At 51.8% G+C, this 57,167-nt stretch carries 58 protein-coding genes and 1 pseudogene (2 of these 59 cut by a window edge); 13 read left to right on the top strand and 46 right to left on the bottom strand.

The features are described from left to right. Positions 1-966 carry the 5' portion of a potassium-transporting ATPase subunit KdpA gene (gene kdpA, locus ACKC9G_RS07800; RefSeq protein WP_411404377.1) on the bottom strand. Its footprint begins 711 nt before the window's first position, so only the first 966 of its 1,677 coding nucleotides appear in the window; its start codon is at positions 964-966; its stop codon lies beyond the left edge, outside the window. A gap of 9 nt (positions 967-975) precedes the next feature. After that, positions 976-1,065 carry a potassium-transporting ATPase subunit F gene (locus tag ACKC9G_RS07795; protein ID WP_411404376.1) on the bottom strand — a complete coding sequence of 30 codons (90 nt, stop codon included), beginning with the start codon at positions 1,063-1,065 and terminating at the stop codon, positions 976-978. A gap of 175 nt (positions 1,066-1,240) precedes the next feature. Between ACKC9G_RS07795 and ACKC9G_RS07790 the strand changes: the two are divergent. From ACKC9G_RS07790 to ACKC9G_RS07760, 7 genes and pseudogenes are all read left to right on the top strand, one after another. Next, positions 1,241-1,972 (top strand): annotated as a pseudogene (locus ACKC9G_RS07790) (YoaK family protein); the annotation flags it as partial. A 178-nt stretch (positions 1,973-2,150) separates the two neighbouring features. Continuing rightward, complete coding sequence (locus ACKC9G_RS07785; protein ID WP_411404375.1) at positions 2,151-3,083, top strand: hypothetical protein; 933 nt, start codon at positions 2,151-2,153, stop codon at positions 3,081-3,083. A 103-nt stretch (positions 3,084-3,186) separates the two neighbouring features. Next, positions 3,187-3,600, top strand: coding sequence for a PAAR domain-containing protein (locus ACKC9G_RS07780; RefSeq protein ID WP_411404374.1), 414 nt, complete (start codon positions 3,187-3,189; stop codon positions 3,598-3,600). After that, positions 3,590-4,369 carry a DUF4123 domain-containing protein gene (locus ACKC9G_RS07775; RefSeq protein ID WP_411404373.1) on the top strand — a complete coding sequence of 260 codons (780 nt, stop codon included), beginning with the start codon at positions 3,590-3,592 and terminating at the stop codon, positions 4,367-4,369. The genes ACKC9G_RS07780 and ACKC9G_RS07775 overlap by 11 nt, the downstream gene beginning before the upstream one ends. A 94-nt stretch (positions 4,370-4,463) precedes the next feature. Further along, positions 4,464-9,599, top strand: a complete 5,136-nt coding sequence (locus ACKC9G_RS07770) for an RHS repeat-associated core domain-containing protein (protein ID WP_411404372.1) — start codon at positions 4,464-4,466, stop codon at positions 9,597-9,599. Next, positions 9,596-10,051 (top strand): SMI1/KNR4 family protein, encoded by a 456-nt coding sequence (locus tag ACKC9G_RS07765; RefSeq protein ID WP_411404371.1) that lies wholly within the window; start codon positions 9,596-9,598, stop codon positions 10,049-10,051. Before ACKC9G_RS07770 ends, ACKC9G_RS07765 begins: the two co-directional genes overlap by 4 nt. A gap of 51 nt (positions 10,052-10,102) precedes the next feature. Then, positions 10,103-10,912 carry a hypothetical protein gene (locus ACKC9G_RS07760; protein WP_411404370.1) on the top strand — a complete coding sequence of 270 codons (810 nt, stop codon included), beginning with the start codon at positions 10,103-10,105 and terminating at the stop codon, positions 10,910-10,912. 613 nt (positions 10,913-11,525) lie between these two features. Here the strand turns inward: ACKC9G_RS07760 and ACKC9G_RS07755 are convergent. Beyond that, complete coding sequence (locus ACKC9G_RS07755; protein WP_411404369.1) at positions 11,526-15,899, bottom strand: hypothetical protein; 4,374 nt, start codon at positions 15,897-15,899, stop codon at positions 11,526-11,528. 262 nt (positions 15,900-16,161) lie between these two features. On the opposite strand from ACKC9G_RS07755, the gene ACKC9G_RS07750 reads away from it, so the two are divergent. Then, positions 16,162-16,467 (top strand): hypothetical protein, encoded by a 306-nt coding sequence (locus tag ACKC9G_RS07750; protein ID WP_411404368.1) that lies wholly within the window; start codon positions 16,162-16,164, stop codon positions 16,465-16,467. Positions 16,468-16,911: 444 nt separating this feature from the next. Here the strand turns inward: ACKC9G_RS07750 and ACKC9G_RS07745 are convergent, their stop codons facing one another. From ACKC9G_RS07745 to ACKC9G_RS07685, 13 genes are all read right to left on the bottom strand, one after another. Beyond that, positions 16,912-20,196, bottom strand: a complete 3,285-nt coding sequence (locus tag ACKC9G_RS07745) for an AAA domain-containing protein (protein WP_411404367.1) — start codon at positions 20,194-20,196, stop codon at positions 16,912-16,914. 90 nt (positions 20,197-20,286) lie between these two features. Next, positions 20,287-22,032: a hypothetical protein gene (locus ACKC9G_RS07740; protein WP_411404366.1), complete on the bottom strand. Its 1,746-nt coding sequence runs from the start codon at positions 22,030-22,032 to the stop codon at positions 20,287-20,289. 64 nt (positions 22,033-22,096) lie between these two features. Then, positions 22,097-22,990 carry a nucleotidyltransferase gene (locus ACKC9G_RS07735; RefSeq protein ID WP_411404365.1) on the bottom strand — a complete coding sequence of 298 codons (894 nt, stop codon included), beginning with the start codon at positions 22,988-22,990 and terminating at the stop codon, positions 22,097-22,099. A 12-nt stretch (positions 22,991-23,002) separates the two neighbouring features. After that, the gene (locus tag ACKC9G_RS07730) at positions 23,003-23,965 is read right to left on the bottom strand and encodes a patatin-like phospholipase family protein (protein ID WP_411404364.1); all 963 of its coding nucleotides are present in this window, start codon (positions 23,963-23,965) and stop codon (positions 23,003-23,005) included. Between the two features lie 143 nt (positions 23,966-24,108). After that, positions 24,109-25,389, bottom strand: coding sequence for a Qat anti-phage system QueC-like protein QatC (qatC, locus tag ACKC9G_RS07725; RefSeq protein ID WP_411404363.1), 1,281 nt, complete (start codon positions 25,387-25,389; stop codon positions 24,109-24,111). Then, on the bottom strand, positions 25,386-26,297 hold the full coding sequence (gene qatB / locus ACKC9G_RS07720; protein ID WP_411404362.1) for a Qat anti-phage system associated protein QatB: 912 nt from the start codon (positions 26,295-26,297) through the stop codon (positions 25,386-25,388). Before qatB ends, qatC begins: the two co-directional genes overlap by 4 nt. Next, positions 26,278-28,152: a P-loop NTPase fold protein gene (locus tag ACKC9G_RS07715; RefSeq protein ID WP_411404361.1), complete on the bottom strand. Its 1,875-nt coding sequence runs from the start codon at positions 28,150-28,152 to the stop codon at positions 26,278-26,280. Before ACKC9G_RS07715 ends, qatB begins: the two co-directional genes overlap by 20 nt. Positions 28,153-29,309: 1,157 nt before the next feature. Continuing rightward, the gene (gene ssb, locus ACKC9G_RS07710; protein ID WP_411404360.1) at positions 29,310-29,909 is read right to left on the bottom strand and encodes a single-stranded DNA-binding protein; all 600 of its coding nucleotides are present in this window, start codon (positions 29,907-29,909) and stop codon (positions 29,310-29,312) included. Between the two features lie 170 nt (positions 29,910-30,079). Further along, positions 30,080-30,883 carry a GntR family transcriptional regulator gene (locus tag ACKC9G_RS07705; RefSeq protein ID WP_411404359.1) on the bottom strand — a complete coding sequence of 268 codons (804 nt, stop codon included), beginning with the start codon at positions 30,881-30,883 and terminating at the stop codon, positions 30,080-30,082. Between the two features lie 105 nt (positions 30,884-30,988). Then, on the bottom strand, positions 30,989-32,080 hold the full coding sequence (locus tag ACKC9G_RS07700) for an ABC transporter ATP-binding protein (protein WP_411404358.1): 1,092 nt from the start codon (positions 32,078-32,080) through the stop codon (positions 30,989-30,991). Between the two features lie 42 nt (positions 32,081-32,122). Further along, positions 32,123-32,968 carry a carbohydrate ABC transporter permease gene (locus tag ACKC9G_RS07695; protein WP_411404357.1) on the bottom strand — a complete coding sequence of 282 codons (846 nt, stop codon included), beginning with the start codon at positions 32,966-32,968 and terminating at the stop codon, positions 32,123-32,125. A gap of 25 nt (positions 32,969-32,993) precedes the next feature. Continuing rightward, positions 32,994-33,923 (bottom strand): carbohydrate ABC transporter permease, encoded by a 930-nt coding sequence (locus ACKC9G_RS07690; protein WP_411404356.1) that lies wholly within the window; start codon positions 33,921-33,923, stop codon positions 32,994-32,996. Positions 33,924-34,001: 78 nt separating this feature from the next. Then, positions 34,002-35,273, bottom strand: coding sequence for an ABC transporter substrate-binding protein (locus tag ACKC9G_RS07685; protein ID WP_411404355.1), 1,272 nt, complete (start codon positions 35,271-35,273; stop codon positions 34,002-34,004). Between the two features lie 259 nt (positions 35,274-35,532). Between ACKC9G_RS07685 and nagB the strand changes: the two genes are divergently transcribed. The 4 genes from nagB to uvrA all read left to right on the top strand — a co-directional run bounded on the left by nagB (position 35,533) and on the right by uvrA (position 41,291). Next, the gene (gene nagB, locus ACKC9G_RS07680) at positions 35,533-36,321 is read left to right on the top strand and encodes a glucosamine-6-phosphate deaminase (protein WP_411404354.1); all 789 of its coding nucleotides are present in this window, start codon (positions 35,533-35,535) and stop codon (positions 36,319-36,321) included. After that, positions 36,322-37,194 carry a BadF/BadG/BcrA/BcrD ATPase family protein gene (locus ACKC9G_RS07675; protein ID WP_411404353.1) on the top strand — a complete coding sequence of 291 codons (873 nt, stop codon included), beginning with the start codon at positions 36,322-36,324 and terminating at the stop codon, positions 37,192-37,194. Then, the gene (gene nagA / locus ACKC9G_RS07670) at positions 37,191-38,339 is read left to right on the top strand and encodes an N-acetylglucosamine-6-phosphate deacetylase (protein WP_411404352.1); all 1,149 of its coding nucleotides are present in this window, start codon (positions 37,191-37,193) and stop codon (positions 38,337-38,339) included. The genes ACKC9G_RS07675 and nagA overlap by 4 nt, the downstream gene beginning before the upstream one ends. Positions 38,340-38,447: 108 nt before the next feature. After that, on the top strand, positions 38,448-41,291 hold the full coding sequence (uvrA, locus tag ACKC9G_RS07665; protein ID WP_411404351.1) for an excinuclease ABC subunit UvrA: 2,844 nt from the start codon (positions 38,448-38,450) through the stop codon (positions 41,289-41,291). Between the two features lie 171 nt (positions 41,292-41,462). On the opposite strand, the gene rplQ is transcribed toward uvrA, so the two are convergent. The 30 genes from rplQ to ACKC9G_RS07515 form a co-directional block, all read right to left on the bottom strand. Continuing rightward, positions 41,463-41,849: a 50S ribosomal protein L17 gene (rplQ, locus tag ACKC9G_RS07660; protein WP_411404350.1), complete on the bottom strand. Its 387-nt coding sequence runs from the start codon at positions 41,847-41,849 to the stop codon at positions 41,463-41,465. A gap of 43 nt (positions 41,850-41,892) precedes the next feature. After that, complete coding sequence (locus ACKC9G_RS07655) at positions 41,893-42,894, bottom strand: DNA-directed RNA polymerase subunit alpha (protein ID WP_411404349.1); 1,002 nt, start codon at positions 42,892-42,894, stop codon at positions 41,893-41,895. Between the two features lie 36 nt (positions 42,895-42,930). Next, positions 42,931-43,551: a 30S ribosomal protein S4 gene (gene rpsD / locus ACKC9G_RS07650; RefSeq protein WP_411404348.1), complete on the bottom strand. Its 621-nt coding sequence runs from the start codon at positions 43,549-43,551 to the stop codon at positions 42,931-42,933. A 14-nt stretch (positions 43,552-43,565) separates the two neighbouring features. After that, on the bottom strand, positions 43,566-43,955 hold the full coding sequence (rpsK, locus tag ACKC9G_RS07645) for a 30S ribosomal protein S11 (RefSeq protein ID WP_104156791.1): 390 nt from the start codon (positions 43,953-43,955) through the stop codon (positions 43,566-43,568). Between the two features lie 22 nt (positions 43,956-43,977). Then, positions 43,978-44,334 (bottom strand): 30S ribosomal protein S13, encoded by a 357-nt coding sequence (gene rpsM / locus ACKC9G_RS07640; RefSeq protein ID WP_411404347.1) that lies wholly within the window; start codon positions 44,332-44,334, stop codon positions 43,978-43,980. Between the two features lie 139 nt (positions 44,335-44,473). Continuing rightward, positions 44,474-44,590 (bottom strand): 50S ribosomal protein L36, encoded by a 117-nt coding sequence (rpmJ, locus tag ACKC9G_RS07635; protein ID WP_007021200.1) that lies wholly within the window; start codon positions 44,588-44,590, stop codon positions 44,474-44,476. A 34-nt stretch (positions 44,591-44,624) separates the two neighbouring features. Beyond that, positions 44,625-45,953 carry a preprotein translocase subunit SecY gene (gene secY, locus ACKC9G_RS07630; RefSeq protein WP_411404346.1) on the bottom strand — a complete coding sequence of 443 codons (1,329 nt, stop codon included), beginning with the start codon at positions 45,951-45,953 and terminating at the stop codon, positions 44,625-44,627. Positions 45,954-45,959: 6 nt separating this feature from the next. After that, the gene (gene rplO, locus ACKC9G_RS07625) at positions 45,960-46,394 is read right to left on the bottom strand and encodes a 50S ribosomal protein L15 (RefSeq protein WP_411404345.1); all 435 of its coding nucleotides are present in this window, start codon (positions 46,392-46,394) and stop codon (positions 45,960-45,962) included. A gap of 10 nt (positions 46,395-46,404) precedes the next feature. Further along, positions 46,405-46,587 carry a 50S ribosomal protein L30 gene (gene rpmD, locus ACKC9G_RS07620; RefSeq protein WP_104156795.1) on the bottom strand — a complete coding sequence of 61 codons (183 nt, stop codon included), beginning with the start codon at positions 46,585-46,587 and terminating at the stop codon, positions 46,405-46,407. Positions 46,588-46,593: 6 nt separating this feature from the next. Beyond that, positions 46,594-47,097: a 30S ribosomal protein S5 gene (gene rpsE, locus ACKC9G_RS07615; RefSeq protein WP_411404344.1), complete on the bottom strand. Its 504-nt coding sequence runs from the start codon at positions 47,095-47,097 to the stop codon at positions 46,594-46,596. Positions 47,098-47,106: 9 nt separating this feature from the next. Then, positions 47,107-47,457, bottom strand: coding sequence for a 50S ribosomal protein L18 (gene rplR, locus ACKC9G_RS07610; RefSeq protein ID WP_411404343.1), 351 nt, complete (start codon positions 47,455-47,457; stop codon positions 47,107-47,109). Between the two features lie 11 nt (positions 47,458-47,468). Further along, complete coding sequence (gene rplF / locus ACKC9G_RS07605; protein ID WP_411404342.1) at positions 47,469-48,002, bottom strand: 50S ribosomal protein L6; 534 nt, start codon at positions 48,000-48,002, stop codon at positions 47,469-47,471. Between the two features lie 13 nt (positions 48,003-48,015). Then, positions 48,016-48,408, bottom strand: a complete 393-nt coding sequence (gene rpsH, locus ACKC9G_RS07600; protein ID WP_411404341.1) for a 30S ribosomal protein S8 — start codon at positions 48,406-48,408, stop codon at positions 48,016-48,018. Positions 48,409-48,461: 53 nt separating this feature from the next. Then, positions 48,462-48,767: a 30S ribosomal protein S14 gene (rpsN, locus tag ACKC9G_RS07595; RefSeq protein WP_411404340.1), complete on the bottom strand. Its 306-nt coding sequence runs from the start codon at positions 48,765-48,767 to the stop codon at positions 48,462-48,464. Positions 48,768-48,780: 13 nt separating this feature from the next. Then, positions 48,781-49,320: a 50S ribosomal protein L5 gene (rplE, locus tag ACKC9G_RS07590; RefSeq protein ID WP_411404339.1), complete on the bottom strand. Its 540-nt coding sequence runs from the start codon at positions 49,318-49,320 to the stop codon at positions 48,781-48,783. An 11-nt stretch (positions 49,321-49,331) separates the two neighbouring features. Then, positions 49,332-49,649 carry a 50S ribosomal protein L24 gene (rplX, locus tag ACKC9G_RS07585; RefSeq protein ID WP_411404338.1) on the bottom strand — a complete coding sequence of 106 codons (318 nt, stop codon included), beginning with the start codon at positions 49,647-49,649 and terminating at the stop codon, positions 49,332-49,334. Positions 49,650-49,684: 35 nt separating this feature from the next. Continuing rightward, the gene (rplN, locus tag ACKC9G_RS07580) at positions 49,685-50,053 is read right to left on the bottom strand and encodes a 50S ribosomal protein L14 (protein ID WP_411404337.1); all 369 of its coding nucleotides are present in this window, start codon (positions 50,051-50,053) and stop codon (positions 49,685-49,687) included. Positions 50,054-50,138: 85 nt separating this feature from the next. Further along, entirely contained in the window at positions 50,139-50,396 is a 258-nt protein-coding gene (gene rpsQ, locus ACKC9G_RS07575; protein ID WP_411404336.1) for a 30S ribosomal protein S17, read from the bottom strand. 1 nt (position 50,397) lies between these two features. Continuing rightward, positions 50,398-50,589 (bottom strand): 50S ribosomal protein L29, encoded by a 192-nt coding sequence (gene rpmC / locus ACKC9G_RS07570; RefSeq protein WP_411404335.1) that lies wholly within the window; start codon positions 50,587-50,589, stop codon positions 50,398-50,400. Beyond that, positions 50,589-51,002, bottom strand: a complete 414-nt coding sequence (gene rplP, locus ACKC9G_RS07565; protein WP_411404334.1) for a 50S ribosomal protein L16 — start codon at positions 51,000-51,002, stop codon at positions 50,589-50,591. The genes rpmC and rplP overlap by 1 nt, the downstream gene beginning before the upstream one ends. Before the next feature lie 17 nt (positions 51,003-51,019). Beyond that, positions 51,020-51,700 carry a 30S ribosomal protein S3 gene (gene rpsC, locus ACKC9G_RS07560; protein ID WP_411404333.1) on the bottom strand — a complete coding sequence of 227 codons (681 nt, stop codon included), beginning with the start codon at positions 51,698-51,700 and terminating at the stop codon, positions 51,020-51,022. Positions 51,701-51,712: 12 nt separating this feature from the next. Then, entirely contained in the window at positions 51,713-52,045 is a 333-nt protein-coding gene (gene rplV, locus ACKC9G_RS07555; RefSeq protein ID WP_411404332.1) for a 50S ribosomal protein L22, read from the bottom strand. Positions 52,046-52,059: 14 nt separating this feature from the next. Further along, a complete protein-coding gene (rpsS, locus tag ACKC9G_RS07550; RefSeq protein ID WP_411404331.1) occupies positions 52,060-52,335 on the bottom strand; it encodes a 30S ribosomal protein S19 in 276 nt (91 codons plus the stop codon). Positions 52,336-52,352: 17 nt separating this feature from the next. Then, positions 52,353-53,180, bottom strand: a complete 828-nt coding sequence (gene rplB, locus ACKC9G_RS07545; protein ID WP_411404330.1) for a 50S ribosomal protein L2 — start codon at positions 53,178-53,180, stop codon at positions 52,353-52,355. A 14-nt stretch (positions 53,181-53,194) separates the two neighbouring features. After that, the gene (gene rplW / locus ACKC9G_RS07540; RefSeq protein WP_411404329.1) at positions 53,195-53,491 is read right to left on the bottom strand and encodes a 50S ribosomal protein L23; all 297 of its coding nucleotides are present in this window, start codon (positions 53,489-53,491) and stop codon (positions 53,195-53,197) included. Further along, entirely contained in the window at positions 53,488-54,093 is a 606-nt protein-coding gene (gene rplD, locus ACKC9G_RS07535; RefSeq protein ID WP_411404328.1) for a 50S ribosomal protein L4, read from the bottom strand. Before rplD ends, rplW begins: the two co-directional genes overlap by 4 nt. A 14-nt stretch (positions 54,094-54,107) precedes the next feature. Then, positions 54,108-54,746, bottom strand: a complete 639-nt coding sequence (gene rplC, locus ACKC9G_RS07530; protein WP_411404327.1) for a 50S ribosomal protein L3 — start codon at positions 54,744-54,746, stop codon at positions 54,108-54,110. A 98-nt stretch (positions 54,747-54,844) separates the two neighbouring features. After that, the gene (gene rpsJ / locus ACKC9G_RS07525; RefSeq protein WP_104156903.1) at positions 54,845-55,156 is read right to left on the bottom strand and encodes a 30S ribosomal protein S10; all 312 of its coding nucleotides are present in this window, start codon (positions 55,154-55,156) and stop codon (positions 54,845-54,847) included. Positions 55,157-55,472: 316 nt separating this feature from the next. Continuing rightward, the gene (locus ACKC9G_RS07520; RefSeq protein WP_411404326.1) at positions 55,473-56,114 is read right to left on the bottom strand and encodes a TetR/AcrR family transcriptional regulator; all 642 of its coding nucleotides are present in this window, start codon (positions 56,112-56,114) and stop codon (positions 55,473-55,475) included. A gap of 81 nt (positions 56,115-56,195) precedes the next feature. Beyond that, a complete protein-coding gene (locus tag ACKC9G_RS07515; protein WP_411404325.1) occupies positions 56,196-56,873 on the bottom strand; it encodes a cytochrome b/b6 domain-containing protein in 678 nt (225 codons plus the stop codon). 85 nt (positions 56,874-56,958) lie between these two features. Between ACKC9G_RS07515 and ACKC9G_RS07510 the strand changes: the two genes are divergently transcribed. Next, positions 56,959-57,167: the beginning of an alpha/beta fold hydrolase gene (locus ACKC9G_RS07510; protein ID WP_411404324.1), read on the top strand. 574 nt of this gene lie beyond the right edge of the window; only the first 209 of its 783 coding nucleotides appear in the window; its start codon is at positions 56,959-56,961; its stop codon lies beyond the right edge, outside the window.

The following is a 57,167-nucleotide window of genomic DNA, read 5'->3' as shown; positions in this document are numbered from 1 at the left end:
TTCCCAATGCGCATTGTGCGAGACATCAAGCCCGGCCAGGGCGCTGACACTCTGGTGTTCGCTGTAGAGCAAAGCGCCAAGGCCAGCCAGCAATACCACCAGCATGACGATAAAGAGCGACAGGCTCTGGCGGGCATCCCGCGCGTAACGGCCAAAGGCAAAGACGAAGCCTGCGGGCAGCAGCAAAATGGCGATAGATTCAAACAGGTTGCTAAGAAGCGTCGGATTCTCGAAGGGGTAGGCTGAGTTCACCCCAAAGAAACCACCACCGTTGGTGCCCAGCTGTTTGATGGCGATCTGTGAAGCAGCAGGGCCACCGGGTATGGCCTGTTGTGCCCCTTCAAGGGTGGTGGCCATTAAGGTGGGGTGAAAGTTCTGCACTACGCCTGTGGCCAGCAGCACAATCGCCATCAACGCCGAAAGCGGCAGTAAGAGGTACACCACGCCGCGATAAAGATCGCGCAGCACGTTACCCATCTGGCCATCATGGCGGGTCAAACCACGATAAAACGCCACGGCGACCGCCATGCCAGAGGCTGCACTGAGAAAGTTCTGCACCCCAAGGCCCAGCATCTGGCTTAGGTAGCTCAGGCTGTCTTCGCCGTTATAGGCTTGCCAGTTGGTGTTGCTGACAAAGCTGATGGCGGTGTTAAAGGCCAGATCCCACGTCATATTGCCGATGTGATTGGGGTTAAGCGCCAGATAGCGCTGGGTGATCAGCATCGCAAAAAGTACAAGGGCACCCAGCACGTTCACCAGCATCAGCTCACGGCAATAAAGCCGCCAGGGCTGCGGACGATGCCACCCAAGCACCGGCGCGAGTTTTCGCTCAAGGGCATCGGGGGCTTTGTGCTCATAGAGATAATGAATCCAGCGGCCAAGCAAAGGCGCCGGAGCAAAGCTTGCCAGCAGAATCAGGGCGACACCGCCCAGAGAATCAAGAGAGAAATCCGTAAGTAGCGACATCATGCCTCCTTAAAACTCATCAGGGCGGCAAAGTGCCATCAGCAAATAGACACTGGCCGCCGCACCAACGGCCACCAGTAACCAGGATTCAAGGGACATCACACACCTCCGCTAATCAGAACAGCGTTAGTGTTCGGCGAGAGGGCGTAAAAAATCGATGTGGAGTTGCAGGGGAAGGTATAAAAAAAGTGTAAAATCCGCAGAGCATCACTGACATCACAACCACTAGCGTTTGCAGCGAGTGGCAAGCAAATCACTTTGCTATCGAGTCTCCATGCCTATTTCCTATTCAAGAAAACTGACAGGCAAACAGCGCAATCAAGATGATAATCGGCATCTTGGTTATATCCTGGCATTTGTCGCGGGGGCCATTAATGCAGGCGGCTTCTTAGCGGTACAGCTCTATACCTCACACATGACCGGGATTGTCTCAGCCATGGCAGATAACCTGGCATTGGGGATCTATGGGCCTGTGCTGACAGGTTGTGGTGTGTTGCTCTCATTTATTACTGGTGCCGCTTGCACGGCGGTGATGGTGAACTATTCCCGTCGCCGGAAAATGAATGGCGAATATGCCTTCCCTCTGCTGCTTGAGGCGCTGCTACTGCTTTGCTTTGGCCTGCTCGGGGCAAAGCTATCCTTGGTTAATGGCTTGTTTGTCTCTATCACCGTGATGCTGCTGGGCTTCATTATGGGCCTGCAGAATGCAGTGATTACGAAAGTATCCAAGGCAGAGATCAGGACCACTCATATCACTGGCATTGTGACTGATATTGGTATTGAACTTGGCAAATTAGTCTATTGGAACGTACATCAACTGGATGATATCCCCCCGGTAGTCGCTAATAGAGATCGACTTCGTATGCTGTCTTGTCTCGCGCTGTGTTTCTTTTCTGGTGGTGTTGTAGGAGCGTTGGGATTCCACTTCGTGGGCTATGAAGCAACCTTGCCCTTGGCTTTCTTGTTGATTGCGCTAGCTATGGCTCCGGTCTTTGACGACGTGCGTTCCGTCTTCGCTCGTCGGAAGTGGTAACTTGAAAGGGATAACGGGTAGCTACATTATCGCTAGGATTCATGTCCTCTATCAGAAAGCCTTGTGAGAGGCTGGCGCATCGTTGTGATGTGAAGGTCGAGGCTCATTTTTTGCGAAATATCTAAGACACTGCCTGTAGAGTTAGATCGAAGTGATCAGAATAGAGGCTCATGCCATCGAGCTGGGCACGCTAACGACCCAGTCAGCACTATCAGAGCTTACCCAGCTCAGTCTGGATGAGCGGTTACTGCCTATTGATGATGTGGCTTATCGCCTGCATGCCCTTCCAGATCTGGGCCTTCTTACTCATGCTCGAAGAGCATCCGCAGTTCGCTCTCGCTTTGCGGAGGCTATCACTCGCTTATGTACTCATGACGATGATCCCTTCTTTCTTTGTTTGTCGGCAGTCGATGCCTCTGAAGGTGTACGTGATGCCGGGGCGCAACTGCCTGCATGGCTACCACCTCCCTTAAAAGAAAAAGCCCGTACACAGGTGTCCTACCAAGGCGTGCTGGGGTGGTGGGTTCAGCTTGATCGCATCCTGGCCCTTATTGAGGCTGGCTCCAGTGTCTGGGTGGGCGCCTATTTCGCTCCTCAGCCGACACCGAAGGACCTAAGGCTTGAGCCTGAGCATCTCTACACGGAAGGATGGTTATTGCTAAAGGTCGTGCCAGATATCCATGGTTTGATCTATCACGGGCATACCTGTTTGCCCCGAATGGCGGCCTTAGCTGATCTCCAGGTGGCCCATCAACAGATGGCAAAAATCCTGACCAAGCGTCGTTGTGAGTATCTTCACGATTACTTTCCTCCCAGTCTGCCGCTCGGGAGTAGTCTTGAAACACGAGAACTATGGAACCATGCCTATCATGGCATTGCGCCACTGATGAGTGATCAGACTGCATTCCGATTACCACTCGCCCATATTGGAGAATGTGGGCCGATCTCACCATTGATTACGCTACTTTATTGGCAGGCGCTAACCAACTCGCATTCTCACAACGGGCAGCGCTTTATGGTGCAGAGTGAAGGTGATCACCGAGGCTGGGCGGCGATGGGGTGCTGGGGCAGGACAGGCATATAGTCGAGTAACAAATGTAAATATTTATTGCATGATATGGACTTGCCAAAGCCTACCTGCAACGTAATATCACCTCGCCTAACGTTCAATTACATTGAGCCTGTCCATGAGCAAGCCCGCTGCAACCATCGGCCACTTTCATGTGTGCCCTAAAAAAACCGGTAATACCCCCCATGTGGGCGGGCCTGTTGCTGCCGGCGCTCCCAACGTTTTTATTAATGGTGTCCCAGCAGCACGGGTCGGAGACCGGCTCATCTGCAACGGTCCGCCCGACTCGATTAAGCAGGGCTCCGCGACGGTGTTTATCAATGGTAAACCGGCCGCGCGTCAGGGTGATGGCACCTCACACGGTGGCGTCGTCATTGGCGGTAGTGGCAATGTGTTTATCGGCGACCAGTCCTATGTTGTTCCTCCAGGCCCAACGCCCGTGCTGACAGAGTTTCAGGCGATGACGCTGCGCAAGCCTGCGCCCTTCTGTGAAGAGTGTGAGAAGTGCAAGGAGGGTCACTGTGAGCTTTGATAACGAGCTTTCCTTTGCTCATAAGCCTCATCTGGCTCTGGACACGTGGATTGCCTCAATCCCCGCCTCTCAGCACCTGTACCTGCTGTTGAGTGGCACCTGCGCCGATAATCCGATTGCCGCCTATGAGCAATGGGATGGCTCCAAGCATTTCCATCCACTGTACACTCAGGATGATTACAACCGCTGGACGCAGGTGATGCCCTATTTGGTGGCTATTGCCAAAGACAGCCCCTTCCTTGAGTGGATCAAAACCACAGAAGCAAAAGATTGGGGTTGGCTCTGCACGAGTACGGCCGATGTAAAGTCAGTCGCCGCGCATTTTGAAGGACTGATGCAAGCCTTTACGCCTGATGGCACCAAGGTGTTTTTCCGTTATTGGGATGGGCAGTTCTTCTCGACGATCCTGCGTACCCTGCAGGAAGATACGCATTTTATGCTGCCAGTGGTCAGCCAGTTCTGGATCAATCACAGCGCCTTTTATCTTCATGAGAATCGCTTTAGACGCCCACGAGAAAGCCCATGGTGGGAGATTCCGGAAAAGGTGATGGCGGCGCTTGAAAGTGCCGATCCACAGCCAGCGCTGGATAACTTGCTCAAATACCTCAAAGAAGAGCAGGCCAGGCTCTATTTCAGTGTGCCTGAACCCGTACTCAAGGCGAAAATTCGACAGTTTCATCAACGCTGGCCATTGCTCTCACAGCAGATGCCGGGACTGAACCTGACACAGGCTCTCTGCCTGTCACTCGATGATGATCGTTTCGTCTGAGTTGACGCTGAAGCCACGATTCAATTGATTGATACCTGCTGATGCTCACGCAGGTGAAGGGAGTGCGGCCTCAGGTCGCGACAAGGACGACATAATGTCTGATGACAGCATCGACTGGTACGCCGACGACCAGCCCCCCTATACCGCGCAGGATGTCCACCAGCAGCTTATCTCTGGTTTCAAGAATGGTCTGAGCTGGTACCGCGAGCAGACAGAAGACCGCTTTTACAGTAGCTTCTTGAGCGCCCTTCGCATGGATCAGACCATCGCGGTAGGTGATCAGACAGTCAGCCAGGATATACAGGACCACAAAGCGCCTGAGATCTACGCGACCTGTCCTAAAAACGGCAAGCTGAAGCTACTGCACACGTTCCAGTCCAGTCATTACATCCCCATACCGCATACGCCATTCAAAATTCAGCCGGTTAAAAAGGTAAGCAGTTTCTTCCATGACTACGAGGACGATGGCGCCGCCATCACTGGTACTTTGGATGACAAGGGGGCTAAAGAACTCTCAGGACTGAAGCCGGATCAAACCTATCGAATCATCTTCTACCCTGATGTCTCTAAATCTGACGTGGATGCGATGTTCGCCTCTTATGGACAGATTCAGACACAGTTGACCAGCTGGCTTGAGGAGCAGTGGCAAGGCTTTGAGCCGGAGTGGCAGGCATGGTGCACCATGACGCCCTTTGAGCGGGGCATCGCGCTGGACAAAAACGCAGCGGCAGGTGCAGTTGAGGCCATGGAAGGCCTGGTCGACGATATCCTCGATATGCTCAAAACGGCCTGGGATATGCTGAAAACCCTGTGGGATTTTTTGACGCATCCGCGCGAAAGCATTGAAAAGGTCAAGCGTCTCATCAAAACCACACTGGAGTTTGACTGGGATGATGTCCTTAAGCTGATCGAGACAGCGAATGAAGCCGTGGGTAAAGCGCTGGCTATTCTTCAGGATGAGGCGTTCCTTTTCCTCTATGCCAATGCACTGGCAACCTGGATTCGGATGGTGCCTCCTCAGGTCCTGGCCCGTTTGGCGGTGAAGCTGATTGTCGGCTTCATTATTGATGTTGTTATTGGTGTCGTTCTGACCGGCGGATTGGGCTTGGCGGCACGTTATGGTGTCAAAGCCAAGAGTCTGGCCAATAAGACGGGACCTGCGCTCAATGCCGTACGTTCGTTAATTGAAAAGTCCCGCTCCATGGTGGGTGGGCACCTGCCGAAAAGCCGGACCCTCAAAGAGTTCGGTGTGGGCGAGCTGATTCCCGTGGAAAAAACGGCGATTCAGTATCCCGAGGTGTTTCGTAAAACCGCCTCGGTGGGTAATGATCTGCCGCCACCGCCCCGTGCTTCGATGTCTTCTCCCGCCTCACATGCTCCCAGCCCTACCGACGTCGTTAAAGCCGAGCCGCCTGCCGATATTCCTAAAGCCATCACCGGTGGGCAGAAAGAGATGGGGTGGCCTCAGCAAGATGCGACCGTTGAGGCCAGAAAGCAAAATCATGACACGCGTGTTCATGCGGACAACAATCAGGCTGTCCATAATGAGCCCGGTAAAACAGACGGTAATCAGCCTGCTGAAAGTGCGAAGGGGACCTGTACAGACGGTTGCCCTGTTTCAATGGTGACGGGTGAAGAACTACTGACCTTGAATGATGCACGGCTCGAAGGGCCTCTGGCGTTGGTGTGGTCTCGCATGTATCGCACGACGGCGGTGGAACAGCAGCTGGGCATGGGATATGGCTGGAGTCACTCACTCAACCACCGACTGACGGTCGCTCAGGACCGAATTCATTGGCGTGATCATGAAGGCCGGACAGTCTCTTTCCCACACCCGAGTCTCTCACGCCCCTCGATTATTAATCCGCTGGCCGGTGCGGCGCTTTACCTCGGAGAGAAACCCTCTGAGGCGGAAAAAGCCAAAGGCATACTGGGCGAAATTATTCTGACCCAGCCGGGGCTGCCCTTTTATCACTTCCGCATTTTGGATAACCGCACACTGGAAGATGGCGAGGGGGCAACCGGTTATCTGCATGCGCTAAGTGATGCCTATGGCAATCGACTGGCCATCCATTATGACGATCAGATGCGCTTGTCTTCGGTGCAGGACAGAGATCATCAGTGGCTGCGCTTCCGCTATCAGGAGCATAAACAGGAGCGTCCCGAGGGCTTAAGACACTTACTGGACGATACGCCCACCGTTTCTTTACTCCATGAAGTGGTACTGGAGCGTCGAGTGGAGCTGTCGGATCAGAACCCGGCGCCTCGACGCGAGTCCTTCCTGCTCATCCGCTATCACTACAACGCCCTGCATCAATTAATTGCGGCAGAAAATGCGCTGGGTGAGCAAGAACGTTATCGCTATGACAAGCATCACGTTATCCAGGAGCGCCTGATGGCCGGTGGTGCCTGCTTCTTCTGGGAGTGGGAACGTCAGGGCAAGTTTGCTCGTGCAATCCGTCACGGGGGCAACATCACGGGGCAAGATACCCGCTATGTCTGGAATGATGCGACGGGAGAGGTAACAGCTATTTATAGCGATGGCAGTGAGTTGGTCTACCAGCATGACCACAATGCCAAGCTTGTTAAGCAGGTTGACCCGGACGGCGCAACTCACCTCAAAGACTACAACGACAATGGCGATATTGTCCGCGAAGTTGACCCGATGGGCGCAGAAACGCGCTATCACTATGATACGAATGGCGCGCTGGAAGCTATTGAAGCACCGGATGGCTCGACGACAACCTATGAATACTCACGTGGCCAGCTCCGACGGGTTGATCGGGGTGATAAGACCTGGATTTATAAGCGTAATGCTCAGGGCGATATCGTTGAGAAAACCGACCCCCAGGGCGGTATCTCCTACTATCAATACACGGATCACGGCCAATTAAGCCTGATTCAGTACCCGGATGGTGCTCAGCACCTGCTCGAATGGAACACACAGGGCCAGTTGATTGGTGAAGTCCTGCCCGAAGGCTCCACGCGTCGTTATCGTTATGACGCCAAGGGACGCCAAATCCTTCGACAGGATGAGCGTGGCGCGATTACCCGCTTTGACTACGATGCGCTGGATCAGCTGACGTGCCAGACCTTGCCGGGTGGCGCCACACGCCAGTACGCCTATAACGCTTATGGAAAAGTGACGCGTTTTGTCGATGAGAAAAGCCAGACGACGCACTACGAATACGACAAACCCCTGCATCTGGTAACCCGCCAAATTAACCCGGATGGGAGTTCACTTCGCTTCCGTTATGACGATCACCGTCTTTTCCTGACCGATATCGAGAATGAGAAAGGCGAGCATTACCGTCTGGCGTATCACCCCAGCGGTTTAGTTAAGGAAGAGATCGATTTTGCCGGGCGTACAACCCGGTATGACTATGACCTGAACGGTAAGCTCACCGAAAAGACGGAGGTGGCAGCCACGCTGCCTGGCGATAAAGAACCGATCAGCTTAACCACCGTCTTTAAGCGTGACGTCATGGGACGACTGGTTGAGAAAGTGCTGCCCGATGAGAGCAGCATTTATTATCACTATGACAGTGAAGGCAATCTGACCCAGGTCGATGATGGCGAGTGGCCCTTATTCTTTGAATACGATGAACTTGGGCGTCTCACTGCAGAACACCAGAATGCGTATACCCAACGCTATGGTTATGACGGTATCGGGCGCTTGGACCGTATCAAGCTGCCTGATGGTAACCGGCTCTCCTATCACTACGGTGCCGCCAGTGTTCTGACGGGCATTGATCTGAATGGCAATCCTCTCACTCGCCATACCTATCAGGCTGGCCAGGAAATCAGCCGGACTCAAGGGGCAGTAACGACCGGTTATCGTTACGATGAGCAGGGACGCCTCACAGAACAAGAACTCTTCCACCCCGGCAGTAACAAAGCGCTGCAACACCGCCGTTACGGCTACAACGCACTGGGTAACCTCGAAACGCTGGAGGACAGCCGTAAAGGGATTCGTCATTACGACTATGATCCTCTCGATCGTCTCACCGCGGTACGAGGCGTGGTTGAAGAACGCTTCCTCCATGACAAAGCCGGCAATCTGATCGGTCAACAAGACCTGACCCCAGGCTATGCGGCAGACCAGCAAGAAGGCTTTTATAGCAAGATCTCAGGCAACCGCATTGAGGTACAGGGTGATCGGCATCTTGAATACGACGGGTTCGGCAACCTCGTTAGCGAATACCGTGGTAAAGGGCATAAGCTTCACACCCGCTATGAGTACGATGGTCAGCATCGCCTGATCAAAGCGACGCTCCCCGATGGTACCGTTGCCTCCTATCGCTACGATGCCTTTGGCCGACGAATCAGTAAGAACCTGAATGGCTACACCACGTACTTTTACTGGCAAGCGAACCGCCTGATCGCGGAAACCGACGAGCTGTATCACTTCCGCAGTTACTTGTACGAGCCAGATACCTATAAACCACTGGTGCAACTGGAAGGCCGTGGCCACGAGGCTGAGGTGTATTACTACCACCTCGATCACCTCGGTACGCCACAAGAGATAACCGCTGCCAACGGCAATCTGGTCTGGTCGGTGCAGTACAAAGCCTACGGTAATGTGCAGCGAAAACTCATCGAAAAAATTGATACGCCCCTGCGCTTTCAGGGGCAGTACTTTGATGTCGAAACGGGATTACACTACAACCGCCATCGTTATTACCACCCAGGTACCGGCCACTTCTTAACCCCCGACCCGATTAAGCTCGCCGGAGGGTTGAATAACTACCAGTACGTGCCCAATCCAGTGAATTGGGTTGATCCATTGGGTCTAGACTCTATAAAAGATGTTGCGTCTACTCAACGCTGTCCAAAAAAATATGTTCCAGGTGAAGTTGCTGGGAGGAAAGTATATAAAAATACTACTGACATTAACCCAGGTATCCCTAATGAGGTAGATCCAAGTGTGGATAAAAGTATACGTCAAAAGGTTTCTGATGGGTGGAGCAATCTAGACTTAATGGAAGGTGGATATGCTCCAATTGGGCCTGATGGAAAACAAATAAATTTGCATCATGTGCTTGGTCAAGAGCCAGGACCTATGGTGGAACTGACTAGCTCTACCCATAAAAAATATCACCGGCAGCTTCACGGATTAATAGAAGACGGGAATAGCTTTAGAAGAACACCAACTTTGAAATATAAATACGATAAATTTAGAAAAGAATATTGGAAAGAACGAGCAAAAGACTTTAAGGACGAAAAATGAAAAATTTTGAAAATTTGATAAAAAAAGTGGAAGACAATGGAAATGAAATCTACTGGGATGAAAAGGCTTCAGATTCAGAAATAGAAAAATTGCAGAAAGAGATGAAGGTCTCCCTCCCAAATTCATATATTGATTTCTTAAAAACATATGGATGTGGTGGTATTGTTGGTGAAGACATCTCAGGGATTGAAGATAATAACGGTCTATCTACAGGTGGGTCAACAACTCTTGGTAACACCCTACGCGCATCAGAGGACTTCGACTTGCCTAATGGTTTAGTAGTAATTTATTACCATGATGATGAGGTATGTTGGTGCTTAGATACACGTAGCGAAGTTAACGGGGAGTGTAAAGTAGTAAATTATGATCTATTTAATAGAAAAATTGATGAAGTGATAGCAGAAAACTTTGAGAGCTTTTTTGAGGAATACTTGACTGTCAGGGCGGAATGATTGGATCATAGCAATCTTACCTATAGGATCTAAATAAGAAATCTATTAAAGATGAATAAATATTTAGACCTCGAGAAAACAGGTGTTTTTAGCTCTATATTTATGGATTACTTATCTGGTAAATATGAGCACCCAGGCTTCTTTGTAAACCAGAGTGCCGATGACCCATATATATTGCCAGCGATGATTCCTTTCTGGGTCGATGGTCCAAACACTTTTGGTTTATGGAAGCATTGGTTTGTTGAAAACAGGAGTGATTTTTTTGCCAAGCAGACTCCAGAGGACTCTTACAAAGTACAAGAGCTTGGTAAAAATATCGAGCAGTTCATAATCTTAGAGTGTTTTAACGAGATAGTTTCCGAAGAAGATGTTACTGATGAGATTGAGGAATTCTTAGCCCCATTAAATATTGATATACGTTTTATTAGAGAAATTTATAACCAGCATGGCGATAGTAAAGACGAACTATTGAATATTGAGTATTTTAAAGATGGAGTGCCGGCAATATATGCTTCCCCATATAAGAAAGGCGTTTTCTCAGAAGAAGACTTTGATTTAGATGGCATTGACTTATATAAGTACTCTACGACTGAATTTTCTTCCCAAGAGCTTGATATGATTAGAAATCGTTCTAATGCACCTGCTTGGTTTAAAATAGAAAAGCAGAAGGACTTTTTTTATGATGCCTTAGGAAAAAAAGATCTTCAATCTGCATGGTTAAGTTTGAATTCAAATGGCTGGAGTTTTTTAGATGCCAGAGATGCAATAATTAAGCTGGCAGATCAGGCTAACGATAAAAATTTTTCCATATTAGCTAATGCTTGGGTAAATCTACCTTTACATGATTATGGTTCTTATTAGAAATATGAGTTTTACTAAATTTGAATTTGTCTTCTTAACCTGAGTGCATTCTAGGGTTTGGAGATTTTAACTGTAGAGTACGACACTCCCACCAAACACCTAGAGAGGTTTCATTAACACCATTTAAGACTGCCTAAGCCCAAAGTACTTAAGTTGCCTCAGTTTCAGTGCCTCTTATCGTGCGTAAGTCTGTCCCCATTCGGAATGTATTGGCATAGCTGCCGAGCAGCGTGCCCAGACCCACCCGAAACACTGCCACTTAGGATAGATCTTATTCTTGACTCACCGGCAACCAGATACACTTATTGGACGCGAGAATTTACTCAGGACTCCAAGGGTAGCGCAGAGCGTATTGGGCATATGAGATAGTAGTATCTCGGCTCAATTATCCCCATCCAATGAGCTAGGCTATTTTATATTGCATCAAATAATTTTTACCCCCCTTGATAGGGTAGGGTCATTGAAGTGTACCCAAAGGACGGAGAGCGGACATTCCGCCAGGATCACCCGGCCCGGCGCGACCTACACGGAGGGAGGAAAGCGGCCATTTTCTGCGATTGCAGCCTTCAAAGGGTAGACCAGCAACGCGGCCGTTTGGCTAATAGAATCCCACTCACATAGTGTCGGACGGCTTTTCCGAGATGTCGCGCGTAACCGCAACCACCATCTTACCGTCAGACAGGCGATCATTTACTTCTGCACACTTCTCTTCCACTCGTACGACGAGTTCTTCGAAGTTCACCACTTTGCCAGCAACAGTCTTTTGGAAGGCGCTTCTTTTGACCGCCTTAGTCTTTTTGTCTCTCACCGTCTCCCTCGGATGTGACGCATTAACGAGAACATATATGCCGGTATGAGATGAAGCCTCGAACAGATACTGATTTGAGAGTTGCTCATCAGGAGTGTTGACCAACTGATCTCCTTTCCAATGCGCCATGTCGGCGAGCTTGATCTCAACTGACACCTTCCCCAATGCGTCTACTCTCGAATGTAGCCTGAGATCGGGCCGCTTCTCACCAGCGACTTCTTGCTCCCTGATGACCGTGTAGTAGCGCTCCCCCACGTCTCGGAGACGGGCGGCAAGCCAATTTCTCAAATCGCCTTCCTTCGCTTCGCCTCTCCGGAAGAATGCGCTTTCATCATCGTCCGAGGTGTGCAGCCGTTCGAGGAGGGTCGTTAGGTGCGATTGGCAAAGCTTCCTGAACTCTTCCACAGTCGCGGGAGCCTTGGACTGATCGTTGAGAAACCGAATTGCTTCATCAGGTGAAAATTCGGGCCTTCTTCCGGCCCCTCGTTTCATCAGTTCGATCTGGTATAAAAAATCATCCTGGTAGCCCACAAGCGTCTGCGACTTGGCCAGTCTTTCAAACACCTTGACAACATCGGGTGTTTGAAACGCGGCCAACAAATTGGTGTAGTTTCTTCTGTTGCTCTCGGCGTGATCCTCTTTCCCCGGAGAATAGACACTTTCGTGCTTTACATCTTTCTCAGGAGGCCATGCCAAGTACGATGCCTCAACCAACCACTCTAGAAGAATTGGGTCTTGCTTATACTCAGTTCGCACGGGGTCCGACCCTTCCTTCAGAGAAGGCTTGTTTCCCTCGCGCCCCAAGTATTCGAGAAATAGCTCCCTCTTCCATGCGCTTTGAAGATTACCAAAGGTCGAGATGGACACGCTTCTAGCGGCGTTTGAGTTTGCATTCATCAGACCATCAAGCCAAACCCATGCCTCTCTGTAATCAGACCGGGTCAACGCCGCTCGATAGCCTGAAACAAGAAACCTGGAAAGGCGGTCCTGCTCGACAGCAGGGGCGCGTGCCACGATGTCTAGACAGAGTGTTCTATCGCGGCGGCTCTTTGGAAGTTCACGCATCATCATCCGCAGGAGCATCGGCGCCACTAGGCTTCTAGTTCGGACATCAGAGTAGGCAATTTTACTCACGCAATCAGACACGTGGTGGTCATCGTCGCCTCGCTCAGTGTTGAAGTCTGCCAGCAACGCAGCTTTGATCTCAGAGCAAAATTGGCTTGGAAAATCTTGTGCTAGCTCGCCAACCCATTCGGGAAAGCCGTTCAACTCGTGAAACGCGTAGCGGAAAGCCTTGTGTGCAAGAGTAGCCTCGCTTGGCATCTCCCCAGCTGAGTAATCCAAGTTGATGCCAGCTAAGCCAATTTGACCGAGATATGTCCGCTCTTCGGTGTAGCTTGTATCATGGGTCTTCCAGTATTGCCGCAGGCCATCGCTGCAAAGCTGGGCGATTTCCGACCCATATTCCTCATTGATCGCGCGGATCGTTCCACTTCCAAGGTCATTTGGGGCTCGCCTAAAGAGCCAAATGGCAATTCTGTTGTCGAACTCACCAGCGGAAATCGCCTTGCGGTTACTCGTGATGAGCCTTCGTATTTCCCAAGCGGCTCTCCATGACTGAACAGCTTCCTTCTTTTCCCGAACCCACCTTTGCGCGTCATATCGATATTGATTTTGGAAGCGAAATTTTGTTCGAAGGAACCAACCGCGGACGCCGAACTGCCGCCGTTGATCGTCGTCCCCGTATTTCTTCAGATACCTCCTGAACACACGCAACGCATTGTTACGATCTGCGCCCCGGAGATTGGGCAGTATCGTGTGGGCTAAGTCGAGTAGAAATGCCTGCTCGGACCGATCGGTGGTTTCTGAAGCAAGCTCGCAGTAGTGAGACACATCGGAGTAATCGAAGACCCCTCCGAGCTCCTCTTTTTCATCAAATTCTAGGGGGTAGATCACCCCGAAAGGGACTCGACTCTTCTGAACGCGATCAGAGAAAAGATCCACTCTTCGCTGAACCAGAGCCTGTTTGACGTCGGGACGTGTCCGTAGGCCGTCGGCCAGTCGCTGCGTCGGTGCCTTGCGACCGAATACATCTATCCTATCATTCTTGCCCATCGCCATTTCAATGGCATCAAGCAAGTCATCGTCGTCAGGGGGCAAATCCTTCTCAAGCACCAGTTCCGACGCCAGATAGATGATAGCAGGCAAAAAATTTCTGTAGCGGGCTGATGCCTTGGGCATTCGGTACCGTTCCTCGGAACGGCCAGTAAACGTAAATCGCAGCAATATTGGCAGCCAAGTCTGCTTTTGGTGTCTAGGCAGGCCTTCGAGTATTTCGATCAAGTACCGGGCCGTTGCGGACGAATAGTTGGAGCGCTCTCGGCGAACTTGTGAAAGAACCGCAATTCCGTCGAGTAAGGTGACTTCGCTAAAACTGTACTTCAATGCCTTCAGCAGGAACATATTCCAGTCGGGAGCAGAATCCGAATCCTCGACGTCCGGCGGCATGGTTGACAGAGCTTCTGACAGCACATCGGGGCGAAATGACTCATCTCCAATTTCATCGAGGGCAGCACACGATTCCGCTTTGCTACGATAGCCAATTCCTGAATTTTTGACGAAGCCCGCCAGTTTGGGCGCAAGCGGCTTCATTTGACCAAATCTAGCAACCTCGATCAAAAAGTCGGTCAACTCGGGAGAACCAGATTTGTCTAGAAGTTCATCGACTACAGGCCATAGGTCAGGGTGTGTGAAGCGCTTGACATCATCTTGATAAAACCACTCGCCTCTGAAGCGAAGTTCATCGTAGAGGCGCGCTTGATGGCGCAGCGCGATTTCCTTATCGCCTACAGATAGTGATTTTGGGTCCCCAGTCTCGATAAGCAGCGCTGGCCTCACATTCGCCACAAGCGCCTTGGCGGAACTGTTCAAGGCCGCCAACCAGCCCATAACGTGCTCTGTTGACTGTGGGATCGTCCGACGCCCTAGACCCTCGGCAAAAAGTGGCGCGATTGTTTCTTCCGAATGTGCTCTTGCTCGCAAGCTTTCGTCGAAATGCTTGGCCGCGAGGAAGTCCCGTATTTCCCGATGGGCGTACCGGATGCGACCCCCAACAGATGGCTGAAACAGCCCGCTGGCGAGCAACTGGCGAACCTCTGTTTGTGTCCAAGCTTCCACATCTGTAGACAGAATCTTCGCTGCATTCGTGGCATCCCCTGCAGCCAACGGCAGCGCAGAAAAATCCTGTTTACCTGATAAAACCACGAAGGCTGCAAGTTTTGCTGCGGCTTTGCTTGCCCGGTGAATGTCTATGTTCAAGCGATCTTTATTCTCAGATCGCCCGACAAGCCGCCACGCAACCAAATCGCCCATGACTTGAAGTCTTGATTTGAAGACGTCATCGGGGGAGCGGCCTTCAACAATAGCCTTTTCCCAAACATCTAAGAATAGGCTCGCGTCTAGCGGTTGCTGGATTAGGGCCATGGAAAGATGTGCGTTCACAGCGTTCATGAAGTCTGTGGACTTTAAGCCACGAGAAATCGCAAGTTTCTCAATGTCCCCATTCGTCAGCGGCGCTAGGCGATAAATCTTATGTGTAGGATCGCCTCTTCCCACATCCTGTTTGGCATCTCGTGTCTGTTTTATGAAACGAGTTAGGCGTCTTATATCGACCTCGCCAAGCCATTCGCTTGGGCGACTAGTGACTAGAACCTGTAGAGGCCCCCGTCGTCGCCCAACTTCACGTGAGACAATGTTTAGGGCTTTTTCTAGCGCACTCTCATTGCGCGAAGACGGCAGGCGCGCCTCGTCGAGCGCGTCAAAAAACAGATACCCACCTTTTCCAGTCCGTTTCCATTTTACAAACCGGTCGCGCTGGTCATCCAATTCGAAGTCAAATGAATCCTCCAAATTTCCGTCTTGGAGCGCCTCCAAGCGCATCAGGAATGCGTCCTGACCCTCGCCAACGAGGCGTTTTACATGCTCACGAATTTCCGTTGTTTTGCCAGATCCGGCAGTGCCAAGGAGAACGGAAATATCGTTCTCCATAATTTCTTCCCACGTTTTACCCGTATCGCGACTTGCGAGAGAAGCCCAAATGCTATCCGGCTCATTGTCAAAGTCGGTCGATTGGATTTCAATAAATCGTCGTGACAAAGAAACGTACTGGTCGCTGTTCACATGAGCCCCCTATACACTTTAAGAGACAGTATCAGCGGCGTGAGCGGTAATCCATCTGAGTGATCTCAAGCTCACGCCGAAAGTGTCAAAATGCTATCTTTACATCCTGCGGGCTTGGCTCAGGCAGTAGTGCCCTGAAAACTAAAAAATCTAGACTTCACTTGATGACTCTCTGAATCCAGACAGAAAAATCAATATTTTCAATGGACTACGTGCTTTCCTGAAGTGAGCTGTAGCTAAGCATGGTGTGTTAGGAGCTAGAATGTTCTATGTAGGTGTTGTTCGTTATTTTGCGACGGGTGAAGGCGTGACAATTTATGTTGCTAGCGGTAGTGAAGAGAGCATTCGGAAAGCTATCCCAGAATACTTTCTCCCGTTACTGGTCCTTTTAACGCCTACGGACTGGCTCAAAGCGGCTGATGGAGATTGTGCCGATAAAAATCATCAGTCACATGCGAAAGTTCTTCAAACCTATTTACCGAAGCTATGGAATCAGATCGAAGAAAAAGCGTTAGGACGAGATTGTCTCCTAAACTTTTTTATGAAGCATCAGTTCAATTACTCTTGATCTGATATCTCTATGATATTGACCGAGCTAGATATTGTAAGTGCTCACCAGACTAATAGATTCACTTGTTGCTAGTCGACTACCATAGGTAAGTGATCAATCGGGTCATTATGTGTACGAGGCTGTTGAGTGATGGCTTTGGGTCTTCCAATTGCAATCTTTCGTGGGCCTCGATAGATAACTGCACAGACGTCTTACCCTTAATCTCCGAGATACCAATTACTATCTCTTCTCCACTCTTAAGCCTTACTACGATTCTCTCATTTTTTCTTCGTAAGATAGTTAAGCATCCTTGCATTCTACCGAAGCTCCCTAGATTTCAATCTATAGTCTAAGCATTTAAATACAATTTCCAAAAGTTTATGATATTGACCCTGTCACATTAAATATTGAAATTGCACTGGGTATTACTACCCCAATGCAGTGTTATGGAGTTTAAAGGTACTATTGAGGAGATGGCATTTTTTCCTGCTCTCGTACCGGAATTGTCTGCAATGGCAGCAAGTCCATGACGTCACAGAACAACGCTCGGTTCTTCCAGTCGTTTCTATCACCAATCACATAGAAGCGCCGCTTGGCACGTGTTGCCGCCACGTTCAAGAGATTCGGTTCCGACACAGCCCAGTCACGGGCACCTGAGCCCTCAGTATTGCCACCCAACACCATGATGACGACGGATGCTTCCTTACCCTGCATGGTATGGATCGTGCCGGACACCATCTTGTTGCGGAGCATGCGCTTGAGATTCTCCTGGACGGCTTTGAAGGGCGTAATGACCGAAATATCGTTAGCCTCAACACCATCCTCATGCAGCAGTGCAAGCAGTTCCTGCAGGGCTTTGCCTTCGGCGGGCACCCAGTTGCCTTGCGACGCTCCACTGGCTTGAATCCAACCTGTCGGGAGGCTGGCAGGCGTTTCCTTGTCGGGGCGCGGGGCAAGCGTGCCGTACACCATCGCTCCGTCATAGGCGATGCGGTTGGCAAGCGCATGCATGGGTTTGTCGCAACGGCGGTGTACGACCAGCGGCAACCCTACCCAGGTCTTGCCATCGGCCGGTCCCGCCATACGCCCCCAACGGGTAGCTTCATCGGCCAGCGTCTGCGCGGATTGTCGATTGGGGAGCCAATGGGTATCGACCTGGTAGCGCGTGCGCATGTGTTCGAGCACGGCGTCGTAGACGGTGACAATCGGCTTGAGTTGCAGGGGATCGCCCACCAACAATGCACGCCGGGACCGCCATAACGCGCCGACCGCTGCTTGGGGTGCGGCCTGGCCTGCCTCGTCCACCAGCAGCCAGCCAATCTCGCCGGCTCCCAGCGAACCGAATGAGCGCGCAAACGACGCGAAGGTGCTACTCAATACCGGCACGACCATGAACAGCGAGGCCCAGGCTGAGCGAATAGCATCACGCGAAAAGCCTTGGTAGCGGGTGCCTGTCAACATGCCGTTGATAAGGAACAGGTTGGAGCGCATGCGGGATGCTTCCAACTCAAAGAACACCCGGTGAAGTTTGAGCGCCTGAATGAAGACGCGAGCGCGTGCTTGGCGCCAGCCGTCAATACGCCAAGGTTCGGCCAGCTCGATGGCATCGCCGCGACCGAGAGCGCCGTCTTGCAGCCAGGCAAGCAGGTGATCGGCTTGGCCGTCCCTTGCGACGTCGATGACATCTTGTGTGTGTGCTTGGCATTGATCGCGCAAGCGCTGAAGCCCATGTCGCGCATCGGCGGTCTGCTTTTCCAGACTCTCCCGCGAGGCATCCAATTGCTTGGTGAGGCGTGCTATCCGGCTGAACTCGGATTTGGCCAAGTCGTGCTGGCCTTCGAGCCGTTTCCGCTTGGCATCCCAGTCTCGCTGCGCGCCCCACAAACTGAAAACTTTTGCCCAAAATCCCGGCTTGCGCGCTTGATGTTCCTCAAGTGCATCCAAGCAGTGCTTGAGCGCCATGCTGGCAGGACGGCTCTCTTCGGCGTCCAGGCGAGAGAGTTGATTGACCGCATCGGCTAGTTTCTTTTCGAGAGCGCGTAGTGCTTCAGATTGATCCGCGACCTGCTTTCTTGTCTTGCAGAGGGTTTGGATCAGTTCGCGGATGCGATTAGCAGCGGCACGCGCCTTGCGCACCTCTGTTTTGGCGGCCTCGTAATCGGCGATGGCTTGCTGCCACACCGCTTGGCGTTGTTTCGGGGAGCGGGTCTTGTTGACCTCAGCGCATGCATTGAGCCATCCGAGAAAGCCTTTCGGCCCTTCCTCCTTGTCTGCCGGTGTCTCGGCGTGGTCCTCGTTTGTACCTGGATTTTCTTCCGCCGTGGAAGGCGTAGAAAACAAGGCGTTCAAAACGTCACCAAATTCATCGTCTAACTCGGTCTCATCTTCGGCTTCAGAGTCCGCCTTGTCGTCGCTGCCGAACGGGCGCTGACCATAGAAGTAGCGCTCCACGAACTTGGTTCGCCGCGCCTTGCTGCCCAGCGCACCGGAAATCAATCCCCACGCAGGTTTCCCACTTACCAATTCGCCCAGCTCGGCAAAATACTCCGCCTCGGGCAGCCAGCTCTCGTCGATCTTGTCGCGCTGGGGTAATTCGAGCGTGACGTTTTCCACCGCGCCATTATTGGACGACGCCACGACGATCTCGAAGCCATACAGAGCTGGATTGAGTTTGAAGCAAGCCTGTTTCTTGCCGCCATCGTTGGCCGCTTCGCACCCGTTACTGACGAACCCATCGGAGGCGCGGCGCAGCTTGGAGAGCGCATCGGCCCGGCCGGTCACAATGGCGGCAATCAAGTCGCGCAGCAGTGTCGTCTTGCCTGTGCCAGGGGGGCCGTTGATACCTAACAGCCCTTGGGCATTGCCAAGCGTGGCCAGGATCGTATTAACGGCTAGTTGTTGGGAATGCACCAGTCCCAGATGCCGCTCCGAAGGCCAGCAGCTCATGGCATAGGCGTCGGGCATCAGGCGGTCGATCAGCGACAGCGATGCGCGGTCATCGTCTACATGCAGACGCTGCCGAGTATCGTGTTGGCGCAGATAGTGATCCAGTGGCTCGCTTTTCCCGTCGTTACCGATGCTGCTGGCGACGGCGGCAAGATCGTCGAGCAGGAAGCTATTGAGCGGATCGTCTTCCGATTCTGGCTTGTTGGGATTGACGGGCTGGGAGCGGAAGCGAAACATCTTGCCATCCATGTCGCCAAAGAAACCCGCTACTCCGATATATTGGAGAATCCAGCGGGTCAGCTCACGTAGCGCCTCGCCGGATACCTGCCCCTCGAACAGCTCTTTCGCCCGATCGCCGATGGCTCTTTGATCGTCTTCGAAACCACTTGTCCAATCCCGCTCCGTCAACACCCGCCCCAGAAACCATGCTTCGCTGGAGAGGACGAAGCTGTCATCGATAAACAGGCCGGCCATAGTAAATTTCGCAGCAAACAGCGCCGATTCTCGGTACTGCGGCTCTCGATAACACTGATCAGCGCCATAAATCTCCTTGAGCTGTTCAGCAACACGCCGACTGTCATAGAGATGGGCAAAGAGCGTGTGGCTCCAGACGCGCCGCTTGGGCAAGTGTTGCTTTGCAACCAAACTCGCTGTTGACCAAGGCAGGATAGGATTCCCAATGGGCGTGTTATGAATGAACGCGCCGTAGGGACTGCTGCGTCTCTTCAACTTGGGAGCCGATTGCGGCTGCAACAACTCAACGGCATGCCAATAGCGGACAATGTTCTCTTGATTAGTCAAAACTCTTCCCTTGCGATAGCCAATCTTGTTCTTTCCATCTTCCTGGCGCTCCGCTCATTCAAGCAAAGCACTAACAATGGCATTGCTCCGTTAGTCAATGAGATAGCTTTCATCCATTTCAGGATGAACTTCAAATCTTCTTGTTCTTAGGTAGATCAACCCCACTTCTTTCGGAAGAGCATCCAGTCTCTCAATCGCTCGGTTAATCCTGGAACATTGCTCGGTATTAACGTAGAAACGATGCTCGTCCAGCCAGCTTCTAGAGTCGTGATAATTGTCGAGTGTTGCCTCTTCCAATCGAGCAACATGTTGCTCAATCAGAGCGCGGCTGACCAATTCTCTGAGACGAGGAATTATGTCGACCGTACGGTCATCTGAAACGATAATGGCAAGTCGTCGATGATTACCCGCCTGCACGTAGCGTACGCCAGAGTTATATCGAGATCCCCTTGAAGGCGTGCACTGATCGGTCGCCTCTCCGTCGAGAATGATCCCGATAGCGTGGCAGAAGCCAGAGGGATCGAGCAGTATAGTTCCGTCGATACCACTGACACTCCTGAGCAATGCTTCGGAAAGCTGGGTCGGTTCGATACTGGTACCTTGCTTACTGAGACGGCGCGCTTCGCTGGCCGCATCTTCTGCGACTACGATCATGCTGCCGTGTTCTTGGCGAATCTGGGCCAGAAGCAGGTTCCACAGGAGCAATCCATTTTCTTGCAACGACTTTGGAAACAGTCGAGCATAATTTGCAATGAAGGCAGCCTTGTCGAAGGCTTCTTGCGGAAGTTTTGGCACTGCGTAATGACTGCGAAGTAGCACGTGATCGCCGCAACGCAGCTCCCAGTGATAGTGATCGATAAAGGCTGCTGCGAACGCGTCCTGAGCGCTGGAATCATGCGAATCCTTCAGTTGTCCAAGTCCGTAGATACGCTGGCTATCTGCAATAATTCCAACACCTGTCGTCGCCATCTGCAGTACCTTCCTAACCCACCTCGGCTCACGAAAAGTCACTGGCTCAGCAAACTTAACCATGAACTCGACTGCGTCGTTGTTAGGATCGACGAAGATGAGATGCCCGACGCCTTTTGTGCCTTCGTACATAAGGGAAGAGACAAGGTTCAACGTATCGAAAAGATCGGTATGGACGTACCGTTGCTCAATCGACAGCCCTGGAGTATGCATAAAGTGCTTGGCCGCAATACGCACGATTTCTTCTGCACTTCTCATGCTGCGATGTGTAAAGCGCCCCGGATCTGGATTGTGTAGCTCCTCGGTAGCCTCATGCAGAACTGCCGCCATTGCCGCATGGATTAGGCTGCGATATCCATTTCCAAACTGTCCCTGTTTGATCGGCTTGGAATGCAATGGTGGAAATTGCAAGAAAATGGTATTGGGAATCTGTACAACCGGGGCGACATAGAAGTCACCGATGCGCCTGACTTCACCACAGAACGAAGTCACGTCGTGTTCGACTTCGGAGACCTTGAGAGCCTGCCCAACCGAAGTGCGCACCGCATCGCGGCGCATCCACTCAGGCTTGTCACGCATACTTGGCTCGTCACCAAAAAACATATTCTGCATATCGTGATTGCGGTAAGCCGATTCGACTGAATCGAGCAAGCCATCAAATAGCGACAGAGGCCATTTTCCATCTTCCGGCTCTACGCACACCGGATTCCGATTCCCACTGTCGGGGCTGCGCGCTCCAACAAGAAGCACCTCTGCCTCTGCTGGTGCCCCCAACTCCCTAAGGACATCACGGGCGAGCAACTGAATCCGAATTCTGTAGGTGTCTTGGTATCCCCACATGAAAAGGTTGATGACGCGACCGCCCATTCCTAACTTCACCTTTTTGCAGGCCGCATTGTTCTTGCGACGAATGATTGCTTTTTAGACTGCCTCACCAAGCATTCCAGAGATCGATACTGGCGTTGATAAATGCCTCCGCGTCAGTGACTTCCCAACAGGTTGGCGTTCCACTGCGAAGCAGGTAGTACTGCTCATTGGCGCACACTAATTTGCTTTTGTCCGCTTCGTTCTGAATCCAATTTATTGCGTTGACGAAGGAATCCGCATAGCTGGAACCGAACTTTTCGTTCGGCACGTTATAGAGCAAACCTTCAAGGTAGTACGATGGGGCGATGCCGGGCTGCAATGTGCCGTTATCAACGAGCTTGCTTCGAATATTCTTCAGGATGCGAACCATAGGTTTTAGCCACTGGTTGCTGCCTTGATGCTTCGTGGTCAGGTTCTCTGAATGCTGCTTCGGATAGTTGGCGATGAGTTCTCCTGCCCCGTTGAAGAAACAAATGCCCTCAGTGTACTGCGCGTCGTGGATACTCTTGAACTTCCAATAACGCCGGAACTGCATCGCCGCGATGACATCGGCTTTCCGCCTGCCGCCATTCGCAGCCACAGCAATGGCCTTGTCCCCCTCGTTGACGTCAGAACCAAAACGATCGGTAAGAGCCTTAATCACATCCTTCTTGTACTGGTCATACGCGTAGGTGGCCGGAACGCGTGCATGGTCGTATGCAGCTTTATCTTCAGGCGACAGCGATGTCAGGTCGTCGTAGTAGACATCATCAAGTCGTATGACCACATCCACATCGCTTTCCGAGTAGATGTTTGTGTCGTTCCCATAGGAGCCTTGCAGGAAGACTTGATAGTTCTTGCCGTGGTACGCAGCACTCGCGGCCTCCAGTGCGTCCTTGATGGCGTGGTAGGTTGCGGCGGATTGCTTGATAGACCCTTGGTGGGACCAGACTTCGAGCTGCGACTCAGGTATTCCCATGTTCTGTCTCCATCACATCAAGAATTCTCTTAGCTGTGCCTCGCGTGATGCGAACGACTCACTACCGCGTTGTCGAAGGAGATTCAACTTATCAAGGTTGTACTCAAGCAAGTCTGTCGCCATTTCCGGTCGTTCGAAGGTATCGCTGATACGAATAGTAGGAATGTCCTTGAACAGGATATCGCGCAACTGATCCATCGATTGCGTGTTAATCTCAAGAGTCTTCTGAAGCAACTGAACGGCGAGCCATTTTTTGGCGATACGCAGCAGTAGTCCTGGTTTTGGCTCCGGATAGATGCCAACACCAACGTTTACGACCCGAATGTCCTTGTGATCCTTTTTCAAGGCAACAGTCGCGTCGGCGATTGCAAAGAGTGTGGGATTGTTTGCGCAATAGCCGCCATCAATCAGCTCGATCTTGTCACCAGTTGCGGTGACGACCACTTTCCTTTCAAAAAACGGATATGCAGAGCAAGATGCCTGCACGGCGTCGGCGATACTCACCCCAAAACCGGGTTTAAAGGTAGCCTTGCGACCATGAGCCTGCGCAACGCTACCTTTGAAGATCATGGGGCGCTCGGTCACCCAACGCGTGGCAACAATCCCGACTCCCGTCAGTACATCCTCAAAGGTTTTGTCTTTGAATACTTCCTTTGCCAAATCTTGGAGTGCGGCTGTTCTTGCTGCGGCTGAGCGACTGGACATAATCCGCGGTACGTGCGCAAGGTAAAGGGAGTGTATTTGATCCACTTCGTATCCCAGGGCGATGAGCGCGGCAATGATCGCCCCAGTGCTCGTACCGAATACAAGATCGAACCTCTTGTGCAACGGACATCCAAGCATCGCCTCAATTTCTTTGAGAACTCCTAGCGTGTAAAAGCCTTTTGCACCACCGCCATCAAGCGCAAGAATGCGGCAAACATCGTCATTGACATACTTGGTGTCGTGCAGAGATAGGGGTGAAGAATCAGCCATTCGCTATGTTTTACCAAAAATTTTTAGGCTTTAGAAAAAGTTTAAGGTGGGTCTTTTTCTACAAGCATTTCACTGCCTATTTGTCGGAATACGATAAGATTAAATAACTTGCGATAAGTCATTTTGTATCTTACCGAACTGGTTCATCTGCTCGGCAGACTAAGTCCATACGACGCATGCAATGTGGCTAGTTCATCAAGGCCTTGTACGAGCATTCGCTTGTATCCATGCCTGTCCGTGATAAATGGTGAAAAGAGACTGTGCCCTAACCACTGATCGAACCCGTCTAGGAAAACGCTCGCCACCGCCATGCCCACGGAGCGAACGTCTTCGAATCGACCATACTTGGGGCTATCAATGCCCAAGTCTTCATATATGTATTGCGTACTGTCTTGTATTCTCCCCCAATACAAGAATGAGGCTCTTCTGACTTGGCATGGAACACATCGCCCGCAATGCTTGTACCCAAAGCGCTGAAAACGTCCACAACTGGTCGAGGTAACAGCGTGCTGTTTGAGCAAGTCCTGGTTCAAGCATCCCTCCATCATCTCGCCCTTAGTCTTTAGGGCGTATGGGTTGCGAATCTGAACATTGATGCCGGCAGCATCAAATACCTGCTGCAACCGACCGAGGTATTCGGGATGGGCAGTACGAGTACTCAAGCTGCCGAGCCGGGTCACTGTCAGCGGCGGATTGATCGCGATAAAGCCATTCTCGCAAATGTAGAGAGGCACACGACCACCTTGATGGTATCGATCAAGCGACGTCGCGACAGCTAATCCAAAGGCCAGGAACACGATAGAGCGCGCCCGCTGTGAAGGTTCCTGAGGCCCCGGAGATTTGGCAACGTGATTAAGGCCGATCCTGGACAACCCAAGACTGCGAGCAAAGTCATGCTGCTTCTGGCCATCACCTCGCACGATCTGGCTGACGGCGTATGGCCTCCCCCCCTGAGTGACCAGGTCGATGGCGCCAATCAAGCTATCCATCCCGCCAGACAGCAAAGCCACTGACTCTTCTTGGGGATGTATTGCTTGCATCTGAGCCGGTGGCCCATACCCTCCCGGATGGAACACGAACGTCCAAACATCGGTTGTCAGAAAGCCCAATGCAGCTTCCAGCGCTCGTGCCTGGCCATTCCAAAGTACGGGATCCTGAACAGCAATATGAAGTTCGAGCGTACGTGTCCAGCCATCTGCGCTTTTCGCACGCAGGTCGGTGAAATCGGCAGCGACGACAGAAAGCGCAATGCTCAGAAAATCCCATGCTTGAGCTGAGATTTCCAGGTGCGACTTCTCAAGCAAATGGCGGGTATACCCTCCAACACTAACTTGACCCTTCTCTGCTTGGCCATAAATCACTACTGACATTGCTTGCTCGACAGCTCGCACCTGAAATCCTGCAGGGCCACAAACAAACTTCATTCAACATACCCCTCGAAGACCTCAAAAGTCTCCTGTAACGCCTGGGTTACGACCTGGGAGATACGTCCAGTTGTCAACCGCGCTCCAGTGGCAGCAATGGTGCGAAAGGAGGCCGAGACGCACTCTTTGATGTATTCCTTGATCTCTTTCAAACGGCGCACAGCGACCAGAGCCGATGACGCTTTTTCTTGGACGGTTTTCCCCAGATCAAGCTCGTACCGATGGAACACATCCATTGCAGTGAAACGCTCGATCGCGTAGGCCCGTTCCTCCGGCGCCAGATTGAGCAGATCGGCTTTGGGGTGCTTCACGAGCACATCGGACAACGACCCCCTGATCGAGGCTCGCTCTGCTTCCGCATCCTGAGTTCCATCGACTGGCCGGATAGCCTCGACTAACGCATCCATGACTTCCGAGGCAGATCGACCGTTCAGCAATACGGGATCGATAGGGTTCGCATTAGTCTGGCTGGTTCCTTCAGCCACGGACTGAAGGGTGCCACCCAGTATCGCGGCAACTGCAGCCGTACCGCCAAATCGAGCCGTGGTGGTCTTGGCACCACCATAGCCATGTTTGACGTAGTGTCTCAGGCTGCGTTGAAGGCCACTGCGGTCACCATTCCTGGCATAGTCGCCCAAGCCTTTGCGCGCGCCGCCAAAGCGGCCTGGCGGCGCCAAGGGTGGTGGCGACTGTGGTGCCGTCTTGGGGTCGTCATCACCCTCAGGAAATCCGTCGGGCTGCCCATCCGGATCAGACTGATCATCTCCAGGATCTGGTGGCTCAGGTGCCGGGGGTCCTGGAGGTTGAGGAGGGACAGAAGGTGGCGGTACCGGGGGCATTGGCGGCGTCCATGGGGGCACCATTGGCACCCCCTTGCCTGGCCCATCACTATTTTGGGACGTTCCCATTCAACTTCCTTATCGCGGCCTTTACGGGGGGACTGACATCAAGGCTTTGCCAGTGATCGAATACAGACTTCGCCCAGCTCTCATCTTTGAGCTTGGGCACGATCCCAGCCTGAATCTGTGCAGGTGGGCGTTCTTTCAAAAAAGCGGCAAGGCGCGGCCCCTGCAAACCATCGATGCCAGCTATGACCAGCATCGCATCCAGAATAGGTGGCACACCCCATTCCTGCTCATCACCAGCCTTGTCAAGCAGTCGATCCATGATGACGTTGACTTCGGCAGGGACAATCTGCCCAAGAGCCGCCTTGAGCTGAGGCGCCATATCGGGCGAATCGAGCAATGCGGTCAGAAGCTCGGCAGCCTTCGAGGAGATACGGTCTTCGTCGGTGATGATAGGTGCATGTTCGCGGCTGACGTAGATGGCACCGCGCAAGTCCTTATCCGCCAGTGCAGGTGGCAGGGCTAGCCACTCTTTCACAAAGGGGTGATCCCATGGTTGACCCAAGGACAACTCCTTGCCTTGCTTCGCATCCGTTTCCCAGTCGGCCAGCATCACGGGCTTGCCGTGCTTATCTGTCGCGACTGCCTTCATCAGTTCCTCGAAGGCTTTCGGATTGCCACTACGCTCAAACAACATCAGCTTGACCAGCGCCGCCTCATCGACACCCACACCGTGAGCACGTGAAATGCTCATCCGGATCGCCAAGGCATTCAAAAAACGCTTTATGAGCCGAGGGTTGCCGTGGATACCGGACGCCGAAGTCATCACCGCAGCAAGACGCTCGGCAGTGTCGAATTTCCCGATGAGCTCGGGTTCGTAGCTCGTGGACAGGGATTGCATGAAAGCGCGGTCAACCCGACCACCTTGCCATGTTGTCCGAAGCTGATCGCGAACTTTGACGCGAATAATCTCGATCTCGTCCTTGGGCAATCCACTGTTCTCAGTGAACAGCATCATCATGTATGCCCGGACTTCCTGCGTGCCTAGCGGCGGCACCCGAATGGGAACCTGGATCAGTTTGTCGAAGTAGCTGGTGACCAGCACATCATCTGGGACGCCGCTGAAATGCCGGCGCACCGCATGCTTGATCATCTCGTTGTCAGCAGCAATAACGAAGGCGGTGTTACGCAGGAACAAGAACAGCCGGATGGCCTCAAGCGTCGAAATGGTGGTTTCGGGCAGGCAGCGATCCAGATCGTCGATCAACACCACAAGTGTGACACCCAACTCATCCAAGACAGCCTCGAAGTTGTCCCGAAGCGCCTGAATCTCCTTGGGCGGCGAAGGCTTCTTGGGCTTAGCCTTGATGAGTTGCTTAGCTTCATCGACAGCCTTACCAGCCTGCTCATGCGTTGCGCTAACTGTCTCCTGATTGATGTCCCCAGACCACCAATGCTTGGCCACGCTCCACACATCGCCGACCAGGCCGGGCATCGGCATACCAGCAGCAACCGAAACAGCGGCACCGCCCATGATCTTGGCTACCCGTAGCCAATTCACCCGCTCACCCAACTCGTAAACTTTGTCGAGTGCGGTCTGCCGCGCCTCCGCCTCTTCCTGCAGGCGGGACGCGATGACATCCATCAGCGCAGCACGAGCATCATCGTACCCTTGGTACAGCCAAGCATTGAACTCGACGAAGACAAAGTCTTTCTCTGGTTTCTTACCTGACTCTCGAGGATTGCGCAACGACGCTTGGATCAGCTTGATCATCGACGACTTGCCGGCACCCCAGGCACCAGAAACGCCGATAGAAATGGGACGCCCATTAGCCTGATAGACAATCTCTGCAACGGTGTCGGCGACCCCAGAAAAATTGAGGAAGTCTTTATCTGTTTCGTTATCGACCCACACCATTTCCCTCCTTGGCAGCAGTGAGCATAAAGCTACGCTGATATACCCACAGTATTGAATTCGAGGCGGATGAAGGCAACTTGCCATTCATTATTAAAATAACCGACTGAGCTAAATCTTGTGACAGCCCACCGTCCAGTTCCACCCAAAAACTCAGATATCCTCGAGCAGACACTCCCCAGTGTGCCTGCTATTATATATCCCCTTGTATCCTGTATAGCACACTATCAATGCGACGTTTAACCCAAAATTGACCTATGGTAAGAAAGTGGGCAATGTCATTTTTCACTAATGAATGATAATTGAGATACAATCAACCATGAAGATGGTAGGAGCTGCGCAAGCTTTGCAGCGCGTAATATGAACGCCACTACAGTGTTAATACAGCTCGGGGAAGCGGTAGTAATGGCTAAAATGAATACTCATCACTATGACGTCCAAATTCGAGAGTTCATCTCCCACGATTAATGGCGAATATCACGTGATGATACTTCTTTGATTTTGGTGATAAAGCGCACCTCTATATAAGCAGCAGGCAATTCTTCACCATCCTATCATCTGAATCACCATTTTTTATGTCGTTTTCTTCTTGCGCTACTAGCAGCAACTCATGCTTACTGCATCGATAGAAAAATCCAATTGAAGATTATCGCAAGCTCAACTCTAAGGTGTCGATGATTGTTGCCATCCTGACTGAGATTTATAAGATGCTTTATTAACTAGATTCTGATAAATGAGGAATATTATTATCAATATATAAAAGGCTATTGACATATATTTTTTAAGACTTAAAAATTGCGTAAAAATCCATACGTCAACTAAATAGGCGTTTCGATTTATCCTTACATAATGCCGAAACAATCACCATCTCCATTCTTATTTTTCCACAAGATTTTCGCCCCACCTTTGAAAATCGATCATTAGCTTTTCAATATACTAATAAATCAGTTTATGAGTAGCACCCTGCAGACCTTAAAAAAGAGCCTTATGTACAGGGCTGATGTATCTAAATAATACTCATGACCACATAAAAATTTACATTTTGCATGGTTACAAACCACCTAAAAATCATCAACAGATAATTTTACACTCTAAAAAAATAACCCCCTATGAATGAGGGGGTTCAGATATAAACTTTACACTGTTATCTCAGGTCGCCTCTAGAAGGGAATATCGTCGTCGAAATCGTCGAAATTGTTCTGAGGCGCGGCAGGTGGCTGCTGAGGCGCACGTTGTTGTGGCGCGCTCTGCTGGCCGTAGTTGCCACCGCCCTGAGGGGCGTTATTGTTCTGCTGATAACCGCCGCCGCCCTGAGGCTGGCGAGACTGCTGAGGAGCAGACTGCTGGTAACCTCCCTGATCGTAACCACCACCCTGGTTCATGTTGTCGTAGTTACCGCCGCCGCTGTTATCACCACGGCCATCCAGCAACTGCATGGAACCTGTCATATCGACCACAACTTCGGTGGTGTAACGGTCCTGACCGCTCTGGTCCTGCCATTTACGGGTTTGCAGTTTGCCTTCGATATACAGCTTGGAGCCTTTACGTGCGTACTGGCCAACCACTTCCGCCAGACGACCGAAGAACACGACACGGTGCCATTCAGTACGCTCGTTCATCTGCCCGGTGTTTTTGTCTTTCCAGCTTTCACTGGTCGCCAGGTTGATGTTGGCTACCGCGTTTCCATTAGGCATGTAGCGAACTTCCGGGTCGGTTCCCAGGTTACCAATGAGGATGACCTTGTTGACACCACGTGCCATGTCTTTCTCCCGCGATGTTGAGACAGCCGCCGGTCGCACCGGCCGCTGGAATGTCGAATGAAGTGAGGTTTACTCTAGAAAAAGACTGGATATTTGTCCAGCCTTCAATAAGCCTCAGAGGGTTTGGCACAAGAGTATGGCGAGATTTAGGGCTTCTATCAACAAGCCATTCAGGACGGGCAGTCGTGACTGCTCTCCAGCCCTTGCGGCACCGAGTCGATGGCGTTATCACGGATTTCCGCAACGAAGTCATAGCTGTCACCGGGGAACCAGGAGCGGGTAAATTCAACGCGCTGCTCGTCAGCGCCGATACCGATACGCTCGATATAAAGCACTGCACTTTCCGCCGGAATCTGCAGGAGTTCCGCCCGGGTGGCATCAATGGAAACAGCACGCAGTCGCTGCAAGGCCCGCACGGGGCGGACGCCCTGCTCATCCATCAAACGGTAGAGTGAATCCTCGACAGTAAAGGGATTGGCGATGATACGTGTTGGCACCGCCGCCCACTCAATGGCCATCGGCTGATGATTGGCAAATCGCAGGCGATAGAAACGTACCACTTCCTCGCCTTCCTCCAGCTGCAGCGCACGACGTTCATCGTCATGGGCAACGCCAAGAGAGCGATCCAGCCAGCGGGAAAAAGTCACCATGCCGCGCTCCTGCATCACTTCGGTGAAGCTTTTCAGGCGGTTCAGCGGTTGCTCGACACGTTCGCTGACAAAGGTGCCTGCGCCCTGGCGCTGTATACAGATGCCCTCTTCCACCAGCCGATCCAGCGCCCGGCGCACCGTCACGCGGGAGACATTCATCTGGGCAGCGAGATCCCGCTCTGAAGGCAGGGCTTCGCCGGATTTGAGACGACCTTCACGAATCGTACTGCGAATCAGACCGTACAGCTGCAGATAGAGCGGCGTCGCCGAGGCTTTAAGTTGCTCGGCCGGGCCAAGTAGCTGGTTAACAAATGCCGCTTTCATGGATTCCTTGATGTTCCCCCGTTGCCGTCCGTTTCAGGCAGTGGGCTGCATGGTATCCCTCACCCCGCCCCTCGCCAAGTTGAACAACGCTTTCATTGCATCCGCTTAGACTATCCGTGGCAAGGCCAGACCATCCTCGGTAAACAGGTGCGCCTGCGCTGGTTCAAAGCCCAGCATCAGTTTACTGCCGACACTGAGGGGAATGTGTCCGTCAATTTTGGCAATCAGCTCCATGCCCTCTGCGGCTTCCAGATAGACATAACTCAGCTCGCCCAGCTCTTCGAGCAAGGTGACTGCACAGGAGAAATGCGTTGTCGCCGTTTCACTCAGACGCAGATGTTCCGGGCGAATTCCCAAACTGACACTCTGACCGGCTTTAAGGCTATCGCCCTTGACGGCAACTGTGGCCAGCGTGCCGTCCGCCAACACCACCTGAACCTGCTCCGTCGTGGCACTTTCGACTTTTGCGGGCAGCATGTTCATGCGTGGCGAGCCAATAAACTCAGCAACGAAGCGAGTTCGCGGATGGTGATACAGCTCCAGCGGCTGTCCGCACTGTTCGATGCGGCCTTCATTCATCACTACAATTTTGTCCCCCAGCGTCATGGCTTCCACCTGATCGTGGGTGACATAAATAATAGTGGCACTCAGCTCCTGATGCAGCTTGCCCAGCTCAACGCGGGTTTGCACGCGAAGGGAAGCATCCAGGTTCGATAGCGGCTCATCAAAGAGAAAGACTTTTGGGTCACGCACGATGGCGCGACCAATGGCAACACGCTGACGCTGGCCGCCGGATAACTCGCGCGGCAAGCGCTCCAGCAGATGATCAATCTTCAGTTTGCGCGCTGCTTCGACGACTTTCTCGCGGATAGCGTCCTTGCTGGCTCCGGCAATCTTGAGGCCGAAGGCCATGTTCTTGTAGACACTCATGTGCGGGTATAGCGCATAGGACTGAAACACCATGGCAATGCCGCGCTCGGCCGGGCTCTGGTGGTTGACCTCTTCGCCATCAATCAGCAAGGAGCCTTCGGAGATGTCCTCAAGGCCCGCCAGCAGACGCAATAACGTGGATTTCCCACAGCCGGATTCACCGACCAGCACCACGAACTCACCGTCCTTGATGTCCAGGTCAATGCCGTGCAACACGCCGACATCCTTGAAGCGTTTTTTCAGATTTTTCAGTTGTACGTTAGCCATCAGTCAGTCTCGCAATAAGTTTCTCTATCAGCAGGCATGCCATTACTTCACTGCTCCTGCGGTCAGGCCGCGGATCAGCTGGCGCGAGAAGATCAGATAGAGAATCAGTACAGGCACGATGGCCAAGGTCAGGGAAGAGAGCACGGCATTCCAGTCCGTCACGTACTGGCCGACGAATTGCTGCACTCCCAGAGTGATCGTGCGGCTTTCCTCACCGGGCGCCAGAATCAGCGGGAACCAGAGGTCATTCCAGATCGGGATCATGGTGAACACCGCAACGGTCGCCATCGCCGGACGCAAGAGCGGCAGAATGACACTGAAGAAAATCTTGTACTCACTCACGCCATCACAGCGCGCCGCTTCTTTAAGTTCATTGGGAATAGTGCGCACAAACTCCGAGAGGATATACACCGCCAACGGCAATCCCTGGGCGATATAAACCAGCACCAGTGCTGTCAGGGTGTTGACCAGATCCAGCTTCACCATGAGATCAAGAATACTCACCGTGCCCAGACGAATCGGAATCATGATGCCCATGGCAAACAGCGCCGCCAGCACCCAGTTGCCGCGAAAGCGATACTCCGTCAGCGCCCAGGCCGCCATGGCGCCAAGCAGCAGTACCAAACCCACAGCCACCACGGTGACAATCAGCGAGTTATAGGCATAGAGGCCAAAATCCGAGCGGGTCAGCACCTGCTCGAAACCTCCCAAATGCAGCGTCTCGGCAGTGGGCAGTGCCATCGGGTCCCGAAAAATGGCTTTGCGGCTTTTAAAGGCATTCACAATGATCACCAGAATCGGGAACAGCGCGATCAGGGTGTAAATAATCAGCACGGCATGCACGCTCAAGGCTTTCGAGTGCCGCCGCGTCTTTGCTAACCAGGACATGGTTTCTCCTTTTTGGCGTCGGCTCTCAGAGCTGGAAGCGATTAATACGGCGCTGAATAAACAGCAGGAAGATCATGACGCCCACCAGAATGATCAGGAACATCAGGGTGGCGACGGCCGCGCCCATGGAGGGGCTGCCCTGCTGTAGCTGGAAGCCAAAGAAGGTGCGATAGAAAAACGAGCCCATGATATCCGTCGAGAAATTCGGCCCGGCAAGCGCCCCTTTAACGGCGTAAATCAGCTCGAAGGCATTGAAGTTGGCCACGAAGGTCAGAATCGACACCATGGCAATCGTCGGCAGAATCAGCGGCAGTTTGATGTTCCAGAACACCTGCAACGGATTAGCACCATCGACCACACCGGCATCGACAATCTCATCAGGAATATTCAGCAGTGCCGCATAGATCAGCATCATCGGGATACCAACAAACTGCCATACGGAAATAAAGCCAAGGGTAATCAGCGCGGTACTTTGCTTGCCCAACCAGGCATCAAAGTAATTGCCAAGGCCGATGGCGTACATAAAGTTTTCGGCAATGCCCCAAATCGGGCTTAGCAGCAACTGCCAGACAAAGCCGATAATCACCACCGACAGCATGGTCGGCATAAAAATCAGGGTGCGATAGGTATTTCGCAGGCGCAGCTTGGGCGAACTGAGCAGTACCGCCAGCAATAATCCAATCGGGTTTTGCAGCAGCATGTGGATAAAGAAGAATTTGAAGTTATTCCACAGGGCATTCCAGAACGCATCAGACCAGGCATCATCCGTCAGCAGCGTGACGAAGTTCTGCAGGCCGACAAAGCCTGAGGAATGTCCATTCTGGCCATCGCCAAAGAGGCTCAGAATCAGGGTATCAATCAGCGGGTAAACGCTGAAGGTCAGGTAAATGGCCAATCCCGGAACCAGAAAAACCAGGATATGCCAGGGAAAGGCGCGGCGACTCGGTGCCTTCATGGGAACTCTACCTCGGCAGGTGCATCAGGGTATCACCGGCAGCAACGCCACCGGTGACTCACACCCTTTTACGCGTGATTATTTCTGATGCGGGGCATACCACTTGGAGAGCCCGTCTTCGAGCTGCTCGGTTGCCTGCTTCGGCGTCAATGTACCGTTGATCACCTGAGCACTGACGTTCCAGAGTTCATTCTCTAGGTTAGGCGTACCGCGAGAGAGAATCTGGTAGGAGTTGCGGATGGTGGTCTTGCACTCCTGGCGCCAGCTGACAAATTCCTGTGCGACCGGATCCTTGATCTGCACCGGTGATTTCGACAGCGGGAAGAAGCCAGGTGAAGCATTGGCAAACAGCTGAGCAAACTCTTCGCTGGCCATCCAGTTCAGGAAGTTTTTTGCGGCTTCCTGATGCTTGCTACTGGCATTAATCCCCATACCGATATCCGTATGGTCACTGATGTAGCAGCTGTCCTGACCGTCCGGAACCGGTGGTTTGAAGGCGCCGAATTCAAAATCAGCCTGTTGATTAAAGGTCTGAATATCCCAGGAGCCGGCAGGGTAAATCGCACCGCGTCCCAGAGAGAACAGGTTCTGAGCATCAGCGTATTTAAGCGATTGATAACCGCGCTTCATGTAAGGTGCCCACTTGGCCAGCTCATCAAAGGTTTTCACATAAGGCTCATCGGTGAATTTGGCAGAGCCATCAATCAGCGCCTTACGTCCTTCTTCGCCCTTCCAGTAATTCGGGCCGATATTCTGAAAGCCCATGGTCGCGGCTTCCCACTGATCGGCAGTGCCCATCACCAGTGGCGTGTACTGGCCGTCATCTTTGATTTTCTTCAGCACATCAAAGAACTCACTCTCGGTCTTGGGCACGTTCAGGCCAAGCTCCTTGAAGATTTCCTTGTTGTAGATAAAGCCATGAATCACTGAAGCCAGCGGCAGACAGAACTGTTCGCTGCCATCATCCGTTTGCCAGGCAGTCTTGGCGACATCGGAATACTCATCCAGGCCCGGCAAACCATTCAGTTTGCTCAGGTAGCCTTTTTTGTAGAGTTCCAGCGAGGCGTCAAAGGGGCGACAGGCGATGAGATCACCGGCAGAGCCTGCAGACAGTCGGGCTTGCAGAGCCGAGTTGTATTCTGTCGGAGGGGTCGGCGTGAACTTGACGTCGATATCCGGATGCTTTTTCTCGAAGGCAGGAATGATGGTGTCATTCCAGATGTTGGCATCATCGCTGCGCCAGCTTTCGATGCTGATTTGCTCGGCTGCCATAGCCGCAGAACTCAGGGTAAGGCCTGCGGCCAGTGCTGTCAGGCCCAGCCAGCGCCGAGGGGTAGTAACTTCCGACATATCCGCTCTCTCACAATTAATCAGGTGGTAGGGTGTGGTTATTATTTTCAGACGGTCTCAGTTCACGCTTCAAAAATACCAAACTAATACCACTACTAATCCACTTGCAAGACCAACGGCTAAATTTTTTTCATAAAATGCCGTATTGACAGAATATTTATAATTAACGCCTAATAACTGGACTCTTATTGGTATCTAATTCATCTTTATTGGTATCCAGCCGCTGGCTATCGATTAACGAGCAAAGGCCTCCTCTGCCATGCGTGTCATCATCGTTGAGTCTCCGCAAGCTGTGGCACAGTGCGCGGCAGATCTGGTCTGCCAGCAACTCAGACAGCATCCTGACTCGGTACTGGGCCTGGCCACCGGCAGCACACCGGTGGCGTTGTATCAGGCGCTAATACAACGCTATCGGTCGAATCAGCTGAGCCTTTCGCAGACCACCAGTTTCAATCTGGATGAATATGTAGGTTTACCGCCCTCTCATCCCCAGAGCTACCGACATTTCATGGAGGAGCAGCTCTTTCGCCATACGGATATCGATCCCGGCAAGACCCATGTTCCTGACGGCATGAGCGATACAGAACAAAGCGCCAGTGCCTATGAACAGGCGATCAGTGACGCAGGCGGCATTGATCTGCAAATTCTGGGTATTGGTCAGAATGGTCACATCGGCTTTAACGAACCGGGCTCTAGCCTGTCGTCCCGGACGCGCGTCAAAACCCTGACGCCGAGCACGCTGGAGGCAAACCGGCGCTTCTTTGCCGATGACGAGTTTCAGCCCCATCTCGCCATTACCATGGGAATTGGCACTATTCTCGATTGCCGTCAGGTATTATTGCTCGCCACAGGTAAAGCCAAGGCCGAAGCGATTCGCCGCTGCGTCGAAGGCCCCCTGAGCGCGGCCTGCCCGGCGTCCAGCTTGCAATTGCATCAACATGCCACGGTGCTTGTCGATGCCGATGCTGCATCAGGCCTTGAGCATTCCGAGTATTACCGCTGGTGTGAGGAACAACGCCAGCGACTGGGTCACCCATCAGGACATTAAATGGACAGGCATTACCTTGTTGGTATCGATGGCGGCGGCACCAGCTGTCGCGCACGACTGACGGATATTGAAGGCAACATCCTCGGGGAAGCCAAGACCGGCACCGCTAACCCGCGCGCTGGTCTGGAACAAGCATGGCATAACATCACCGCCAGTATTGCCGAGTGTTTTACTCAGGCTGGCCTGCCATCGTCTGCCTACGCAAACACCGCTGTTGGCCTCGGCCTTGCGGGGACGAATCAGCTCGAAGAACAGCGACAAATTCTGTCGATGCCCCACCGTTTTGCTCGCGTGAACCTCTTCACCGATGCCCACGCGGCCTGCCTCGGTGCTTTCTCTGGCGGAGATGGCGCTATTCTTATTCTTGGCACAGGGAGCTGCGCACTCGCCCATGTGGGTGGTGAGTTTCATGTGGTGGGGGGCTGGGGATTCCCGCTGTCCGATCAGGCCAGTGGCGCCTGGATGGGTCTGCAGCTGTTGAGCCATACCCTGACAGTGCTGGATGGGCTGGCTCCCGCTTCTCCACTGAGTGAGCGTATTGCGTCCCACTTTGACCACAGTCGCGCCCGTTTTGTCAGTTGGCAGAATACCGCCCAGCCACGGGATTATGCCGGGTTTGCTCCCTGGGTTTATGAAACCCCTGCTGATCCTCTCGCCGCCCGCATCCTCAACGAGCAGGCAGAATGGATCAGTCGCTTTGTAGTGCGCCTTCGCACACTCGGCGCATCGCACACCGCATTAATGGGAGGACTGGCACAGGTCGTCCTTCCCCATCTTCCGAACGAGTTACACCCGTACCTTCAGCCTCCTCAGGGTGACGCGATGGACGGTGCACTTTACATGGCTCGTCACGGCACAGGATTTACAGCATGACCCAGACGTACTTCGCACCATTGCTCTTCGACGGCGAACAGTGGCATGAACAGCAGGTTGTCACCCTTTCTGCAGGCAAAGTCAGTCAGTGTGAAACTTATAACGCTCGCGAGCATGGGCATCTGGCCAAAGAGGAGCTGGAAGGCATGCTTGCTCCCGGCTTTATTGATGTACAGGTCAATGGTGGGGGCGGCGTCCTGTTCAACCATCAACCGGATACCGAAGGCTTAAGGACTATCGTTGATGCTCATCGAGCCTTTGGAACAGTCGCGCTGATGCCCACCCTGATCACCGATGACAACACTGTCATGACTGCAGCGCATCGTGCGATTACCCAAGCACTGAGTGATCAGCCCGTCCCTGGCGTGGTGGGTGTTCACTATGAAGGTCCATACCTGAACAGGCTACGCAAAGGGGTTCATGACGAAGAAAAGATTCGTCAGGCTGATCTCCCTTTCCTGCAGCCACTACTGAATATTCCCGCGTCAGGCCGCGTGATGGTGACACTGGCACCGGAGCTCGCCCCGGAAGACTTTATCGAAACACTGGAACAAGCAGGCGTCCTCATTTGCGCAGGTCACACAGCGGCGACCTATGCGCAAGCCATGACCGGTTTTGCCAAAGGTATTCGTGGCGTGACCCATCTTTTTAATGCCATGAGCCCACTGACAACCCGTGAGCCTGGTATGGCAGGCGCAGCCATGGATGCCTGGGAACCCTGGTGCGGGATTATCGTCGATGGCCATCATATTCATCCGGCAACCCTGCGCATCGCGGCCAAGGCCAAAGGTACGGAAAAGCTCATGCTGGTGACTGATGCTATTCACAGTGTCGGAATGGCTGAAAACAAGCTGGATTTTCTAGGTAAAACCATCAGCATTCAAAACGGGCTGGTCACTACCGCGGATGGCACACTGGCTGGCTCCAATCTGGATATGGCCAGTGCCGTGCGTAATGCCCTCGCTTTTGGTATGGGTGACAATACAGCCGTACTACAAATGGCAAGCCGTAACCCTGCTCACTTTCTTCGACTGGACAACCAACTCGGCTATCTTAAGCCTGGTTATCGCGCCTCTCTGGTGAATCTGGATGAGAACTGGCAGGTACGTCAGACTTGGATCGATGGCGAAAACAGGCGTCACTAGAGCACTGGATATAAAAACAGTAACAGAATGTCCTTGAGTTCTCCCTTTAGACCGAATCTTGCAGACCCTATAATGGGAGATTCCGCCGAAAACTGATGGGAGACCTGGATGGAAACGATCCTGGTTCGTGGTGCCCGTACCCACAACCTCAAGAATATCGATGTCGATTTACCTCGCGACAAGCTGATTGTGATCACCGGCTTGTCCGGCTCAGGTAAATCCTCACTGGCCTTTGACACCCTCTATGCCGAAGGCCAGCGGCGTTATGTCGAATCGCTTTCGACCTATGCACGCCAGTTCTTATCGATGATGGAAAAGCCTGATGTTGACCACATCGAGGGCCTGTCTCCAGCCATTTCCATTGAGCAGAAATCCACCTCCCATAACCCCCGCTCTACCGTCGGCACTATCACCGAAATCTATGACTACCTGCGTCTTCTTTACGCACGAGTCGGTCAGCCAATGTGCCCTGACCATCACCTGCCTCTGGAAGCCCAAACTGTCAGTCAGATGGTGGATCAGGTGCTGGCGCTTGAGGAGGGTGCACGACTGATGCTTCTTGCCCCGGTGATTCAGGGTCGTAAGGGCGAGCATGCCAATATTCTGCAAAACCTTCGTGCCCAGGGCTTTGTCCGTGCGCGAATTGATGGCGAGCTGTATGAGCTTGATGAAGCGCCTGCACTGGATAAAAAGCGCAAGCACACCATCGAGGTCGTGGTTGATCGCTTTAAAGTGCGGGATGATCTGCAGCTGCGATTGGCAGAAAGCTTTGAAACGGCGCTGAATCTTAGCGATGGCATCGCCAAAATTACCTGGATGAATGAAGACAAGGCGGAATTAGTCTTCTCATCCCGTTTTGCTTGTCCTGAATGCGGTTACAGCATCAGTGAACTTGAGCCACGCCTGTTCTCCTTCAACAATCCCCATGGAGCTTGCCCTAGCTGTGATGGGCTTGGCGTAAAGCAGTATTTTGATCCTTCGCGTGTCGTTCAGGATGAAAGCAAAAGTCTGGCCGAAGGCGCGATAAAAGGCTGGGATAAACGCAGCCACTACTACTTTCAGCTGCTCCATGCGGTGGCTGAGCACTACGGTTTTTCACTCGACACGCCTTTCATCGACTTGTCCCCACCTCAGAAAGACGCGGTACTTTACGGCACCGGCAAGGAGAGTGTGAACTTTTCCTACGCGTCTGATCGTGGGACGCGCATTGCCCGCGCTCATCCTTTTGAAGGCATTCTGCCTAACATGGAACGCCGCTATCACGATACGGATTCATCTTCGACCCGGGATGATCTGGCGCAATATCTGACTATGACCAAATGCCCCAGCTGTGAAGGAACGCGTCTTCGCAAAGAGGCTCGTCATGTTTTTATTAATGAAAAGAATCTGCCGGAAGTCGTACGCAAACCGATTGGCGAGTGTTTTGACTACTTCAACAGTCTGACCCTTAGCGGTAAGCGCGGTGAAATCGCCGGAAAAATTCTCAAAGAAATCTGCGCACGCCTCGGCTTTCTCGTAAACGTGGGACTTGAATACCTGACCATGGAACGCAGCGCAGACACACTCTCAGGTGGAGAAGCCCAGCGTATCCGTCTCGCCAGCCAGATTGGGGCCGGTCTCGTCGGTGTGATGTATATCCTCGATGAGCCTTCTATTGGTCTGCACCAACGTGACAATGATCGGCTGCTGAAAACCCTCACTCAGCTTCGGGATCTGGGCAATACCGTTATTGTCGTGGAGCATGATGAAGATGCGATTCGTCTGGCAGACCACGTCCTCGATATCGGGCCAGGCGCTGGAGTTCATGGGGGAACCATAACAGCACAAGGCACGCCTGAAGAAGTCATGAGCAATCCTGACTCACTGACAGGACAGTACCTGAGCGGAGCCCGGGAAATCGCCGTTCCCAAACAAAGAACTCCCTTTGATCCCGAAAAAGTGCTGAAACTTGACGGTGCCAGCGGTAATAACCTGCAAAATGTTGATTTGGAGATTCCTGTTGGACTCTTCACTTGTGTGACCGGTGTTTCTGGCTCAGGTAAATCGACACTCATCAATACTACGTTGCACCCACTCGCTGCACGAGCACTCAACGGCAATACTACACTTCAGGCTTCACCCCATAAGAAAATTACCGGCCTTGATCAGTTCGATAAATGCGTTGATATCGACCAGAGCCCTATCGGCCGCACTCCCCGATCAAACCCTGCAACCTATACCGGCATTTTTACCCCGATTCGTGAACTCTTCTCAGGAACACAGGAAGCCCGCTCTCGGGGCTATAAGCCTGGCCGGTTCAGCTTCAACGTTAAAGGTGGACGCTGCGAGGCTTGTCAGGGTGATGGCGTCATCAAGGTAGAAATGCACTTCCTGCCTGATATCTACGTGCCATGTGATGTGTGTAAAGGAAAACGCTATAACCGCGAGACCCTGGAAATCACCTACAAAGGTAAGAATATCCACGAAGTACTGGATCTGACAGTCGAAGATGCTCTTGCATTCTTCTCGGCAGTGCCAATGATTGCTCGCAAACTTCAAACACTGATGGATGTCGGCCTTTCGTATATTCGCTTAGGACAAAGTGCCACCACGCTATCTGGTGGTGAAGCTCAGCGTGTCAAACTGGCGAAAGAGCTGTCAAAACGCGATACAGGCAAAACCTTATATATTCTTGATGAACCAACAACCGGCCTGCATTTCTATGACATTCAGCAATTATTAAATGTTCTTCACAGACTAAGGGATCATGGCAATACGGTTGTGGTTATTGAGCATAACCTTGATGTTATTAAAACAGCTGACTGGCTGGTTGATCTTGGGCCGGAGGGAGGCAGCAAGGGCGGCCAGATTATTGCCAAAGGTACACCGGAGCAGGTAGCAGCGAAGAAATCATCACACACCGGCGTATTCTTAAAACCACTACTAGCCAGAAGCGTTCAAAAAACGGCTTAAACGTAATGTTTAGCAAGCAAAAAGCCCTGCAAATGCAGGGCTTTTTTATGGTCCACCACCAAAGAAATCCTCGGAACTATTCCGGCTAGAGCAGATATTTCTTCATAAAGTACAGGCGAAAAAAAACCCACAGTTAACTGTGGGTTTTATTATTCAGCTTTAGACCTGAACTTATTCGCCAGCTTCGTCGCCGGAGAATCCAGGACGGTCAACCAGCTCAACGTATGCCATAGGCGCGCTGTCACCAGCACGGAAGCCACACTTCAGGATACGGATATAACCGCCTGGGCGAGCTTCATAACGTGGACCCAGTTCGTTGAACAGTTTGCCGACAGCTTCTTTGCTACGAGTGCGAGAGAAAGCCAGACGACGGTTAGCAACGGAGTCAACCTTAGCCAGAGTAATCAGCGGCTCTGCAAAGCGACGCAGTTCTTTGGCCTTCGGCAGAGTGGTCTTGATCACTTCGTTCTCGAACAGCGAAACCGCCATGTTTTTAAACATGGCCTTACGGTGTGCGCTGGTACGGTTAAAGTGGCGACCGCTTTTACGATGACGCATGTCTCTAATTCCTTACCAAACTTTAGTGTTGGTAGCTAAGTGGTCAGGATGCAGCTTTATCGTCATTGCGCAGGGAGGCCGGGGGCCAATTCTCCAAACGCATGCCAAGCGACAGACCACGGGAGGCCAACACATCTTTAATTTCAGTCAAAGACTTCTTGCCCAGGTTGGGAGTCTTGAGGAGCTCCACTTCAGTACGCTGGATAAGATCGCCAATGTAATAAATGTTTTCTGCTTTCAAACAGTTAGCAGAACGAACGGTCAGTTCGAGTTCATCTACCGGACGCAGAAGGATAGGATCAAATTCCTCTTCTTCTTTGACAGGCTCTGGCTCTTTATCAGCTTCCAGATCGACAAACACCGCAAGCTGCTGCTGCAGAATGGTCGCAGCACGACGGATAGCTTCTTCAGGATCAATGGTACCATTGGTTTCCAGATCAATGACGAGCTTGTCCAAGTCGGTGCGCTGCTCAACACGAGCACTTTCTACAACATAAGCAACACGGCGAACCGGGCTATAGCTGGCATCCAGCTGCAAGCGACCGATTACACGATTTTCTTCGTCCGCTGCAAGACGGTTGTCTGCAGGTACATAACCACGACCACGATTTACTTTCAGCTGAGCAGAAAGAGTACCGGCTTCGTTAAGATGCGCGATAACGTGGTCAGGGTTAATGATTTCTACGTCATGAGGCAGCTCAAGATCTGCTGCAGTGACGACACCGGGGCCTTTCTTGTTCAGCTTCAGCGTCGCTTCTTCCCCGCTATGCATAGCAACAGCTACACCTTTGAGGTTCAGCAGAATCTCAATCACATCTTCCTGAACGCCTTCGATAGCGCTGTACTCATGAAGTACGCCATCAAACTGCACTTCACTAATAGCACATCCCGGCATTGAGGATAGCAGGATGCGACGCAGGGCATTACCCAAGGTGTGGCCGAAGCCCCTTTCCAGGGGCTCCAGGGTCACTTTTGCATGAGTCTTGCTGATTTCCTGCACGTCAATGTGACGTGGGGTTAGAAATTCGCTGACTGAACGCTGCATAGTTCCACCTAGTGTTGAAGTTGAACTGCTGGCTAATTACTTAGAGTACAGCTCAACAATCAGGTTTTCGTTGATATCAGAGGGCAGTTCGCTACGCTCTGGCTGTGCTTTGAAAACACCTTCCAGTTTGTTAGCGTCAACCTCGATCCACTGAACCGGAGCACGCTGAGCTGCAATTTCCAGTGCGCCTTTAATACGCAGCTGGTTTTTTGCTTTCTCACGTACTGCGACTACATCACCAGGAGAAACCTGGAAAGATGCTACGTTAACGGTACGACCGTTAACCTGGATCGCTTTGTGAGAAACAATCTGGCGTGCTTCTGCACGAGTTGAACCGAAGCCCATACGATAAACAACGTTATCCAGACGGCCTTCAAGCAACTTCAGCAGGTTTTCACCAGTTGCACCTTTCAGACGTGCAGCATCTTTATAGTAGTTACGGAACTGACGCTCCAGAACACCATAGATACGACGAACTTTCTGCTTTTCACGCAGCTGCAGACCATAGTCAGACAGACGTCCACGACGAGCACCGTGAACACCAGGCTGAGTGTCTGCTTTACATTTAGAATCAAGAGCACGAACGCCGCTCTTCAGGAACAGATCAGTTCCCTCACGACGAGACAGCTTGCACTTGGGTCCGATATAACGAGCCATTTACCGTCTCCTAGTTATACACGACGCTTCTTGGGCGGACGACAGCCATTATGAGGAATAGGCGTGACGTCTGTGATGTTGGTGATCTTGTAACCTACAGCGTTCAGAGCACGAACTGCAGATTCACGACCGGGACCAGGTCCTTTAACAAGGACGTCCAGGTTTTTCAGACCATATTCCAACGCTACCTGGCCGGCACGTTCAGCAGCAACCTGAGCTGCGAACGGGGTGCTCTTACGAGAACCACGGAAACCGGAACCACCTGCGGTAGCCCAAGACAGGGTGTTACCTTGACGATCAGTAATGGTCACAATGGTGTTGTTAAACGAAGCGTGGATGTGCGCTACGCCGTCAACGACCTGCTTCTTGACCTTTTTACGGGTACGAGCACTAGGCTTGGCCATACGAGAATTCCTTCGCTAACGCTTACTTGCGGATCGGCTTACGCGGACCCTTACGAGTGCGCGCGTTGGTCTTGGTACGTTGACCACGAACCGGCAAATTACGACGATGACGCAGACCACGGAAACAACCCAGGTCCATCAGTCGCTTGATGCTCATAGAGATCTCACGACGGAGGTCACCCTCAACAGTATGCTTGGCTACTTCGCCACGCAGAATGTCGAGAGTCTCGTCACTCAGTTCAGCGATTTTAGTAGTCTGAGCAATGCCAACAGCATCACACAACTGTTTAGCGGTAGTGCGGCCGATCCCATAGATGTAAGTCAGAGAGATCACCGCATGCTTATTGTCAGGAATATTGACGCCAGCTATACGGGCCATTCAATTTACTCCGATATATTGAGTCTGCTTCGTGGCAGACTACAGACAATACAGTACGATCCGTCAATCTGAGGCGCGATATATTAGCCACTAACGAGGGTTAGTGCAATCTGCAAGCCTCAGAAGAGCCGATCAGAGATTAACCCTGACGCTGCTTGTGACGGGGTTCAACTTTGCAGATCACGCGAACGGAACCGTTACGGCGAACGATCTTGCAGTTACGACAGATTTTCTTTACAGAGGCACGAACTTTCATGCTTCACTCCATAGAGTTCCAGAGGGTTTGGCGATCAAAGACCACCAAAGCCACGTAAGTTGGACTTTTTCATCAGGGACTCATACTGATGAGACATCAGATGAGATTGAACCTGAGCCATAAAGTCCATAACCACAACCACGACGATCAGTAGCGATGTTCCACCAAAATAGAAGGGAACATTCCACGCAACTACAAGGAACTGAGGCAACAGGGACACAGCCGTGATGTATAAACCACCAGCTAAGGTCAAGCGGGTCAGAACATTGTCAATATAACGTGCAGACTGATCGCCTGGACGAATACCAGGTATCAATGCGCCAGATTTCTTCAGGTTATCAGCGACATCCCGAGGATTAAACACGAGCGCAGTATAGAAGAAACAGAAGAACAGTATACTAATCGCAAACACCAGAAGATACAACGGCTGACCTGGTGAAAGGGCAAGAGAAATGCTATTCAGCCACTGAAAACTGCCACCGGTTCCACCTTGACCAAACCATTGGCTGATCGAAGCGGGGAAAAGCAGAATACTGGATGCAAAGATTGGTGGAATAACACCAGCCATATTGACCTTCAATGGAAGGTGACTGGTTTGCGCCGCATACATACGACGACCTTGCTGACGCTTTGCATAGTTGATTGTGATACGACGTTGACCACGCTCAACAAACACAACGAAAGCAATCGTTGCCACCGCCAAAACTGCAATTGCCAAAAGTACCAGAATGCTCAGATCGCCTTGACGGGCAGACTCGAAAGTCTGTCCGATTGCGCGAGGCAATCCTGCTACTATACCGGCAAAAATCAGGATGGAGATACCGTTACCAATGCCTTTCTCTGTCACTTGTTCGCCAAGCCACATCATGAAGACAGAGCCGGCGACCAAGGTAGAAACCGCAACAATATAGAAACCAACACCATCGCTGAAGGCGATCTGCTGTTTAGCTAAACCCACTGCCAGACCCAAAGCCTGGAAAGCAGCCAGCACAACAGTACCGTAACGCGTATATTGGGTGATTTTGCGACGACCACCCTCACCTTCTTTCTTGAGCTGCTCCAATTGCGGAACTACCACGGTCAGGAGCTGCATGATAATCGATGCTGAAATATAGGGCATAATACCCAGAGCAAAGATACTCATTCGCTCCAGAGCACCACCTGAGAACATGTTAAACAAGCTCAGAATGGTGCCCTGCTGCTGTTCGAACATGGCTGCAAGGCGATCGGGGTTGATCCCCGGCACTGGGATGTGAGCACCAATTCGGTACACAACAATCGCCATCAATACAAAGCGTAAACGTGCCCAGAGTTCTCCGAGACCGCTTTGTACTCCTGCCGGTAAAGTTCCTTGCTTAGCCATTGAACATTATTCCTCGACTTTACCGCCAGCAGCTTCGATTGCAGCTTTAGCACCAGCAGTGACACGCAGGCCACGGACGGTAACTGCTTTCGTTACTTCGCCAGACAGAATGATTTTCGCACGCTTGATGGCGCCATTGATGATATTGGCTGCACGCAGTGAAGCCAAATCAACAACATCACCCTCTACCGCTGCCAGCTCAGACAGACGAACTTCAGCAGTAGAGATAGCCTGAAGCGAAACAAAGCCGAATTTTGGCAGACGACGCTGAATTGGCATCTGACCGCCTTCAAAGCCTACGCGAATGCCGCCGCCACTACGTGACTTGGCACCTTTGTGACCACGACCTGCTGTTTTACCCAGACCGCTACCGATACCACGACCAACACGCTTAGCGGTTTTCTTGGCACCTTCACCTGGACTCAGGTTGTTCAGGAACATAATCTTCTCCTCACTCGGCCTCAACGCGAACCAGATAGTTCACTTTGTTGATCATGCCGCGAATGGAAGGGGTATCTTGCAGCTCAACGGTATGACCGATGCGACGAAGACCCAGACCAACTACGGTGGCGCGATGCTTTGGTTGCTTACCGAACGGACTGCGAACCAGAGTTACTTTCAATGTTTTAGACATGGTCAATTACCCCAGAATTTCTTCAACGGTTTTGCCACGCTTTGCAGCAATCTCTTCAGGAGATTTAGTCATCTGCAAGCCTTTGAAAGTAGCACGTACAACGTTAACTGGATTGGTAGAGCCGTAGCACTTAGCCAGAACGTTGTGAACACCTGCCATTTCGAGGACAGAACGCATAGCACCACCAGCGATTACACCAGTACCTTCGGATGCAGGCTGCATGTAAACCTTGGAAGCACCGTGGTTGGCTTTAACAGGATACTGGATAGTACCGCCATTAAGTTCAACCTTGATCATATTACGACGCGCAGCTTCCATGGCTTTGGCGATAGCAGCTGGCACTTCACGTGCTTTACCACGGCCAAAACCAACACGACCATTACCGTCGCCTACTACAGTCAAAGCGGTGAAAGCGAAGATACGACCACCTTTCACCACCTTGGCAACGCGGTTGACCTGAACCAGCTTTTCCTGGAGATCACCGTCTTTCTGTTGTTCAACGTTTGCCATCATTGCACCTTAGAATTCCAGTCCACCTTCACGAGCAGCATCAGCCAGAGCTTTAACACGACCGTGGTATTTAAAACCTGCACGATCGAAAGCAACCTTGGTGACACCTGCTTCCAGGGCACGCTTAGCCAGCAAAGTACCTACCTTGCTTGCTGCATCAGCGTTACCGGTCTGGCCACTACGCAGCTCTGTATCCAGAGTGGAAGCTTGTGCCAGCACACGCCCACCACAAGCAGAAAATACTTGTGCGTAGATGTGACGTGGGGTACGGAATACAGTCAGGCGACTCTGACCCAGTTCGCGCATTTTGTAACGACCGCGAGCGGCGCGACGCAAACGGGAAACTTTTTTCTCGTTCATAGAATCCTGCCTTACTTCTTCTTAGCCTCTTTGCGACGAACAACTTCGTCAGCATAACGGACACCCTTGCCTTTGTAGGGTTCCGGCGCACGGAAAGCGCGGATCTCAGCGGCTACTTGGCCAATCTGCTGTTTATCCACACCTTTCAGTACGACAGTCGTCTGAGAAGGACATTCAGCAGTTACACCGGCAGGGAGTTTGTATTCGATAGGATGGGAGAAACCCAGCGTCAGGCTAACAACATCACCTTTTGCCGCTGCACGGTAACCAACACCTACCAGCTCGAGCTTACGCTCAAAACCTTCGGACACACCAACAACCATGTTGTTGAGCAGTGCACGAGTAGTACCAGACAAAGCTTTAGACTGAACACCACCATCGCGAGCCACAACTTGCAGCTGGCCATCGGCCTGTTGAACTTCAACAGCAGCGTGAACGGTCAGACTTAGCTGCCCATTTTTACCTTTAACTGTCAGTTCCTGACCAGCCAGCTTAACTTCTACACCGGCAGGAATGACAACGGGCTTCTTAGCAACACGAGACATCTTCACATCCTCCTTAGAATACTGTGCAGATGACTTCGCCACCCACGCCTGCGGCGCGAGCTGCACGATCGGTCATCACACCTTTGGAGGTGGAAACGATGGCAATACCCAAACCGCCTTCAACCTTTGGCAGGTCGCTGCGGCTCTTGTACTGACGAAGACCTGGACGGCTTACACGCTTGATGCTCTCAATAACGGGCTTGCCTTCGTAATATTTCAGGTCGATGGTCAGGCTGGGCTTAACACCTTCTGCAACGCTGAAGTCAACGATGTAGCCTTCATCTTTAAGGACTTTAGCAACGGCGACTTTCAGTTTGGAAGAAGGCATTGTCACATTGGCATGGTTAGCCATGTGAGCATTGCGAATACGGGTAACCATATCCGCTAAGGTATCTTGCATACTCATTTAGTATTAACTCCTGAAAACTATTGTGCAGCAGGGTTTGGTTCGCAAACCGCTTACCAACTAGCTTTCTTCAAGCCAGGCACATCACCACGCATTGCCGCTTCGCGCAGCATAATACGTGACAGGCCAAACTTGCGATAAACCGCGTGTGGGCGGCCAGTCAGCTGACAACGATTCTGCTGACGGATCGGGCTAGCGTCACGAGGCAGCTTCTGCAGAGCCACCTGGGCTTCCCAACGCGCTTCATCAGAAGAGTTTGGGCTAGCAATAATTGCTTTCAGCTCAGCACGCTTGGCAGCGTACTTAGCAACGGTCGCGGCGCGCTTGGCTTCGCGATTTTTCATGCTTACTTTAGCCATGGTTCTCGTCTCCTTATTTACGGAACGGGAAGTTCAGAGCAGCGAGAAGGGCACGGCCTTCGTCATTGTTCCCGGCGGTGGTAGTAATGGTGATATCCATACCACGGAGTTTGTCTACTTTATCGTATTCAATCTCAGGGAAAATAATCTGCTCTTTGACGCCCATGCTATAGTTGCCACGACCGTCGAAAGACTTGCCGTTTAGACCACGGAAGTCACGGATACGGGGAACTGCGATGTCGATCAGACGATCCAGAAACTCCCACATGCGCTCGCCACGCAGGGTAACTTTACAGCCGATTGGCCAGCCTTCACGGATTTTGAAGCCTGCAACTGACTTACGAGCCAGCGTTACGATTGGCTTCTGACCGCTGATAGCAGTCATGTCCGCAACGGCATTCTCAATCTGCTTTTTGTCACCTACTGCTTCACCAACACCCATGTTCAGGGTGATTTTGGAGATGCGAGGAACCTGCATTGGGTTGTCGTAACCAAACTGCTCAGTCAGTTTGGCGACCACTTCATCTTTGTACAGCTTTTTCAAGCGGGACATGGCCAAACTCCTTAAGCACCAATAATTTCTTGAGTGGACTTGAAGATGCGCACTTTACTGCCGTCTTCAAGAACCTTGAAGCCAACGCGATCGCCTTTACCACTCTGAGGATTAAAAATCGCCACGTTGGAAGCTGCGATAGGCATTTCCTTCTCAACGATACCACCAGGCTGATTCAGCATGGGGTTTGGCTTTTGGTGCTTCTTGGCCATATTAATGCCAGAAACGATGAGGCGGTCATCCTTCAGGACAGCCTGCACTTTACCGCGCTTGCCCTTATCTTTGCCCGCAATAACGATTACTTCATCGTCACGTCTGATTTTACGCATAGTTCTAGTATCCTTTCCTACTACCTTCTCGTGCCTTAGAGCACTTCAGGAGCCAGGGAAATGATTTTCATGAATTTGTCGCCACGCAGCTCACGAGTTACTGGCCCAAAAATACGGGTACCAATAGGCTCCAGCTTGTTATTCAACAGCACAGCGGAATTCACATCGAAACGAATCAGGGAGCCATCCGGACGACGGATGCCTTTCTTGGTACGAACAACAACAGCGTTCATTACCTGACCCTTCTTCACCTTACCGCGCGGAATTGCTTCCTTGACGGTTACTTTTACAATATCGCCGATGCTGGCATAACGGCGATGAGAGCCACCAAGCACTTTGATACATTGCACACGCTTTGCACCGCTGTTATCAGCGACGTCCAGCATACTTTCTGTCTGAATCATGGTCTACTCCACATAGACAAAACAGCACTTATCCCGGCAAGCCACCTTGCCGGGATAAGTACAGAGGAGCAAAAGAGCCGAGAGTTTACACCTTAACGGCGCGCTCTTCAATCTTCACTAGCTTCCAAGTTTTCGTCTTTGAATAAGGACGAGTTTCCTGGATGGTGACCAGATCACCAATCTGGCACTCATTATTTTCATCATGAGCTTTCAGCTTGGTGGAGCGTTTTACGTACTTACCGTAAAGCGGATGCTTAACGCGACGCTCAATCAGGACAGTGATGGTTTTATCCATCTTGTCACTGATCACCCGACCGGTCTCAGCGAGGTTCAGTTTTTCCATCTTAGTTACCAGCCTTCTCGTTCAGCACCGTCTTTACGCGAGCGATGTCACGACGGACATTGCCGAGCAAGTGAGTCTGAGCAAGTTGCCCAGAAGCTTTCTGCATACGTAGGTTGAACTGGTCTTTCAGAAGACCCAGCAGAACCTGCTGCAGCTCAGCTACGGATTGATCACGCAGTTCTGCAGTTTTCATTACATTACCGTCCGCTTAACAAAGGTGGTTTCAACTGGAAGCTTGGCTGCTGCCAGATTGAAAGCTTCCTGAGCCAGAGTCTCAGCTACACCTTCCATCTCGAACAGAACCTTACCAGGCTGAACTTCAGCCACCCAATATTCCACGTTACCTTTACCACTACCCATACGAACCTCAAGAGGCTTCTCGGTAATGGGCTTATCGGGGAATACGCGGATCCAAATTTTACCACCACGTTTTACGTGACGGGTCATTGCACGACGTGCCGCTTCAATCTGACGAGCAGTGATACGGCCGCGCTCTGTCGTCTTCAAACCAAAGTCGCCGAAGCTGACTTTGTTTCCGCGCAGCGCCAAACCGCGGTTACGGCCTTTGTGCATTTTGCGGAATTTTGTACGCTTAGGTTGCAGCATGGGACGTATCCTCTACCTTACTTGCCTTTCTTCTTAGGCGCGTTCTTTTCGGCACGCACTTCGGCGATACCACCCAGAACTTCACCCTTGAAGATCCACACTTTCACACCGATAACACCATAAGTGGTGTGTGCTTCGGCAGTGTTGTAGTCGATGTCGGCACGCAAAGTGTGCAGAGGTACACGACCTTCGCGATACCATTCAGTACGCGCGATCTCAGCACCACCCAAACGACCAGATACCTGAATTTTGATACCCTTAGCACCCAGACGCATTGCGTTCTGCACGGCGCGCTTCATAGCGCGACGGAACATAACACGACGCTCGAGCTGCTGAGCAACTGACTGCGCAGTCAGCTTGGCATCAAGCTCAGGCTTGCGAATTTCTTCGATGTTGATATGGACAGGAACGCCCATCATGCCAGAAATTTCCTGGCGCAGTTTTTCAACATCTTCACCTTTCTTACCAATCACGATACCGGGACGGGCAGTGTAAATGGTGATACGAGCGTTGTTAGCAGGACGCTCAATTTCAATACGGCTAACAGAGGCTGCTTTCAGCTTCTCTTCCAGGAACTTACGAACCTGAAGATCGTTCAGCAACTTCTTGGCATACTCGCCACGACCGGCATACCACACAGAAGTGTGATCTTTGGTGACACCCAGTCGGTAGCCTGTAGGATGTACTTTCTGACCCATGATGGTGTCTCCTTAAAGCTCAGCTACCTTGATGGTGATGTGACAGGTACGCTTCATGATGCGATCAGCACGGCCTTTAGCACGTGGCATAATGCGCTTCATGGTAGGACCCTCATCAACCATGATGGTCGCTACTTTCAGCTCATCAACATCAGCACCTTCATTGTGCTCAGCATTAGCAACAGCAGATTCAAGCACTTTCTTGACGATATGAGCACCTTTTTTGGTGCTGAACGCCAGAATGTTCAGTGCTTCATCAATGCTCTTGCCACGGATCAAATCAGCAACCAGGCGCGCTTTCTGTGCAGAAAGGCGAGCGCCAGTCAGCTTAGCAACAGCTTCCATGGTTATCTCCTTTCTTAACGTTTAGCTTTCTTGTCTGCTGCGTGACCTTTAAAGGTACGAGTCACAGCAAACTCACCCAGTTTATGACCCACCATGTCTTCGGTGACGAACACCGGAACGTGCTGGCGACCATTATGGACTGCAATAGTCAACCCTACGAATTGAGGGAAGATGGTAGAGCGGCGTGACCAGGTTTTGATCGGACGCTTTTCGCCCTTTTCTACTGCAGCCTCTACCTTCTTCAACAAATGAAGGTCGATAAAAGGACCTTTCTTCAGTGAACGCGGCACAGCTGTTTCCTCTTAAATTACTTGGCAGTGCGACGGCGCACGATCATCTTGTTAGTGCGCTTGTTCTTGCGAGTCTTGTAACCCTTGGTTGGCACACCCCAAGGAGTCACAGGGTGACGTCCACCAGAGGTACGACCTTCACCACCACCGTGGGGGTGATCAACAGGGTTCATCGCCACACCACGAACGGTGGGACGAACACCGCGCCAACGAGCAGCACCGGCTTTACCCAGGTCACGCAGGCTGTGTTCAGAGTTGCCTACTTCACCCAGAGTTGCGCGGCAGTCGACGTGCACTTTACGCATTTCGCCAGAACGCAGACGAATAGTCGCGTATTGGCCTTCACGAGCAACCAGCTGTGCAGCAGCACCAGCAGAACGGCCCAGCTGAGCACCTTTACCAGGCTTCAGCTCGATGCAGTGAACTGTGCTACCAACAGGGATGTTACGCAGCTGCAGAGTGTTACCAGCCTTAATAGGCGCATCAACACCAGACTGCACTTTGTCACCCGCTTTTACGCCTTTAGGAGCGATGATGTAACGACGCTCACCATCAGCATATTTCAGCAGAGCCAGGTGAGCAGAACGGTTAGGATCATACTCAAGACGCTCAACTACTGCTGGGATACCGTCTTTGTTGCGCTTAAAGTCAACCAGACGGTAATGACGCTTGTGACCACCACCAACGTGACGAGTTGTGATACGACCGGTGTTGTTACGACCACCGGAGCGGCTCAGCTGCTCAACCAGAGGTGCATAAGGAGCACCTTTGTGCAGATCAGCGTTAACCACTTTCACAACATGGCGACGGCCAGCGGAAGTCGGTTTACATTTTACGATTGCCATGACCAGAATCCCCCTTACTCGGCGCCAACGAAGTCAATATCATTGCCTTCGGCCAGACGCACGTAAGCCTTGCGGATGTTGGCGCGACGACCCAGACCACGCGCGGTGCGCTTGGTCTTGCCTTTAGCATTCAGCACGTTGACCTTTTCAACTTTAACCTTGAAAAGTTCTTCAACAGCTTCCTTGATCTCTACACGGTTAGCATCAGGAGCAACGCGGAAAACTACTTGCTGCGCGCCTTCTGCTACGATCGTTGCCTTCTCGGAGATGTGTGGACCGAGCAGGACTTTGTACATGCGCTCTTGGTTCATCCCAGCAACTCCTCAAACTTTTTCAGAGCAGCAACAGTAACCAGAACTTTCTGGTGACCTACCAGTGACACAGGATCGATACCAGCAACATCACGTACATCAACGTGAGGCAGGTTACGAGCGGCCAAGTACAGGTTCTGCTCTACGTTATCAGACACGACCAGTACGTCGTTGAGACCCAGGTTTTCGAGCTGCGCTACGAATGCCTTGGTTTTAGGGGTTTCAACTTTCAGGTCTTCTACCACTACCAGACGCTCCTGACGAACAAGTTCAGACAGGATGCAGCGAATAGCAGCGCGGTACATTTTTTTGTTTACTTTCTGCTCATAGTTACGAGGACTGTGAGCAAAAGTGACACCACCACTACGCCAAATTGGAGAGTTGGAGGTACCTGAACGGGCACGACCAGTACCCTTCTGGCGCCATGGCTTAATGCCACCGCCACTTACTTCAGAGCGAGAAAGGCTAGCTTTGCTACCTTGGCGCGCACCAGCCAAAAAGGCTGTTACTACCTGGTGTACCAATGCTTCGTTGAAATCTTTTCCGAAAGTCAGTTCGGATACTTCAACCGTACCTTGAGCTCCGGCAATAGTCAGATTCATTGCGTTAGCCCCCTTTAGGCGCGTGCTTTAACAGCTGGTTGAATGATCAGGTCACCGCCAGTGGCACCAGGAACCGCACCTTTGACGAGAAGCAGATTGCGCTCAGCGTCAATACGAACGATTTCCAGAGACTGAACAGTTACACGCTCAGCACCCATATGACCGGCCATTTTCTTACCTTTGAAAACGCGGCCTGGGGTCTGGCACTGACCGATAGAACCAGGTGCACGGTGAGAGACAGAGTTACCGTGGGTAGCGTCTTGGCTCAGGAAGTTGTGGCGCTTAATACCACCTTGAAATCCTTTACCTTTTGACTGACCAACGACATCAATCTTCTGACCAGCTTCGAACTGCTCAACGGTAAGTTGATCACCTACGTTGAAAGTCTGACCTTCAGGAAGACGGAATTCCCACAGACCACGACCCGCTTCAACACCTGCCTTCGCAAAGTGACCAGCCAGCGGCTTGCTGACCAGTGAAGCACGACGTGAACCAGTAGTTACCTGGATAGCTGAGTAGCCGTCTACATCAACGGTTTTCAGCTGGGTAATACGGTTGGGTTCCACTTCGATAACAGTGACAGGTACGGAAGCACCATCTTCGGTGAAAATACGGGTCATACCCGCTTTTCTTCCGATAACACCAATTGTCATTTCAGTAATACCTCTAATGTGTACGGGGCTCTTCACCCTCTATGGCTGCTCTGTCGAGCATTCCACGGCGCAGCGCGTCCGTAGCAAAGCAGTCTGGATTAACCCAGGCTGATCTGTACGTCCACACCTGCAGCCAGGTCCAGCTTCATCAGTGCATCAACTGTTTTTTCAGTTGGGTCAACGATGTCGAGGACACGTTTGAAAGTACGAATTTCGTACTGATCGCGAGCGTCTTTGTTCACGTGCGGAGAAATCAGCACAGTGAAACGCTCTTTACGGGTAGGAAGCGGAATAGGACCACGCACCTGAGCACCGGTCCGCTTAGCAGTCTCAACGATCTCCTGAGCGGAAGAGTCAATCAGGCGATGATCAAACGCTTTCAACCGAATGCGAATTTTCTGGTTTTGCATGTTGATCACAGCTCCAAGTCGAACGGCATTGCCGAATCCCTTCAAAAAAAGGGTACGCGATTATACGCCACACCCACAGCATACGCAAGACGAGAACAGCCCGGCATGCATAGACGCCGAGCTCATCACAACCTGGAGCCGAATTTTTAAGGAAACGAACAAAAACAAGGCCGCCAATACTGACAGCCCAAGAATACAGGGCCGCAATTATCCAGATAACTTCGGCCGTGGTCAAATAATATCCAAAGTTTTTGCAGCTCTTCTGATAACAAAAACCGGAGCAAAGGCTCCGGTTTTTCTAAGTCACTGTTTAACTTCAGTTTGTGATGCCAACACCACGTAAAATAAACTCAATCAGCTGTTCTGTCAGGGTCTCATAGCTGGTGTCATCAAGCTCTTCGGCCCCCATGATCGCGCTGACCTGAGTATTAAAATCAGCATAATGCTGGGTTAGTGCCCACAGATAGATAATCAACTGTACAGGATCCACGGGGCGAATCTTGCCCTGTTCAACCCATGAGTGAATAACACGCGCCCGCGACTGCACCCATTCAAACTGCTGCTGACCGAGATAAGCCTTAAGAATAGGCGCGCCACGCAGCACTTCAGAAGCAAAGATTTTGGACAGCTCAGGCTTTTCACGCGAAAACTGCATTTTGGCGCGAATATAGCGTACCAGCACCTCTTTGGGTTCATCTTCGGCAGTAATATCTTCAAGGGTCAGGTTCCACTGATTCATGATGGTTCCCAGAACCTCTTGATACAGCTCTTCCTTACTTCCGAAATAATAATGAACCTGCGCCTTGGCTAGACCCGCTCGGTCTGCGATGGCACTGGTACTGGTTCCTTTAAAACCATTGCAGGCGAATTCCTGTTCCGCCGCTGCAAGTATCGCGGCACGGCGCTTGATGCGGATACGACCCATCTTCGCCGGTGCAGCCTTTACAGGCGTGTTCATGTCAACTCCTTGGATCTACGCCAAAACAAAGCGGCATAGTATAACGCGAAATGTACTCGCGTACTATTACGCGGACACAGTTCAATAATCTGCCGTTGGCGCAAAATGAATGATGCAGTAGGCAAGCACCACCGCAATGATCACGGTGACAATAATGGCTGGCGATTTTCTCAACGAAGGCGCAGCCACATGAGCCAAACGCTTTTTTCCGCTTATCATGGCTTCAATCAGGCGCTCACCGGTGAACTGATGCCAAAGCACCGCAGCAATATGTATTCCCGCCAGCCAGAGCAGTCCATTAAAGGCAATATGGTGGATTCGGGTGAGAAGATCGCTGGTATCCTTATCAACCCAACCCGCCAATGGACCGGTAAAGAACACATCATCGTTACCCATCATGCCTGTCATTACCTGCAGACTCAGCACAAGCAGTAAGACCAGTACCATCCAGCCACCTGCTGGATTATGCCCCACCGTTTGTTCCGCATGAGTCTTACGTTGTACCAGTGACTTGAGAAAGTTCACCACTTTAGAGGGAGATGTGATCAATACACTGAGCTTGGCCGTTGAACTCCCCCAAATTCCCCAACCCCAGCGAAACAACAGCAGACCAAACATTAAATAACCACAGCGCTCATGCCAGAGCATCATTCCCTGCTCGGCGGTATACCAAAGACCTGCGAAGTCCAGCACCAATAGCCAGTGAAATAACCTGACTCCCCAGTCCCAAACGGTAATGCGCTGCCGCTGCTGCTCCATTCCATGCTCCTTTCACATAATCCTGATTTAATAGTCGTTTCCCCGGCTGCTATGATGGTGCAGCTATCACGGAATTAGGTATGTCATGTCTTCTTTATTGCATTATCAACGCCAGGGTCATGGTCAACCATTGGTCATTCTGCATGGTCTCTTTGGCTCGCTCGACAACTGGAACAGCATTACCCGTCAGCTGGCTGAACACTATGATGTGATCAGCGTCGATCTTCGCAATCACGGTCGCTCATTTCATGCAGAGCCTCATGACTATTCCAGCATGAGCAGCGATGTTCTGGC

This window comes from Pokkaliibacter sp. CJK22405, assembly GCF_046614695.1.
GTDB lineage: Bacteria > Pseudomonadota > Gammaproteobacteria > Pseudomonadales > Balneatricaceae > Pokkaliibacter.
The sequence above is the reverse complement of the archived record's forward strand: the minus strand, read 5'-3'. Positions and strand labels throughout refer to the sequence as shown.

What these genes read in the sequence shown, in the direction of transcription:
- ACKC9G_RS07795 (WP_411404376.1), bottom strand. Translation starts at nt 1,065, where the DNA reads ATGTCCCTTGAATCCTGGTTACTGGTGGCCGTTGGTGCGGCGGCCAGT.
- ACKC9G_RS07780 (WP_411404374.1), top strand. Translation starts at nt 3,187, where the DNA reads ATGAGCAAGCCCGCTGCAACCATCGGCCACTTTCATGTGTGCCCTAAA.
- ACKC9G_RS07770 (WP_411404372.1), top strand. Translation starts at nt 4,464, where the DNA reads ATGTCTGATGACAGCATCGACTGGTACGCCGACGACCAGCCCCCCTAT.
- ACKC9G_RS07765 (WP_411404371.1), top strand. Translation starts at nt 9,596, where the DNA reads ATGAAAAATTTTGAAAATTTGATAAAAAAAGTGGAAGACAATGGAAAT.
- ACKC9G_RS07760 (WP_411404370.1), top strand. Translation starts at nt 10,103, where the DNA reads ATGAATAAATATTTAGACCTCGAGAAAACAGGTGTTTTTAGCTCTATA.
- ACKC9G_RS07750 (WP_411404368.1), top strand. Translation starts at nt 16,162, where the DNA reads ATGTTCTATGTAGGTGTTGTTCGTTATTTTGCGACGGGTGAAGGCGTG.
- ACKC9G_RS07740 (WP_411404366.1), bottom strand. Translation starts at nt 22,032, where the DNA reads ATGGGCGGTCGCGTCATCAACCTTTTCATGTGGGGATACCAAGACACC.
- ACKC9G_RS07735 (WP_411404365.1), bottom strand. Translation starts at nt 22,990, where the DNA reads ATGGGAATACCTGAGTCGCAGCTCGAAGTCTGGTCCCACCAAGGGTCT.
- ACKC9G_RS07730 (WP_411404364.1), bottom strand. Translation starts at nt 23,965, where the DNA reads ATGGCTGATTCTTCACCCCTATCTCTGCACGACACCAAGTATGTCAAT.
- qatC (WP_411404363.1), bottom strand. Translation starts at nt 25,389, where the DNA reads ATGAAGTTTGTTTGTGGCCCTGCAGGATTTCAGGTGCGAGCTGTCGAG.
- qatB (WP_411404362.1), bottom strand. Translation starts at nt 26,297, where the DNA reads ATGGGAACGTCCCAAAATAGTGATGGGCCAGGCAAGGGGGTGCCAATG.
- ACKC9G_RS07715 (WP_411404361.1), bottom strand. Translation starts at nt 28,152, where the DNA reads ATGGTGTGGGTCGATAACGAAACAGATAAAGACTTCCTCAATTTTTCT.
- ssb (WP_411404360.1), bottom strand. Translation starts at nt 29,909, where the DNA reads ATGGCACGTGGTGTCAACAAGGTCATCCTCATTGGTAACCTGGGAACC.
- ACKC9G_RS07705 (WP_411404359.1), bottom strand. Translation starts at nt 30,883, where the DNA reads ATGAAAGCGGCATTTGTTAACCAGCTACTTGGCCCGGCCGAGCAACTT.
- ACKC9G_RS07700 (WP_411404358.1), bottom strand. Translation starts at nt 32,080, where the DNA reads ATGGCTAACGTACAACTGAAAAATCTGAAAAAACGCTTCAAGGATGTC.
- ACKC9G_RS07695 (WP_411404357.1), bottom strand. Translation starts at nt 32,968, where the DNA reads ATGTCCTGGTTAGCAAAGACGCGGCGGCACTCGAAAGCCTTGAGCGTG.
- ACKC9G_RS07690 (WP_411404356.1), bottom strand. Translation starts at nt 33,923, where the DNA reads ATGAAGGCACCGAGTCGCCGCGCCTTTCCCTGGCATATCCTGGTTTTT.
- ACKC9G_RS07685 (WP_411404355.1), bottom strand. Translation starts at nt 35,273, where the DNA reads ATGTCGGAAGTTACTACCCCTCGGCGCTGGCTGGGCCTGACAGCACTG.
- nagB (WP_411404354.1), top strand. Translation starts at nt 35,533, where the DNA reads ATGCGTGTCATCATCGTTGAGTCTCCGCAAGCTGTGGCACAGTGCGCG.
- ACKC9G_RS07675 (WP_411404353.1), top strand. Translation starts at nt 36,322, where the DNA reads ATGGACAGGCATTACCTTGTTGGTATCGATGGCGGCGGCACCAGCTGT.
- nagA (WP_411404352.1), top strand. Translation starts at nt 37,191, where the DNA reads ATGACCCAGACGTACTTCGCACCATTGCTCTTCGACGGCGAACAGTGG.
- uvrA (WP_411404351.1), top strand. Translation starts at nt 38,448, where the DNA reads ATGGAAACGATCCTGGTTCGTGGTGCCCGTACCCACAACCTCAAGAAT.
- rplQ (WP_411404350.1), bottom strand. Translation starts at nt 41,849, where the DNA reads ATGCGTCATCGTAAAAGCGGTCGCCACTTTAACCGTACCAGCGCACAC.
- ACKC9G_RS07655 (WP_411404349.1), bottom strand. Translation starts at nt 42,894, where the DNA reads ATGCAGCGTTCAGTCAGCGAATTTCTAACCCCACGTCACATTGACGTG.
- rpsD (WP_411404348.1), bottom strand. Translation starts at nt 43,551, where the DNA reads ATGGCTCGTTATATCGGACCCAAGTGCAAGCTGTCTCGTCGTGAGGGA.
- rpsK (WP_104156791.1), bottom strand. Translation starts at nt 43,955, where the DNA reads ATGGCCAAGCCTAGTGCTCGTACCCGTAAAAAGGTCAAGAAGCAGGTC.
- rpsM (WP_411404347.1), bottom strand. Translation starts at nt 44,334, where the DNA reads ATGGCCCGTATAGCTGGCGTCAATATTCCTGACAATAAGCATGCGGTG.
- rpmJ (WP_007021200.1), bottom strand. Translation starts at nt 44,590, where the DNA reads ATGAAAGTTCGTGCCTCTGTAAAGAAAATCTGTCGTAACTGCAAGATC.
- secY (WP_411404346.1), bottom strand. Translation starts at nt 45,953, where the DNA reads ATGGCTAAGCAAGGAACTTTACCGGCAGGAGTACAAAGCGGTCTCGGA.
- rplO (WP_411404345.1), bottom strand. Translation starts at nt 46,394, where the DNA reads ATGTTCCTGAACAACCTGAGTCCAGGTGAAGGTGCCAAGAAAACCGCT.
- rpmD (WP_104156795.1), bottom strand. Translation starts at nt 46,587, where the DNA reads ATGTCTAAAACATTGAAAGTAACTCTGGTTCGCAGTCCGTTCGGTAAG.
- rpsE (WP_411404344.1), bottom strand. Translation starts at nt 47,097, where the DNA reads ATGGCAAACGTTGAACAACAGAAAGACGGTGATCTCCAGGAAAAGCTG.
- rplR (WP_411404343.1), bottom strand. Translation starts at nt 47,457, where the DNA reads ATGAACGAGAAAAAAGTTTCCCGTTTGCGTCGCGCCGCTCGCGGTCGT.
- rplF (WP_411404342.1), bottom strand. Translation starts at nt 48,002, where the DNA reads ATGTCTCGTGTTGCTAAGAAGCCCGTTGTCATTCCTGCCGGTGTAGAA.
- rpsH (WP_411404341.1), bottom strand. Translation starts at nt 48,408, where the DNA reads ATGAGTATGCAAGATACCTTAGCGGATATGGTTACCCGTATTCGCAAT.
- rpsN (WP_411404340.1), bottom strand. Translation starts at nt 48,767, where the DNA reads ATGGCTAAAGTAAGCATGAAAAATCGCGAAGCCAAGCGCGCCGCGACC.
- rplE (WP_411404339.1), bottom strand. Translation starts at nt 49,320, where the DNA reads ATGTCCCGCTTGAAAAAGCTGTACAAAGATGAAGTGGTCGCCAAACTG.
- rplX (WP_411404338.1), bottom strand. Translation starts at nt 49,649, where the DNA reads ATGCGTAAAATCAGACGTGACGATGAAGTAATCGTTATTGCGGGCAAA.
- rplN (WP_411404337.1), bottom strand. Translation starts at nt 50,053, where the DNA reads ATGATTCAGACAGAAAGTATGCTGGACGTCGCTGATAACAGCGGTGCA.
- rpsQ (WP_411404336.1), bottom strand. Translation starts at nt 50,396, where the DNA reads ATGGAAAAACTGAACCTCGCTGAGACCGGTCGGGTGATCAGTGACAAG.
- rpmC (WP_411404335.1), bottom strand. Translation starts at nt 50,589, where the DNA reads ATGAAAACTGCAGAACTGCGTGATCAATCCGTAGCTGAGCTGCAGCAG.
- rplP (WP_411404334.1), bottom strand. Translation starts at nt 51,002, where the DNA reads ATGCTGCAACCTAAGCGTACAAAATTCCGCAAAATGCACAAAGGCCGT.
- rpsC (WP_411404333.1), bottom strand. Translation starts at nt 51,700, where the DNA reads ATGGGTCAGAAAGTACATCCTACAGGCTACCGACTGGGTGTCACCAAA.
- rplV (WP_411404332.1), bottom strand. Translation starts at nt 52,045, where the DNA reads ATGGAAGCTGTTGCTAAGCTGACTGGCGCTCGCCTTTCTGCACAGAAA.
- rplB (WP_411404330.1), bottom strand. Translation starts at nt 53,180, where the DNA reads ATGGCAATCGTAAAATGTAAACCGACTTCCGCTGGCCGTCGCCATGTT.
- rplW (WP_411404329.1), bottom strand. Translation starts at nt 53,491, where the DNA reads ATGAACCAAGAGCGCATGTACAAAGTCCTGCTCGGTCCACACATCTCC.
- rplD (WP_411404328.1), bottom strand. Translation starts at nt 54,093, where the DNA reads ATGAATCTGACTATTGCCGGAGCTCAAGGTACGGTTGAAGTATCCGAA.
- rplC (WP_411404327.1), bottom strand. Translation starts at nt 54,746, where the DNA reads ATGACAATTGGTGTTATCGGAAGAAAAGCGGGTATGACCCGTATTTTC.
- rpsJ (WP_104156903.1), bottom strand. Translation starts at nt 55,156, where the DNA reads ATGCAAAACCAGAAAATTCGCATTCGGTTGAAAGCGTTTGATCATCGC.
- ACKC9G_RS07520 (WP_411404326.1), bottom strand. Translation starts at nt 56,114, where the DNA reads ATGAACACGCCTGTAAAGGCTGCACCGGCGAAGATGGGTCGTATCCGC.
- ACKC9G_RS07515 (WP_411404325.1), bottom strand. Translation starts at nt 56,873, where the DNA reads ATGGAGCAGCAGCGGCAGCGCATTACCGTTTGGGACTGGGGAGTCAGG.